Origin of the sequence: Tepidiphilus margaritifer DSM 15129 (genome assembly GCF_000425565.1) — a bacterium.
Classification (GTDB): domain Bacteria; phylum Pseudomonadota; class Gammaproteobacteria; order Burkholderiales; family Rhodocyclaceae; genus Tepidiphilus; species Tepidiphilus margaritifer.
The window spans coordinates 57,203-113,447 of record NZ_AUDR01000017.1 but is presented as its reverse complement, the minus strand read 5'-3'; the positions used below and the strand labels follow the sequence as shown (position 1 = coordinate 113,447).

Annotated in this window: 56 protein-coding genes and 1 riboswitch (2 of these 57 cut by a window edge); of the genes, 24 read left to right on the top strand and 32 right to left on the bottom strand. The window is 65.6% G+C overall.

Going from position 1 to position 56,245, the window contains the following annotated elements; all coding sequences use genetic code 11:
- Positions 1–833, bottom strand: the 5' portion of a protein-coding gene (purM, locus tag H607_RS0107085) for a phosphoribosylformylglycinamidine cyclo-ligase (protein ID WP_028874858.1). 232 nt of this gene lie to the left of the window's left edge; 833 of the gene's 1,065 nt are visible here — the first part of the coding sequence; its start codon is at positions 831–833; its stop codon lies off the left edge, out of view.
- Positions 834–957: 124 nt separating this feature from the next.
- On the opposite strand from purM, the gene H607_RS0107080 reads away from it, so the two are divergent.
- From H607_RS0107080 to panC, 9 genes are all read left to right on the top strand, one after another.
- The gene (locus H607_RS0107080; protein ID WP_028874857.1) at positions 958–2,040 is read left to right on the top strand and encodes an AI-2E family transporter; all 1,083 of its coding nucleotides are present in this window, start codon (positions 958–960) and stop codon (positions 2,038–2,040) included.
- A complete protein-coding gene (locus H607_RS12110) occupies positions 2,037–2,771 on the top strand; it encodes an HdaA/DnaA family protein (RefSeq protein ID WP_051240742.1) in 735 nt (244 codons plus the stop codon). The genes H607_RS0107080 and H607_RS12110 overlap by 4 nt, the downstream gene beginning before the upstream one ends.
- 2 nt (positions 2,772–2,773) lie before the next feature.
- Positions 2,774–3,469 (top strand): histidinol-phosphatase, encoded by a 696-nt coding sequence (locus H607_RS0107070; protein WP_028874856.1) that lies wholly within the window; start codon positions 2,774–2,776, stop codon positions 3,467–3,469.
- A complete protein-coding gene (gene pcnB, locus H607_RS0107065; protein ID WP_028874855.1) occupies positions 3,466–4,842 on the top strand; it encodes a polynucleotide adenylyltransferase PcnB in 1,377 nt (458 codons plus the stop codon). Before H607_RS0107070 ends, pcnB begins: the two co-directional genes overlap by 4 nt.
- A complete protein-coding gene (gene folK, locus H607_RS0107060; protein ID WP_028874854.1) occupies positions 4,839–5,339 on the top strand; it encodes a 2-amino-4-hydroxy-6-hydroxymethyldihydropteridine diphosphokinase in 501 nt (166 codons plus the stop codon). The genes pcnB and folK overlap by 4 nt, the downstream gene beginning before the upstream one ends.
- Positions 5,336–5,698 (top strand): DMT family protein, encoded by a 363-nt coding sequence (locus H607_RS0107055; protein ID WP_028874853.1) that lies wholly within the window; start codon positions 5,336–5,338, stop codon positions 5,696–5,698. The genes folK and H607_RS0107055 overlap by 4 nt, the downstream gene beginning before the upstream one ends.
- Positions 5,699–5,700: 2 nt before the next feature.
- Positions 5,701–6,339, top strand: a complete 639-nt coding sequence (locus tag H607_RS0107050) for a deoxynucleoside kinase (protein WP_028874852.1) — start codon at positions 5,701–5,703, stop codon at positions 6,337–6,339.
- Positions 6,340–6,408: 69 nt separating this feature from the next.
- Positions 6,409–7,227 carry a 3-methyl-2-oxobutanoate hydroxymethyltransferase gene (gene panB / locus H607_RS0107045; protein WP_037989927.1) on the top strand — a complete coding sequence of 273 codons (819 nt, stop codon included), beginning with the start codon at positions 6,409–6,411 and terminating at the stop codon, positions 7,225–7,227.
- 9 nt (positions 7,228–7,236) lie between these two features.
- Positions 7,237–8,073 carry a pantoate--beta-alanine ligase gene (gene panC / locus H607_RS0107040; RefSeq protein ID WP_037989925.1) on the top strand — a complete coding sequence of 279 codons (837 nt, stop codon included), beginning with the start codon at positions 7,237–7,239 and terminating at the stop codon, positions 8,071–8,073.
- A 10-nt stretch (positions 8,074–8,083) separates the two neighbouring features.
- Here the strand turns inward: panC and H607_RS0107035 are convergent, their stop codons facing one another.
- The 5 genes from H607_RS0107035 to H607_RS12090 form a co-directional block, all read right to left on the bottom strand.
- Positions 8,084–9,913: a TonB-dependent receptor domain-containing protein gene (locus H607_RS0107035; protein ID WP_028874849.1), complete on the bottom strand. Its 1,830-nt coding sequence runs from the start codon at positions 9,911–9,913 to the stop codon at positions 8,084–8,086.
- Positions 9,914–9,980: 67 nt separating this feature from the next.
- Positions 9,981–10,195: riboswitch (cobalamin riboswitch) on the bottom strand.
- 6 nt (positions 10,196–10,201) lie between these two features.
- Entirely contained in the window at positions 10,202–12,970 is a 2,769-nt protein-coding gene (gene pepN, locus H607_RS12105) for an aminopeptidase N (RefSeq protein ID WP_037989923.1), read from the bottom strand.
- 10 nt (positions 12,971–12,980) lie between these two features.
- Positions 12,981–13,424, bottom strand: a complete 444-nt coding sequence (locus tag H607_RS12100) for an RDD family protein (protein WP_051240740.1) — start codon at positions 13,422–13,424, stop codon at positions 12,981–12,983.
- 17 nt (positions 13,425–13,441) lie between these two features.
- The gene (locus H607_RS12900; protein ID WP_051240739.1) at positions 13,442–13,948 is read right to left on the bottom strand and encodes a metal-dependent hydrolase; all 507 of its coding nucleotides are present in this window, start codon (positions 13,946–13,948) and stop codon (positions 13,442–13,444) included.
- 48 nt (positions 13,949–13,996) lie between these two features.
- Positions 13,997–14,788, bottom strand: a complete 792-nt coding sequence (locus H607_RS12090; RefSeq protein WP_037989920.1) for a class II glutamine amidotransferase — start codon at positions 14,786–14,788, stop codon at positions 13,997–13,999.
- 132 nt (positions 14,789–14,920) lie between these two features.
- On the opposite strand from H607_RS12090, the gene rplU reads away from it, so the two are divergent.
- From rplU to proB, 4 genes are all read left to right on the top strand, one after another.
- Positions 14,921–15,232, top strand: coding sequence for a 50S ribosomal protein L21 (rplU, locus tag H607_RS0107010; protein WP_028874848.1), 312 nt, complete (start codon positions 14,921–14,923; stop codon positions 15,230–15,232).
- Between the two features lie 24 nt (positions 15,233–15,256).
- Entirely contained in the window at positions 15,257–15,520 is a 264-nt protein-coding gene (gene rpmA, locus H607_RS0107005; protein ID WP_028874847.1) for a 50S ribosomal protein L27, read from the top strand.
- A 77-nt stretch (positions 15,521–15,597) separates the two neighbouring features.
- Entirely contained in the window at positions 15,598–16,683 is a 1,086-nt protein-coding gene (gene cgtA / locus H607_RS0107000) for an Obg family GTPase CgtA (RefSeq protein WP_028874846.1), read from the top strand.
- Entirely contained in the window at positions 16,670–17,803 is a 1,134-nt protein-coding gene (gene proB / locus H607_RS0106995; RefSeq protein ID WP_051240738.1) for a glutamate 5-kinase, read from the top strand. The genes cgtA and proB overlap by 14 nt, the downstream gene beginning before the upstream one ends.
- Here proB and H607_RS0106990 read toward each other — a convergent pair.
- Complete coding sequence (locus tag H607_RS0106990) at positions 17,793–18,698, bottom strand: AEC family transporter (protein ID WP_028874844.1); 906 nt, start codon at positions 18,696–18,698, stop codon at positions 17,793–17,795. The two genes, proB and H607_RS0106990, sit on opposite strands and share 11 nt — an antisense overlap.
- 122 nt (positions 18,699–18,820) lie before the next feature.
- Between H607_RS0106990 and grpE the strand changes: the two genes are divergently transcribed.
- From grpE to H607_RS12080, 5 genes are all read left to right on the top strand, one after another.
- Positions 18,821–19,432 (top strand): nucleotide exchange factor GrpE, encoded by a 612-nt coding sequence (gene grpE / locus H607_RS12085; RefSeq protein WP_051240737.1) that lies wholly within the window; start codon positions 18,821–18,823, stop codon positions 19,430–19,432.
- 59 nt (positions 19,433–19,491) lie between these two features.
- Positions 19,492–21,420, top strand: a complete 1,929-nt coding sequence (dnaK, locus tag H607_RS0106980) for a molecular chaperone DnaK (protein WP_028874843.1) — start codon at positions 19,492–19,494, stop codon at positions 21,418–21,420.
- 90 nt (positions 21,421–21,510) lie between these two features.
- Positions 21,511–22,638, top strand: a complete 1,128-nt coding sequence (dnaJ, locus tag H607_RS0106975; RefSeq protein WP_028874842.1) for a molecular chaperone DnaJ — start codon at positions 21,511–21,513, stop codon at positions 22,636–22,638.
- A 173-nt stretch (positions 22,639–22,811) separates the two neighbouring features.
- Positions 22,812–23,411 carry a peptidylprolyl isomerase gene (locus tag H607_RS0106965; protein ID WP_088178699.1) on the top strand — a complete coding sequence of 200 codons (600 nt, stop codon included), beginning with the start codon at positions 22,812–22,814 and terminating at the stop codon, positions 23,409–23,411.
- A complete protein-coding gene (locus H607_RS12080) occupies positions 23,408–24,187 on the top strand; it encodes a UDP-2,3-diacylglucosamine diphosphatase (RefSeq protein WP_051240736.1) in 780 nt (259 codons plus the stop codon). Before H607_RS0106965 ends, H607_RS12080 begins: the two co-directional genes overlap by 4 nt.
- 3 nt (positions 24,188–24,190) lie before the next feature.
- On the opposite strand, the gene H607_RS0106955 is transcribed toward H607_RS12080, so the two are convergent.
- From H607_RS0106955 to fdxA, 21 genes are all read right to left on the bottom strand, one after another.
- Entirely contained in the window at positions 24,191–25,372 is a 1,182-nt protein-coding gene (locus H607_RS0106955) for an O-succinylhomoserine sulfhydrylase (RefSeq protein WP_028874839.1), read from the bottom strand.
- A gap of 10 nt (positions 25,373–25,382) precedes the next feature.
- On the bottom strand, positions 25,383–26,918 hold the full coding sequence (gene purF, locus H607_RS0106950) for an amidophosphoribosyltransferase (protein WP_028874838.1): 1,536 nt from the start codon (positions 26,916–26,918) through the stop codon (positions 25,383–25,385).
- A complete protein-coding gene (locus tag H607_RS0106945; protein ID WP_028874837.1) occupies positions 26,919–27,425 on the bottom strand; it encodes a CvpA family protein in 507 nt (168 codons plus the stop codon).
- On the bottom strand, positions 27,422–28,171 hold the full coding sequence (locus H607_RS0106940) for an SPOR domain-containing protein (protein WP_028874836.1): 750 nt from the start codon (positions 28,169–28,171) through the stop codon (positions 27,422–27,424). The genes H607_RS0106945 and H607_RS0106940 overlap by 4 nt, the downstream gene beginning before the upstream one ends.
- Positions 28,168–29,454, bottom strand: a complete 1,287-nt coding sequence (gene folC, locus H607_RS0106935) for a bifunctional tetrahydrofolate synthase/dihydrofolate synthase (protein WP_028874835.1) — start codon at positions 29,452–29,454, stop codon at positions 28,168–28,170. Before folC ends, H607_RS0106940 begins: the two co-directional genes overlap by 4 nt.
- A complete protein-coding gene (gene accD, locus H607_RS0106930; protein ID WP_028874834.1) occupies positions 29,451–30,320 on the bottom strand; it encodes an acetyl-CoA carboxylase, carboxyltransferase subunit beta in 870 nt (289 codons plus the stop codon). Before accD ends, folC begins: the two co-directional genes overlap by 4 nt.
- Entirely contained in the window at positions 30,317–31,129 is an 813-nt protein-coding gene (trpA, locus tag H607_RS0106925) for a tryptophan synthase subunit alpha (protein WP_028874833.1), read from the bottom strand. The genes accD and trpA overlap by 4 nt, the downstream gene beginning before the upstream one ends.
- A gap of 14 nt (positions 31,130–31,143) precedes the next feature.
- Positions 31,144–32,340 (bottom strand): tryptophan synthase subunit beta, encoded by a 1,197-nt coding sequence (gene trpB / locus H607_RS0106920; RefSeq protein ID WP_028874832.1) that lies wholly within the window; start codon positions 32,338–32,340, stop codon positions 31,144–31,146.
- Positions 32,340–32,978: a phosphoribosylanthranilate isomerase gene (locus tag H607_RS0106915; protein ID WP_028874831.1), complete on the bottom strand. Its 639-nt coding sequence runs from the start codon at positions 32,976–32,978 to the stop codon at positions 32,340–32,342. The genes trpB and H607_RS0106915 overlap by 1 nt, the downstream gene beginning before the upstream one ends.
- Entirely contained in the window at positions 32,965–33,774 is an 810-nt protein-coding gene (truA, locus tag H607_RS12075; protein ID WP_051240735.1) for a tRNA pseudouridine(38-40) synthase TruA, read from the bottom strand. The genes H607_RS0106915 and truA overlap by 14 nt, the downstream gene beginning before the upstream one ends.
- 25 nt (positions 33,775–33,799) lie before the next feature.
- Complete coding sequence (locus H607_RS0106905) at positions 33,800–36,292, bottom strand: motility hub landmark protein FimV (RefSeq protein ID WP_083961974.1); 2,493 nt, start codon at positions 36,290–36,292, stop codon at positions 33,800–33,802.
- Positions 36,293–36,339: 47 nt separating this feature from the next.
- Positions 36,340–37,473, bottom strand: a complete 1,134-nt coding sequence (gene asd, locus H607_RS0106900; protein ID WP_028874829.1) for an aspartate-semialdehyde dehydrogenase — start codon at positions 37,471–37,473, stop codon at positions 36,340–36,342.
- Positions 37,474–37,505: 32 nt separating this feature from the next.
- Complete coding sequence (leuB, locus tag H607_RS0106895; RefSeq protein ID WP_028874828.1) at positions 37,506–38,567, bottom strand: 3-isopropylmalate dehydrogenase; 1,062 nt, start codon at positions 38,565–38,567, stop codon at positions 37,506–37,508.
- Positions 38,564–39,217 (bottom strand): 3-isopropylmalate dehydratase small subunit, encoded by a 654-nt coding sequence (gene leuD / locus H607_RS0106890; protein WP_028874827.1) that lies wholly within the window; start codon positions 39,215–39,217, stop codon positions 38,564–38,566. Before leuD ends, leuB begins: the two co-directional genes overlap by 4 nt.
- 20 nt (positions 39,218–39,237) lie before the next feature.
- Positions 39,238–40,659 (bottom strand): 3-isopropylmalate dehydratase large subunit, encoded by a 1,422-nt coding sequence (gene leuC, locus H607_RS0106885; RefSeq protein ID WP_028874826.1) that lies wholly within the window; start codon positions 40,657–40,659, stop codon positions 39,238–39,240.
- A 108-nt stretch (positions 40,660–40,767) separates the two neighbouring features.
- Complete coding sequence (aroC, locus tag H607_RS0106880) at positions 40,768–41,898, bottom strand: chorismate synthase (RefSeq protein ID WP_028874825.1); 1,131 nt, start codon at positions 41,896–41,898, stop codon at positions 40,768–40,770.
- Positions 41,899–41,960: 62 nt separating this feature from the next.
- Positions 41,961–42,275 carry an acetolactate synthase small subunit gene (gene ilvN / locus H607_RS0106875; RefSeq protein ID WP_028874824.1) on the bottom strand — a complete coding sequence of 105 codons (315 nt, stop codon included), beginning with the start codon at positions 42,273–42,275 and terminating at the stop codon, positions 41,961–41,963.
- Between the two features lie 12 nt (positions 42,276–42,287).
- A complete protein-coding gene (gene ilvB, locus H607_RS0106870) occupies positions 42,288–43,955 on the bottom strand; it encodes an acetolactate synthase large subunit (protein WP_037989915.1) in 1,668 nt (555 codons plus the stop codon).
- 246 nt (positions 43,956–44,201) lie between these two features.
- The gene (locus tag H607_RS0106865) at positions 44,202–45,878 is read right to left on the bottom strand and encodes an AMP-binding protein (protein ID WP_028874822.1); all 1,677 of its coding nucleotides are present in this window, start codon (positions 45,876–45,878) and stop codon (positions 44,202–44,204) included.
- Between the two features lie 111 nt (positions 45,879–45,989).
- A complete protein-coding gene (locus H607_RS0106860) occupies positions 45,990–46,442 on the bottom strand; it encodes a CBS domain-containing protein (RefSeq protein WP_028874821.1) in 453 nt (150 codons plus the stop codon).
- A gap of 18 nt (positions 46,443–46,460) precedes the next feature.
- Positions 46,461–46,784, bottom strand: a complete 324-nt coding sequence (gene fdxA, locus H607_RS0106855; RefSeq protein ID WP_028874820.1) for a ferredoxin FdxA — start codon at positions 46,782–46,784, stop codon at positions 46,461–46,463.
- Positions 46,785–46,996: 212 nt separating this feature from the next.
- On the opposite strand from fdxA, the gene trxA reads away from it, so the two are divergent.
- Entirely contained in the window at positions 46,997–47,323 is a 327-nt protein-coding gene (trxA, locus tag H607_RS0106850; protein ID WP_028874819.1) for a thioredoxin TrxA, read from the top strand.
- 143 nt (positions 47,324–47,466) lie between these two features.
- Positions 47,467–48,726, top strand: a complete 1,260-nt coding sequence (rho, locus tag H607_RS0106845; RefSeq protein WP_028874818.1) for a transcription termination factor Rho — start codon at positions 47,467–47,469, stop codon at positions 48,724–48,726.
- 138 nt (positions 48,727–48,864) lie between these two features.
- Here rho and H607_RS0106840 read toward each other — a convergent pair whose 3' ends face one another.
- Positions 48,865–49,713 carry a 3-hydroxybutyryl-CoA dehydrogenase gene (locus tag H607_RS0106840; RefSeq protein ID WP_028874817.1) on the bottom strand — a complete coding sequence of 283 codons (849 nt, stop codon included), beginning with the start codon at positions 49,711–49,713 and terminating at the stop codon, positions 48,865–48,867.
- A gap of 146 nt (positions 49,714–49,859) precedes the next feature.
- On the opposite strand from H607_RS0106840, the gene H607_RS0106835 reads away from it, so the two are divergent.
- From H607_RS0106835 to secF, 4 genes are all read left to right on the top strand, one after another.
- The gene (locus H607_RS0106835) at positions 49,860–50,372 is read left to right on the top strand and encodes a response regulator (RefSeq protein WP_028874816.1); all 513 of its coding nucleotides are present in this window, start codon (positions 49,860–49,862) and stop codon (positions 50,370–50,372) included.
- 89 nt (positions 50,373–50,461) lie between these two features.
- Positions 50,462–50,788 (top strand): preprotein translocase subunit YajC, encoded by a 327-nt coding sequence (gene yajC, locus H607_RS0106830; RefSeq protein ID WP_028874815.1) that lies wholly within the window; start codon positions 50,462–50,464, stop codon positions 50,786–50,788.
- A gap of 13 nt (positions 50,789–50,801) precedes the next feature.
- A complete protein-coding gene (gene secD / locus H607_RS0106825; protein ID WP_028874814.1) occupies positions 50,802–52,640 on the top strand; it encodes a protein translocase subunit SecD in 1,839 nt (612 codons plus the stop codon).
- 160 nt (positions 52,641–52,800) lie between these two features.
- On the top strand, positions 52,801–53,736 hold the full coding sequence (gene secF / locus H607_RS0106820) for a protein translocase subunit SecF (RefSeq protein ID WP_028874813.1): 936 nt from the start codon (positions 52,801–52,803) through the stop codon (positions 53,734–53,736).
- Between the two features lie 70 nt (positions 53,737–53,806).
- Here the strand turns inward: secF and H607_RS0106815 are convergent, their stop codons facing one another.
- The 3 genes from H607_RS0106815 to argJ all read right to left on the bottom strand — a co-directional run.
- A complete protein-coding gene (locus H607_RS0106815) occupies positions 53,807–54,634 on the bottom strand; it encodes a ferredoxin--NADP reductase (protein ID WP_083961972.1) in 828 nt (275 codons plus the stop codon).
- 91 nt (positions 54,635–54,725) lie between these two features.
- Complete coding sequence (gene purB / locus H607_RS0106810; RefSeq protein WP_028874811.1) at positions 54,726–56,096, bottom strand: adenylosuccinate lyase; 1,371 nt, start codon at positions 56,094–56,096, stop codon at positions 54,726–54,728.
- A gap of 15 nt (positions 56,097–56,111) precedes the next feature.
- Positions 56,112–56,245 carry the 3' end of a bifunctional glutamate N-acetyltransferase/amino-acid acetyltransferase ArgJ gene (gene argJ, locus H607_RS0106805; protein WP_028874810.1) on the bottom strand. The gene runs 1,111 nt beyond the window's last position, so the window shows 134 of its 1,245 coding nt (coding positions 1,112–1,245); its start codon lies beyond the right edge, outside the window; the stop codon is at positions 56,112–56,114.

Sequence of the window (56,245 nt, the reverse complement as noted above, 5' to 3'; positions counted from 1 at the left end):
CAACTGCCCAGATCGATGTGGGCGGCGAGCGGTTCTGGCAGGATACGCGGTACGTTCTCCCTGAGCCCACCGCCCGTGATGTGCGCAAGCCCCTTGAGCGCACCGGGCAGCTCGCGCAGCAACTCGAGCACACTGCGCACGTAGATGCGGGTAGGCGCCATCAGCGCCTCGCGCAGCGGCGTGCCATCGAGCACGAGTTCGGCATCGCGCGCCGCATCCACGCCGTAGCCTGCCTTGGCGAGCACGCGGCGGATGAGAGAATAGCCGTTCGAGTGCGCACCGCTGGAAGCCAAGCCCAAAACCACGTCGCCGACGGCAATGCGCGAACCATCGAGGATGGCCTCGCGCTCGACCGCCCCGACGGCGAATCCGGCCAGGTCGTACTCCCCTTCGGGGTACATGTCGGGCATCTCGGCCGTCTCGCCGCCGATCAGCGCGCAGCCGGCGAGTTCACAACCACGCGCAATGCCGGCCACCACCCGCGCCGCCACCTCGACATCGAGCTTGCCACAGGCGAAATAATCGAGGAAGAAGAGCGGCTCTGCTCCTTGGACGAGGATGTCGTTCACGCTCATCGCCACCAGATCCTGCCCCACTCCGTCGTGCATCCCCCAGGCAAAGGCGAGTTTGAGCTTGGTACCCACCCCATCGGTGCCGGAAACGAGGACGGGATCGCGATAGCGCCCGCCGAGCGCGAAGAGCGCTCCGAAGCCGCCGATTCCGGCGAGCACTTCCGGGCGCATGGTGCGCGCCGCCAAGGGTTTGATGCGTTCGACCAGGGCATCGCCCGCGTCGATATCCACTCCGGCATCCCGATACGTCAGTCCCGTCACAGCGACTCCTCTTGCTCAGCTTCCGGTTCCCCGGCGATAATTGACACCTATATATCACAAACAAGGCGGTCGTTCCGACCGAACCCTCGCATATGGCGCACGACGCAAAATTGTACGATACCGCATGAACGGCGCACCCTCCTCCCGCGCAGAATTTTGGCTGTGGGGCGGATGTGCGGCAATCCTCGCGCTCCTGCTCTACTCTCTGCTGCCCGTGCTCACGCCGTTCATCGTCGGCGCGGTGCTCGCTTACATTTGCGGCCCCGTCACCGACCGGCTCGCGGCGCTGAGTCTGCCGCGCAGCGTGGCGGCCTGGCTCACCATCCTCGCCGTCGGGCTCGTACTCGTGGCCGTCGTCTTGCTCGTGCTCCCCATTTTCTGGCGCCAGATCGCGGTTTTCATCCAGCAGCTACCCGACCTGCTGGGGCGGCTCGACGCCCTCTTGCAGGACCTGGGGCGACGAATCGGCGTCGACGTCGATCGCATCGATCCGGAATTCGTGCGCGACTGGCTCAAGGAACACTGGGCGAGCGCCCAGAACTGGCTGCTGGTGCTGCTGGGCAAGCTCAAGAGCGGCGGCGCCGTGCTCGTGGGCACGCTCATCGACCTCGCCCTCATCCCCCTGGTGATGTTCTATCTGCTGGTGGAGGCACCGCGCCTGCGCCGCTCGCTGCTGCGTCTGCTACCACGGCACTGTCAGCAACCCGTTGCGAAAAAGATGCGCGGCATCGATCGGGTACTCGCCGAATTCCTGCGCGGGCAGCTGTCGGTGATGGTTGCGCTTGCGCTCTACTACAGCATCGCACTCACGCTCGCCGGTCTCAATTTCGCCCTGCCCATCGGCGTCATCACCGGGCTCGTCGCCTTCATCCCCTATGTGGGTTTCGGCACGGGAGTGACGCTCGCCACCCTTGCCACCCTGCTACAAGGCCCCGAGACCAGTCTCGTCGTTCCCGTGGTCCTCGTCTTTTCCTTCGGGCAACTGCTCGAATCGTACGTGCTCACACCCTACCTGGTGGGCGAACGCATCGGATTGCACCCCTTGGCAGTAATTTTCGTATTGATGGCTTTCGCTCATTGGTTCGGCTTCGTCGGCATGCTCATCGCACTGCCCACCGGCGCGGTGCTGCTCGTGGTGTTGCGCGATCTGCTCGCGGCATGGAAACGCAGCGGCCTCTACCGCGGTCGCCCGGGAGGAAACACGTGAGCACCCAGCTCGTGTTCGACTTCTTCGACGACGCGGTGCCGACTTTCGAGCATACCGTGATCGGACGCAACGCGGAACTGGTGGCAACGCTGCAGACGCTGGTGCAGACGCGAAACGGCAATCCCCTGCCCGTCCCGCATCTCTACCTCTGGGGCGAGCCGGGAAGCGGCCGCACGCATCTTTTGATCGCCACCGCCGAGTTTGCCCAGCGCCACGCGCGCCCCGTGCATTATCTCGCAGCGGAGCATTTCGCCGGCGAGACGCTGCCGGAGACACCCGACGCGATCTTGCTCATCGACGACGTACAGCGCGCCGATCCCAGTCTGCAACATGCGCTCTTCAACGCCTACAATCGCGCGCGCGAACTCAGGCAGCGGCTCGTGGTGAGCGGCGACGCCCCGCCGCTGCGACTGGCGCTGCGCGAGGATCTGCGCACCCGCATCGGCCAGAGTCTCGTGTTTCACGTCGAGCCGCTCGACGACGTCCAGCGGCTCGGCTTTCTGCAACAGTGGGCCAGGGCGCGAGGCATGCGGCTCGAACACGACGTGGCGACTTACGTGCTGCATCGTATCGATCGCAACCCACGGCGGCTGGCCGCCTTCGTTGCGGCGCTCGACCGGCGCTCGCTCGAGCGGCAACGTCCCGTGACCGTCGCTCTCGCGCGCGAGGTGCTTACCGAACTGGAAGCGGAACCACCACAGGATGCATCCAGTCTATCGACCAAGGAATGACAGTGAATCTCACGCTTTTCGATCTGGACAATACCTTGCTTGCCGGCGACTCGGATTTCGAGTGGGCACAATTCCTGATCCGCAAAGGGCTGGTCGACGCCGAGCTCCATGAAGCAAAGAATGCCGAATTTTACGCCCAGTATCAGGCCGGCACGCTCGACATCAACGCGTTTCTCGATTTCCAGCTCGCCCCGCTCGCGCGCCACGAACGCCGCGAGCTGGAGGCGTTGCACGCCGAATTCATGCGCGACGTGATCAAACCCATGATGACGCCGGCGGCCAAAGCCTTGGTGCGCGAGCATCTGGCCGCGGGCGACGTAGTGGCGATCGTCACCGCCACCAATGCTTTCGTCACCGGCCCGATCGCGCGCGCTTTCGGGATCTGCCACCTCATCGCCACCATCCCCGAGCAGCGCGACGGGCAGTTTACCGGCCGCTGCCGCGGAACGCCGGCCTTCCAGGCGGGCAAGATCGCGCGCGTCGAATCCTGGCTCGAATCACTGGGGTTATGGTGGTCGAGCTTCGCGCGCACCACCTTTTACAGCGACTCGCACAACGACCTCCCCTTGCTCGAACGCGTCGCCGACCCCGTCGCCGTCGATCCGGACGAGCGGCTGCGCGCGCACGCGCTTCGCCACGGCTGGCGCATCCTGTCGCTACGCCAAGCCGAGCCTTCCTCGGTCACGAGACATCCATGATCCGCAAACTCATCAAAAAAGTCATCGCCAAAGTCACCAAACCGAGCGCCTCGTCGCCGGCCGTTTTACCGGCCGCGCGCTACGGCATCACCCCTGAGCACATCTCCCCCGGCGCCCGCCTCGTGTGCGAGACGCTGCAACGCCACGGCCATCAGGCTTACGTCGTGGGCGGCGCGGTGCGCGATCTGCTCTTGTCGCGTACGCCCAAAGACTTCGACGTCGCCACCGACGCCCACCCCGAGCAGGTGCGTGCCCTTTTTCGCCGTGCCCACATCATCGGGCGCCGCTTCAAGATCGTGCACGTCTACCACGGCAAGGAAACGGTGGAAGTCACCACCTTCCGCGGCCTGGTCGACCCCGACCGCGCCCCCGTGGATGCACACGGCAGACTCCTTGACGACAACGTGTTTGGCACGCACGCCGAGGACGCCCAGCGGCGCGACTTCACCATCAATGCCCTCTACTACGATCCAATGGCGGGCGTGCTGCACGACTTTCACCATGGCGTGGGCGACATCGAGGCGCGTACCCTGCGCGTGATCGGCGATCCCGAGCAACGCTATCGCGAAGATCCGGTGCGCATGCTGCGCGCCGTGCGGCTCGCCGCCAAGCTCGATCTCCTGATCGACCCGGCCGCCCGCGCTCCCATCCGGCGCCTCGCCCCGCTCCTGGAGAACGTCCCGCCGGCGCGGCTCTTCGACGAGATCGTAAAGATTCTCACCTCGGGTTATGCGCTCGCCTGCCTCGAGCGGCTGCGCGAGGAGGGCTTGCACGGCGAGCTGCTGCCGGTACTCGACCTGGTCTTCGCGCATCCGAGCGGCGAGCGCTTCGTGCGCCTCGCCCTGGAAGACAGCGACCGACGCATCCGCGAGGGCAAGAGCGCCTCGCCTGCCTTCAGCTTCGCCGCCCTGCTGTGGCCGCGCGTACTCGAAGAATGGCGCCGGCGCCAGGCTCAGGGCGAACCGGTCTTCCCTGCCCTGGAAGCCGCGATGGACACCGTGCTGGAAACGCAGGCCGAGTCGCTGGCGATCACGCGCAAACTCGCCGGCGACATCCGTGAGCTGTGGATGATGCAGCCGCGCTTCGAGCGGCGCGCCGGCAAGGCCCCTTATCGCCTCGTCGAGCAGCCGCGCTACCGCGCCGGCTGGGATTTCCTCTCGCTGCGCGCCAAGGCAGGGGAAGTGCCGGAAGAGCTCCCACGCTGGTGGCAGCGCTTCGCCTACGGCAGCGAAGCCGAGCGCACGGCGCTGCTACAGGAAGCACGCACCACCGGCGAAACACCGGCCAAACGCAAGCGCCGCCGCCGGCCGCGCAAGGCGAAATCGGCCGTGCGCGAGATGACTGGGATCACCCCCACGCCGGATGCGCCATGAATCCCGTGCTTGCCTACGTCGCGCTCGGAGCCAATCTCGGCGACGCCGAAACCACGGTACGCGCGGCGATCTCGGCCTTGGGACGATTGCCCGACACGCGCCTCGTCGCCGCCTCCTCGCTCTATCGCACCGCGCCGCTCGACGTTCCCGAGCCGCAGCCGGATTACATCAACGCCGTGGCGCGCGTGGCGACGACGCTGCCGCCGGAATCCTTGCTCGACGAGCTCCTCGCGCTGGAAGCGCGCTTCGGCCGCGTCCGCCCCTACCGCTGGGCGCCGCGCGCGCTCGATCTCGACCTGCTGCTCTATGGCGGCGTCGTGCTCGACACGCCCCACCTCACCCTGCCCCATCCTCGGTTACACCAACGCGCCTTCGTGCTCGACCCCTTGCTCGAACTCGATCCCACTCTGGAAGCGCCGGGATTGGGACCGCTGTCGCTCTGGCGCGAGCGTTTGCGCGATCAAGACATCGAACGCCTCCAGCCCCATCCCGCATGAACGCGCTCTCTCACCTCCCTCTCTGGCTGCAAACGGCGCTGCTGCTTTCCGCTTCCAACCTCTTCATGACTTTTGCCTGGTACGGCCATCTCAAGCATCTGGCCGACCGGCCGTGGTGGTTCGCCGCCCTGGTTTCCTGGGGCATTGCCTTTTTCGAGTATATGCTGCAGGTGCCGGCCAACCGCATCGGTGCCCAGGCGCTCGCCCTGCCGCAGTTGAAGCTGATGCAGGAAGTCATCACGCTCGCCGTGTTCGTGCCGTTTGCCGTCTTCTACATGAAGCAACCGCTCAAGCTCGACTATCTCTGGGCCGCGTGCTGTCTGCTCGGCGCCGTCTATTTCACCTTCCGGACGACCTGACCATGCTCGACAAGGCCCGCTACCTCGTCATCGAAGGACCGATCGGCTGCGGCAAGACGCGGCTCGCGCAAAAGCTCGCCGAAACGCTCGCCCTGCAACTGGTGCAGGAAGCGCCCGAGCGCAATCCCTTCATCGGTCGGTTCTATCAATACCGCGAACGATGGGCCTTGCCGCTTCAGCTCGACTTTCTCTTCCAGCGAATCGGGGCGCTCTCGTCCGTGGCCCAGATGCTCGCCGCCGGACAGCGCGTGGTGAGTGACTTCATGCTGCAGAAAGACCCTCTCTTCGCCGAGCTCAACCTCGAGGCGGACGAATACGCCCTCTATCGACGCATCCATGAGCGGATCGTACCCGCGAATCTGCCAAAGCCCGATCTCGTCATCTACCTGCAGGCGCGCCCCGAAACGCTGGCCGAACGCGTCGAGCGTCGCGCCTGGGCGGCCGAGCGCGGCATCACGCTCGATTACCTCACCGACGTCTGCGCCGCCTATGCCCGTTTCTTCTACGATTACAGCGCCTCCCCCTTGTTCATCCTGGATGCGGAAGTGCTCGACCCCATCCACGAATCGGGCGACTTCGCCCTGGTGCTCGAACGCCTGCGCGGAATGCGCAGCCACCGCGAGTATTTCGGCTACGCCTGAGCGGCGCGGGTTGTGCGCCGCGATGAAATGCGCCACAATCGCCCGCATTCCCGTTGTACGGAGGAGGCGATGAGCGCCCAACCCCTCGATGACCGACCCATCACCCTCACGCGGCTCGCCGAGATGCGTGCCGCCGGCGAGAAGATAACCATGCTCACGTGCTACGACGCGAGTTTCGCCACGCTACTGGAGCGTGCCGGCGTCGAGGTTCTGCTCGTGGGCGATTCGCTGGGCAACGTTGTGCAAGGGCAGAAGAGCACCCTGCCGGTGACGATGGCCCACATGGTCTATCACACCGAATGCGTGGCCCGCGGCGCCCGGCGCGCCTTCGTCGTCACCGATCTGCCGTTTGCTTCTTACCAGGAAAGCCCGCAGCAGGCGCTGCGCAACGCCGCCGCCCTCATGGCCGCCGGGGCGCAGATGGTCAAGCTCGAAGGCGGGCAAGTGATGGCCGAGACGGTGCGTTTCCTCGTCGAGCGCGGCATTCCGGTGTGCGGTCACATCGGCCTCACGCCGCAGGCCGTGCACCAGCTCGGCGGCTATCGCGTGCAGGGGCGCAGCGAGGAAGACGCGCGCCGCCTCCTCGAAGACGCCCTGGCGCTGGAAGAAGCCGGAGCGGCGCTCCTCGTCATCGAGATGGCCCCGCGCACCCTGGGTGCCGAGATCAGCGCCAAACTGTCGCGCACGGCCACCATCGGCATCGGCGCTGGGCCCGAGTGTCACGGCCAGGTCCTGGTGCTGCACGACATGCTGGGCATCTACCCCGGACGCAAGGCCCGTTTCGTCAAAAACTTCCTCACCGGCCGCGATTCGGTCGAGGAGGCGGTGCGTGCCTACGTGCGTGAAGTGAAGGAAGGGACGTTTCCCGCCCCGGAACACTGCTACTGAGGGTTCGTCATGACCACGATTTCGCCGCTCACGACCGTGGCCGAAGTCCGCGCCCTGCGTCCCTCCCTGGGACGCGTGGCGCTGGTGCCGACCATGGGCTGCCTGCACGAAGGACACCTCGCGCTGGTACGCCAGGCGAAGACACTCGCCGACACGGTGGTGGTGAGCATTTTCGTCAACCGCCTGCAATTCGGTCCGAACGAGGATTTCGACCGTTATCCGCGCACCCTGCCGCGCGACCTGGAGCTGCTCGCCGCCGAGGGCGTGCGCCACGTCTTCGCCCCCAGCGAGGCGGAAATGTACCCCGAACCGCAGACCTACACCGTGACGCCCCCACCCGAGCACACCGACATCCTCGAAGGCACCGTGCGCCCCGGGCATTTCCGCGGCGTGGCCACCGTGGTCACCAAGCTCTTCGGCATCGTGCAGCCCGAAGTCGCCCTCTTCGGCAAGAAGGACTATCAACAGCTCATGGTGCTGCGCAACCTGGTGCGCCAACTCGCCCTGCCGTTGACGATCGTCGCCGGCGAGACGGTGCGCGCCCCCGACGGCCTCGCGCTCTCCTCGCGCAACACCTATCTCTCGCCAGCCGAGCGTGCCGAGGCGCCGCGGCTCTATCGCGCCCTCACGCGCATCGCCCAGGCCGTGCGCGCCGGGGCCACCGACCATTCCCGCCTGGAAACGGAGGCGATGGCCGAGCTCGCCGCCCACGGCTGGCAGCCGGACTACGTCACGGTCCGCCGCCGCGCCGACCTGCAGCCGCCCGCACCGGGCGAACGGGAACTCGTCGTGCTGGGCGCCGCGCGCCTGGGCAGCACGCGGCTCATCGACAACCTCGAGATCTGAATCGCGCGCTTCAGCGCGGCGTGTAGCGCAGCCCCACGAAGGCGCTCAAGCCGGGCGTATTGTAGCCACGCACGCTTTCGTAATTCTTGTCGAAGAGGTTATCGATGCGCGCTTCCAGCTTCAGGTCCGGTGCGAAACGATAGCTCGCCACGAGGTTGAAAAGGCTGTAGGCGCCGAGCTCGTCGCTCTTGGCTTTGTCGTTGTAGCGTCGTCCCACGCCGACCCACTCGAGGCCGGCATTCCACGCCCCCCACTGGCGCCACAGCGAGGCAGTGGCACTATGGCGGGCGCGGCGCGCGAGCGGTTTGTCGGTGGTCTCGTCGATCGCCTGCAACCAGTCGTAGCTCGTGCGCCACTGCCAGTCGCCCGCCGTACCCTCCCAGGCGAGCGTCACCCCCTCGAAATGCGCCCTGCCGACGTTGATGTAGCGCCCGCCCCACGTATCCGTGGGAATCCAGTCGATCAGGTTCCTTACCCGGTTGTGGTAATAGGTGAGCGAGGCCGACTGCTGGTTTCGTTCCCACACGAGCGCGACTTCGCGGTTGCGTCCTTTTTCCGGCTGCAGATGCGGATTGCCGGAATAGGGATCGAAGAGCTGGTAGAGCGAAGGCGCCTTGAAGGACGTCCCGAGGCTCGCGTAGGCGCGCCACTCGCGCGCGATCTGATAGCCGTAGGCGAGCGCATAGGTATCCTGCCCCCCGAAGGTCGAATGCTGGTCGTGCCGCGCGCTCAGCTGCCAGCGGTGCGGCCCGAGGTTGGCGCTCCAGGCAGCCACAGCTGAGTTGATGGCGATCGATTCCTCGTTCGAGGAGTCACCCGAGAGCGGCGCTTTCTGCTCGAAGCGCTCGAGCGCGAGCATCGCCCGCCCCAGAGGAAGCGCCACGTCGTTCTGCCAGTTGTATTCGTCGTTCTCGGTACGCAGTCGGCTGGGCCAGGATGAGACGTACTTGTGCCAATCGAGGGCATGCCCGATGCGCAAGGTACTCGTCCAGGCGTCGGTCAGCGCGTTACGCGTGTAGACCTGCCACTGCTGGGTGCGGAAATCCTCGTAGTCGTTGTATTGGCTCGTCGGTGGGATTTCGTCGTAATGGGCTCGCCCCTGGTTCTCCCGCAGCACGAAACCCATCTCGTGGCCGGCAAGCGGCGTGAGCACGAGCGAGGCAGTGCCACCGCGGTTGCGGTAGGCGTCGTCGTCCGCGTCACGCCCGGAAGCATTTTTCATGGCGGAGAATCCGCCGCTATAGCTTTGCTGGAAATCCGCCCGCAAGCGGACGAGTTCGTTGCCCGCGGACAGACCGACGCTGCCCTGTGCCGTGTCGTACGAACCGTAACCGGCAAACGCCTCGGCCGACAGTCCGGGCGCGCCGCGCCGGGTGAAGATCTGAATCACGCCGCCGATGGCGTCCGCCCCATACATCGTCGCGGCGGGCCCGCGCAGGATCTCGATACGGTCGACGTCAGCCAACGAGAGAAAACGCAGGGGCGAGCCGGCCAGGTCGAGCGAATTGATGGGGATGCCATCGACCAGCACTTTGGTTTGATCCGGACGCGTGCCGCGCACGAAGAGACTGGCCGACGTGCCCGGACCTCCGTTGCGCGTCATCTGGATGCCGGGTTGACGCGCGAGCAGATCGACGATGGTCTCACCGCCCGCGCGCTCGATCTCCTCGCGCTCGATCACCGTGACGTCGGCAAGGATCTCGGAGACCCGCGTCTGCTGACGCGTGGCCGTCACGACGACCGGCTCCAGCGCCTCCTGGGCCCCGACTCCGAAAGAAAAAGACGACAACAGCAGGCTAGGCGGCAACGCGGCCACCAAAGATTTGACGAAGCGATTCACATGATTCCCCTCGGCCGGCCACCCCGCCGGCCCGAATGGAAAGCCCACCGCAGGCGGATTCACGCGCCTGCGCCCTGCGTTCCTGGCCGGTCTCCGGGCTCGCGAGATTTGACGCGCCGCCTTCCCGGGCATCAAGCCTAGTGGCATTTCGGCGCGCCCGCACTCGCCTACCGTTGCGGGGGCAGCAGCGGCTTTGCCGGACAAACACATCCGGCGCACCGCTTTCCCGTTTCACCGCGCCGGGAGAACCCCGGCCGCGGCACCAGAAACGTGAGGGGGGATTCTACCTCAAGGCGCCCCAACCTCTCCCTGAGCCATGCGATCGAGGATCTCGCGCACTTCGGTCGAACGAACCTGGCGGCGGGTCGCCTCCAGCACGGGTGCAAAGGCAGTGCGATACGGTTCGGCCCAACGCCGCCAACGCTCCAGCGCCCGGGCAAGGCGCGATCCCACGATGGGGTTGGTCGCATCGAGCCGCAACACCGCCTCCTGCCAAAAGACCCATGCCGGCTCGCCGGCCGCGCAGGCTTCGGCGAGATTGTTGGCGAAGAAGTTGAGTACCAGAGCATAGACCTTGTTCGGGTTGGTCCAGCGAAACGCCCGATGCTCGGTCAAACGCTGCACGCGCGCGAGCACTGCCCCCGGAGCACCATGCCAGGACCAGCGCATCGCCTGGCGGGCGAACCACTTGTCGAGCACCAGATCGTCTTCGGCATAGCGCGACTCGAAGGCGGCGAGCAGCGCCTCGCCCAGCGCCTCGTCGGGGTGCGCGAGCGCGGCATCGAGCGCCGCCAGCCGCTCGGTGAGATTGTCGGCGGCGGCAAACGTGCGCGAGCAGCGTTCGTCCTCACCTAGCAGCGCCTCCATGCGCCAGGCAAATGCGGCGAGCGCACGCCGGCCTGCTTCCAGCGGATCGTAGCGGTAGGGGCGAGCGGCTCCGGAATCCCACCAGCGCGGCCACAGATCGCGTCCAGCCCGGGCAAGGTCGATCGAGGCCCACACCAGCGCAGTACGCAGGCGCACCGGATCGGCCGGCGTCATCGCCTCCAGCAGCCAGCGCTCACCGGGCAATGCCGCGGCCTTGACGCGGAACATCGCATCGAGCGATTCATCGGCGAGCAGCTGTTTCCAAGCGGTGACGAAGGTCTCGTCCAGCGTTTCGGTTTCGCCTCGGGCCAGCCGCAGCACCTGGCGCTGCGCCCAGCTCTGCGCCGCATCCCATCGGTTGAAGGCGTCCGAATCGTACGCCATGCGATGGCGCAGTGCCTCGTCCGGCTCCTCGAACACCAGGCGCACCGGCGCCGAGAACCCCCGCAGCAGCGAAGGCACCGGCTTCGGCCCCGGCGGCAGACCGATGAATTCGAGCGTGAGCGCCTCGTCGGTCAGGGTGAAGAGGCGGGTCGTCGCCCCCACGGCGGAATCGCGTGGCGCGATCGGCCGCATCCCTGCGCGCGAAGGGGCTTCGGGTGCGGGTACGGCATCGCGCTCGTCGGCGAGCACGAGCGGCAAATCTCGCCCATCGATGCCGAGCAGCCCTAGGCGGACGGGCAGGATCACCGGCCCTTTCTCCGGCTGTCCTGGCGTGGGTGGGGTGAATTGCCGCAGACGCAGCGTGTAGCGCCCTGCGTCGCTGTCCCAGTCCTCCTCGACCACCAGCCGCGGGGTCCCTGCCTGTTCGTACCAGCGCAAAAACGGCGCCAGGTCGACGCCGTTCGCCTCGGCCATCGCTGCGACGAAGTCCTCGCAGGTCACCGCTTGGCCATCGTAGCGCTCGAAGTAACGATCCATCCCGGCGCGAAAGCCTTTTTCCCCCAACAACGTGTGCAGCAGCCGGATCACTTCGGCGCCCTTTTCATACACGGTGGCGGTGTAGAAATTGTCGATCGCCCGGTAAGCCTGCGGACGAATGGGATGCGCCATCGGCCCCTCGTCTTCGGGAAACTGCGCCGTGCGCAACGTCTGCACATCCTCGATGCGTTTCACCGCCCGGGCCGAATCCGCTCGCTCGGGCCCCACGGCCTGGGCCAGCTGGTCGGCACTGAACTCCTGCTCGCGGAACACCGTGAGCCCTTCTTTCAAGGTAAGCTGGAACCAGTCGCGGCAGGTGATGCGGTTTCCCGTCCAGTTGTGGAAATACTCGTGCCCTACCACGGCTTGCACGGCGGCATAGTCCGCATCGGTGGCCGTCTCGGGGCTCGCCAGCACGTATTTCGTGTTGAAGATGTTGAGCCCCTTGTTCTCCATCGCCCCCATGTTGAAATCCGACACCGCCACGATCATGTAGCGGTCCAGATCCAACACGCGGCCGAAGCGTCGCTCGTCCCAGCGCAGCGCCGCCTCGAGCGACTCCAGCGCCCAACCCGCTCGCGGCAGATGCTCGGGTTTGACCCACACCTGCAGCAAGGCGCGACGCCCATCGGCCAGCCCCACTTCCCGCTCGAGCGCCTGCAGGTCGGCCGCCACCAGCGCGAAGAGATAGCTCGGCTTGGGGAAGGGATCGACCCATACCGCCCGATGCCGTCCGCCGGGCAAGCGCGCCGTCTCCCGCAGATTGCCGTTGCTGAGCAGCACCGGATAGCGCGCCTCGTCCGCCTCCAGCGTCACGTGAAAGCGCGCCATCACGTCGGGGCGATCGGGAAACGGCGTGATGCGACGAAACCCCTGCGCCTCGCACTGCGTGAAGAGGCCCGTGCCCGAGCGGTACAGCCCCGAGAGCGCCGTGTTGCGCGCCGGATGAATGCGCACCACCGTTTCCACCCACGCCTCGGGCCCGCGCGCGCCATGGAGGCGCAGGCCCGACTCGTCATACACGAACCCGCGCCCCCCCGGCCCGGACTGCGGCGAAAGCGGCTCGCCGTCGAGCGTCACCGAAACGAGCTCGAGCTCCTCGGCATCGAGCACGATCGGCTCCTCTTCGCTCACCCCCTCCCCGCGCACGCAGTGCAGCCGCGCCCGCACCTCGGTCGCCTCCTCGTCGAGCGCGAAAGAAAGCCACGCCTCGCGCACCGACCACTGCGGCGGCCGATAGTCCTCGCGTCGGATCAGATGTTCCGTCATGGTTCGTTCCTCATCGTTTCGGCGGCAGCAGCACGACTCGCGTGCCGGCCAACCGGTCATGCAAGAATTGTCCCTCGGCATCGACCAAGGCCCACAGCACCCCAAGCCCCGTCAGCCACGAAGGCCAGCAGAGCACATAGCGCCACGAGCACTGCCCCAGGCGCGGCGGTATCCCCTCAGGGGTCACCACGCGCAAGCGCCAGGTCTGCATCGCCAGCGTCGCCCCCAGGCGCCACCAGCAGCCGACGAAATAGGCGCCCAACAGCAGGAAAAGGTGGAGAAAAAGCCAACCGCCGGCGGCGATCTTTCCCCAGAGCGTCCCGACCAGGATCCACGGCAGCATGAATCCGACCCCCACGATCCCCCCCAGCAGCAGGAGCTCGTAGAGGGCGGAAGCCAGCCGCCGTGGCAGCGGCGCGAGCACCGCCACGGTCTTGCGTTCCTCGTTTTCCATATGTCGCTCCGAATGCGTCAATGCAAGTGCCACCAAGCATAGAAGGCCGCACTGCTCGCCACCACGTTCAAGGCCGCCTCGGCGAACCCGCCGTTGGCGAAGAGACGAAAGCCCAGCCGCCGGCGCCACGGCCAGAATAGAGGGATACCACCATCGGTGAGAAAATCACCGAAGAGATGCGAGGCATAGCCCGCTGCGAACCCCAGGCCGATCGGCATCGACACGAAACAAAAAAGCCCTCCGCCCACCAACGCCAGAAACGCCAGCGAATGCGTCAACCCCCGATGCCCCGCAATGCAGCGCACCAGCCATGAAACGAGCGGCATCGCCCGCCCCATACGAGAATGGGGATGATCCACGTCGGGAAAGAGCCCCCCGATCACCGCCGCCGCCATCCACTGGGCGAACTCGCTCACGCCGCCCACGGGCAAAATCCCCACGACCGGCAGCGGCACCACCTGCACCGCCGCCCACGAGGCACTCCCGGCCAGCACGGCCCAGAGCAAATGAGATTTATAAGTCATTGCAGGATGATCATCGTTACTGCCTGGGATCGATGAGCACGGACTTTATCATTTTCCCAGAGTACAAGCCTGCACTTCCTCCACCGCCCCCTCGTAAAAGCTCACCAGCGTTCCCGGCGGAATCGGGGTCCAGGTTTCGTTGTCGGTGAGCGGCGTGGTAGCGATCACCGCCACGCGATCCCGAGGCGTGGTCACCTCGCTGAAGTCCATCGTCAGGTCCTCGTCGCACAGATGCGCCGCAGCAAAGGGCGCCTGCCGCACGAGATGGCACAGGCGGGTCGAGGCGTGCGCGTAGAGCCGCTCGCCGTTGGAGAGCAGGAAATTGAATTCCCCGTGGCCGGCGATCTGCCGTACCGTCTCGCCCAGCGTGGCGAAAAGCGCTGCCGGTGCCGGTGGTCCATCGGGGAAACGCCGCGCCAAGGTATCGAGCAGGTGGCAGAACGCCCGTTCCGAATCGGTATCCCCCACCGGCAGGAAACGTCCGTTCAAACGAGGCGCATAGTCGAGAAGATTGCCATTGTGCGCGAACACCCAATAGCGTCCCCACAGCTCGCGCACGAAAGGGTGCGTGTTCTCCAACCGCACCACCCCTTGCGTGGCCTTGCGGATGTGGGCGATCACGTTGAGCGAACGGATGGGATAATGACGTACGAGCTCGGCAATCGGCGAATCGGCGCTCGGCTGTGGATCGAGGAAGACGCGCACGCCGCGGCCTTCGAAAAAGGCGATCCCCCAGCCGTCGCGATGGTGGTCGGTGCGTCCGCCCCGCGCGCGAAACCCGGTGAAGGAAAAGCAGATATCAGTGGGAACGTTGCAGTTCATGCCGAGCAGCTGGCACATGGACAGACCTCGCAAGCACGAATCAGGGGTTCGACGTGCGATAGTCTAACGCAGACGAAACCTTGCTTGACCATGTTCCTACCCGTCGTTATAATTTCATGTTCTCTCATACCCTTTTTTCGGAGCAGCGCCATGTACGCGGTCATAAAAACCGGCGGCAAGCAGTATCGCGTCACCGTCGGCGAAAAGATCAAAGTAGAACAGATACCTGCTGAAGTGGGCGCCGAAATTTCCCTGGACCAGGTCCTGATGGCCGGTGAAGGTGATTCGGTGAAAATCGGCACACCCGTGCTCGAAGGTGCACGCGTGAAGGCCACGGTCGTCGCCCACGGCCGGCACCCCAAAGTGCGCATCTTCAAGATGCGTCGCCGCAAGCACTACCAAAAGCACCAAGGCCACCGGCAGAATTACACCGAATTGCACATTCAGGCGATCGAAGCCTGATCCCATTGCGCGAGGACAACGACCATGGCACACAAAAAAGCGGGCGGCAGTTCCCGTAACGGCCGCGACTCCGAATCGAAACGGCTCGGCGTGAAGCGCTACGGCGGCCAATTCGTGATCGCCGGCAACATCATCGTGCGGCAACGCGGCACCCAGTTCCACGCCGGCGACAACGTCGGCGTCGGGCGCGACTACACGCTCTTCGCCCTGAAAGACGGTATCGTCGAATTCACCGTCAAAGGTCCGAAGCAGCGCCGCTACGTCACCATCCGGCCGCTCGAAGCCTGATTCACTGCGCCGCTGCTGCGGCCTGAGGAAAGCCTCGTCCGGCGCGCCGGGTGAGGCTTTCCCTCTTTGGAAGACCCATGAAATTCATCGACGAAGTCCGCATCGAAGTCATTGCCGGCAAAGGAGGCGACGGCTGCGCCTCGTTTCGCCGGGAGAAATTCATTCCCAAGGGCGGGCCCGACGGCGGTGACGGCGGACGCGGCGGCAGCATCTGGTTCGAGGCCGACGAGAATCTCAACACCCTCATCGACTACCGCTACACTCGGCTCTTTCGCGCCAAGCGGGGCGAAAACGGCCGCGGCAGCGACTGCTACGGTGCCTCCGGCGAGGACATGACGCTGCGCGTGCCGGTCGGCACCCTGATTTTCGACGACGAGACCGGCGAGCTCCTCGCCGACCTCGCCCGGCCGGGCGAGCGGGCGCTCATCGCCAAAGGCGGCCGCGGCGGGCTGGGAAACCTCCATTTCAAGTCGAGCACCAATCGCGCCCCGCGCCAGCGCACGCTCGGCGAGCCGGGCGAACATCGTCTGCTGCGCCTCGAACTGCGCGTGCTCGCCGACGTGGGGCTGCTGGGGCTACCCAACGCGGGCAAATCCACCTTCATCCGCGCCGTCTCCGCCGCGAAGCCCAAGGTGGCCGACTATCCTTTCACCACGCTCCACCCCAACCTCGGCGTGGTGCGCACCGACGTCAACCGTAGTTTCGTCATCGCCGACATCCCCGGCCTGATCGAAGGGGCGAGCGAAGGCGCCGGACTCGGTCACCGTTTCCTGCGCCACCTGCAGCGCACGCGCCTGCTGCTGCATCTCATCGACCTAGCCCCCCTCGACCCGGAGGCCGACCCGGTACACGATGCGCACGCGCTCGTCGAAGAGCTGCGTCGCTATGACGAAGCGCTCGCGGCCAAACCCCGCTGGCTCGTGCTCAACAAGATCGACCTGATTCCGGAAGACGAACGCGAGGCCCGCATCGCCGCGTTTCTCGACGCCTACGGCCCTGCGCCGCGCCACTTCGCCATCAGTGCGGCCACCGGCGAAGGCTGCCAGGCGCTCGTCTATGCGGTCCAAGAAGCGCTCGACGCGATGAAAACCGAAGCGCCCGCGACGCAGGATCCGGAAGACGCTCTAGACGACCTCGACGAGGCCGAGCATGACGCATCCTGACCGCCGCGCGGCGATCGCCGCCGCCAAGCTGCTCGTCGTCAAGGTCGGCAGCGCCCTCGTCACCGCCGACGGCCGCGGCCTGGATCACGAGGCGATTCGCGGCTGGGCAGCCCAGATCGCCCGTCTCTTCGACGAAGGACGGCGCGTGTGCCTCGTCTCCTCGGGGGCGATCGCCGCCGGCATGCAGCGCCTGGGCTGGACGCAACGCCCCAAAGAGACGGCCCTGCTGCAGGCGGCCGCCGCCGTGGGCCAGGCCGCCCTCATCGACGCCTATGAACACGCCTTCCGTCCTCACGGGCGGCATACGGCCCAGATCCTGCTCACCCACGCCGATCTCGCCGATCGCACGCGCTACCTCAACGCCCGCGGCACCCTCAAAACCCTGCTCGATCTGGGTGTGGTCCCCATCATCAACGAGAACGACACCATCGTCACCGACGAGATCAAGTTCGGCGACAACGACACGCTCGGCGCGCTGGTGACCAACCTCATCGATGCCGACGCCCTCTTCATCCTCACCGACCAGCAAGGGCTCTACACCGCCGACCCGCGCCTCCATCCCGAGGCCGAGCTCGTGGCCGAGGGCAACGCCGAAGACCCGCGTTACGCCGCCATGGCCGGCGGGGCCGGCTCGAGCATCGCCAAGGGCGGCATGATCACCAAGATCCGCGCCGCCGCCCGCGCCGCCAAGAGCGGAGCGCACACCGTCATCGCCTCCGGGCGCGAGCCCGAGGTGATCGTGCGCCTCGCACATGGCGAACCGCTGGGAACGCTCCTCTACGCCGAGCGCAACCGGCTCGCGGCGCGCAAGCAGTGGCTCGCCGACCACCTCAAACTCGCCGGCAGACTGTACGTCGACGCGGGGGCCGCCCGGGCGCTGCGCCAGGGCAAGAGCCTGCTGCCGGTCGGCGTCACCCGCGTGGAAGGCGAATTCGTGCGCGGCGCCGCCGTCGCCTGTCTCGACCCCGAAGGGCGGGAGATCGGCCGCGGTCTCATCAACTACAGCGCCGCCGAGGCGCGGGCCATCCTCGGCCTGCCCTCGAACCAGATCGCCGAGCGCCTCGGCCACGTGGACGAACCCGAGCTCATCCACCGCGACAACTTCGTCCTCACGGGCTGATTCCTCTCAACCACCCCAAGATCGCGCCCAACGTGAGCGCCGAGGCCACGGTGGTAAGCGAAATGAGCCGGGCCACGGCCGGGGCGTCCCCGCCCAGGCGGCTCGCCAGGATGTAGGCAGAGCTCGCCGAAGGCAATGCCGCGAAGAGGATCAGCATCTGGCGCGCCAAACCTTCTATCTCCCACCATTGCGCCAGCCCCCAGGCGATCGCGGGCAAGGCCAGCAGCTTGATCGCCACGATCATCCACCCCGCCGGCTGCCACACGGAACGGTCTACGCGCAAGGCCGCCCCCACGCCCAGCAGCCCCAGTGCGACGGCGGCCGCAGCAAGACGCGCGAGCAAGGCATCGAGCGGGCGCGGCAAAGTCCAGCCAGCCGCATGGCAGAGGGCCCCCGCCAGCGTCGCCAGTACCAGGGGATTGCGCCCGATGCCGAGCAAAATCGCCCGCCAGCCACCGCGCGTCATCGACCCCACCGCCAGCACGTTCGCCAACGGCACCATCGAACCGCACAGCGCCCCCATGAGGGCCGTCCCCGCCGCCCCAGCCAGTTGCCCGGCGAGCGCCATGCCGATATAAGTGTTGAAGCGATAGGCGCACTGGATCTGCGACGCGGCCCGCACCGGTTCCGGATCGATCGCGCGGCGGATCATCCATCCCAGAAAAAAACCGGCGAGCACCGTCACCGCCGCCGCCCCCAGCAAAGCCCATGCCCCCGCGCCCAAATTCGGGGCCGTGGCGAGCGAACGAAAAAGCATCGCCGGGAAGAGCACGTAATACACCAGCCGCTCCACCCCGTTCCAGAATTCCGGCTGCACCATCACCCGGCGTGCGAGCAAAGCCCCTAGCATGATCAGGGCGAAATCCGGCACGACCAGTGCGAATCCCTCTCCCATTCGCCATCCTCTCTTGGCCCATCTACCCATTGTACGGTGTACGGCACGGGAGAATCTCCTTGAAATCCCCCACCCCCAACCCCATAATGAACCAGTAACCCATATCCGCGGAGCAAACAGGCATGACCGAAGAAACCCGACGCACCGAACCGATCGATCAGCCTCAAACCCCGCAGGCGCCCAGTGCGAACGAAAGTACGGCCAATGCCAGCGAAGAGAAAGCCGACGTGATGCCCAGCCTGGAAGAGATGCTGCGCATCGCCGAGCAGAAGGCTGCCGAACACCACGACGCCTGGCTGCGGGCCAAGGCCGAAGCGGAAAACGTCCGCCGCCGCGCCCAGGAAGAAGTCGCCAAGGCGAGCAAGTTCGCCAGCGAACGCTTCGCCGCCTCCATGCTGCCGGTGAAAGACAGCCTCGAAGCCGCACTCGGCACGCCCAACCAGACCTTGGAAACCCTGCGCCAAGGGGTGGAGCTCACCCTGCGCCAGCTCGAAAACGCCTTCGAGAGCGCCAACGTGCGCCAGATCGACCCGCAGGGTGAAAAATTCGACCCCCACCTGCATCAGGCGGTGGGCATGATCGAGAGCGACGCCGAGCCCAACACCGTCGTGCAGGTGCTGCAGAAAGGCTACCTGTTGCACGAACGGGTCCTGCGGCCGGCACTCGTCATGGTCGCCAAGCCCAAGTCCGAACCGGCAAGCACCGAGGGCGGCGACGGCAACGCCTCCTCTTGAAAAACCGGCGCCCCGCCGCCATCTGAACTTCAATCGAATCCAAACGAGAGGAATACATCATGGGAAAAATCATCGGCATCGACCTCGGTACCACCAATAGCTGCGTGGCCGTGATGGAAAACGGCAAGCCGAAGGTGATCGAAAACTCCGAGGGTGCGCGCACCACCCCCTCGGTGGTCGCCTATCTCGAAGACGGCGAAATCCTGGTGGGGGCCCCGGCCAAACGCCAGGCCATCACCAACGCCGCCAACACCATCTACGCCGTCAAGCGCCTCATCGGCCGCAAGTTCGACGACCCGGAAGTGCAGAAGGACATCAAACTGATGCCCTATAAGATTGTGCGCGCCGACAATGGCGACGCCTGGGTCGAAGTGCGCGGCAAGAAGATCTCACCGCAGCAGGTCTCGGCCGAGATCCTGCGCAAGATGAAGAAGACCGCCGAAGACTACCTCGGCGAGGAAGTAACCGAAGCGGTCATCACGGTGCCCGCCTACTTCAACGACGCCCAGCGCCAGGCCACCAAGGACGCCGGCCGCATCGCCGGGCTCGACGTCAAGCGCATCATCAACGAACCCACCGCCGCGGCGCTCGCCTACGGCATGGATAAGAAGCCGGGCGACTCCAAGATCGCCGTCTATGACCTCGGCGGCGGCACCTTCGACATCTCCATCATCGAGATCGCCGAAGTCGACGGCGAGCACCAGTTCGAAGTGCTCTCCACCAACGGCGACACCTTCCTCGGCGGCGAAGACTTCGACAACCGCCTCATCGACTACATCGTCGACGAGTTCAAGAAGGAACAGGGCGTCGATCTCAAGAAAGACCCGCTGGCCATGCAGCGGCTCAAGGAAGCCGCCGAAAAGGCCAAGATCGAGCTCTCCTCGAGCCAGCAGACCGAGGTGAACCTCCCCTACATCACAGCCGATGCGAGCGGCCCCAAACACCTCGCCATGAAGATCACCCGGGCGAAGTTCGAAGCGCTCGTCGACGACCTCATCGAGAAAACGCTCGAACCCTGCCGCATCGCCCTCAAGGACGCCGGGCTCAAGGTCTCGGACATCGACGACGTCATCCTCGTCGGCGGCCAGACTCGCATGCCCAAGGTGCAGCAAAAGGTCAAGGAATTCTTCGGCAAGGAGCCGCGGCGCGACGTCAACCCCGACGAAGCCGTCGCCATCGGCGCCGCCATCCAGGCGGGCGTTCTGCAAGGCGAAGTCAAAGACGTGCTGCTGCTGGACGTCACACCGCTGTCGCTGGGCATCGAGACGCTCGGCGGGGTGATGACCAAGCTCATCCCGAAGAACACCACCATCCCGACCAAGGCGACGCAGATCTTCTCCACGGCCGAGGACAATCAAACGGCCGTCACCATCCGCGTCTTCCAAGGCGAGCGGGAACTCGCGCGCGACAACAAGCTGCTGGGTGAATTCAACCTCGAGGGGATTCCGCCCGCGCCGCGCGGCGTGCCGCAGATCGAGGTCACCTTCGACATCGACGCCAACGGCATCCTGCACGTGTCGGCCCGCGACAAGGCCACCGGCAAGGAGAACAAGATCACCATCAAGGCGAACTCCGGTCTCACCGAAGAGCAGATCCAGCAGATGATCCGCGACGCCGAAGCGCACGCCGAGGAAGACCGCCGCATGCGCGAGCTGATCGAGGCGCGCAACCAGTGCGACGCACTCATCCACTCGGTGCGCAAGAGCCTGGAAGAGCTCGGCGACAAGGTGAAGGCCGACGACAAGGAAAAAATCGAAGCGGCCCTCAAGGAAGCCGAAGAGGCAATGAAATCCGACGACAAGGGTAAAATCGAGGCCGCGATGCGCAAGCTCGGGCAGGCGAGCGCCGAGATGTCCCAGCATCTCTATGGTGCCGGGGAAGCAGGTGCCGCGCCCGGTGGTGCGGGAACGTCCGCGGGACAACGCGCCGGCGACAGCGACGTGGTCGACGCCGAGTTCACCGAGGTCAAGGACGACAAGAAACACTGATCGGCCCTGCCCCGCACCCTGAAAGCCGAGCCCGCGCCGGACACTCCCGGCCCGGGCTCGGCTGCGTCATGACCCCACACTGGCGAGACGATGACACAAAAAGATTATTACGCGATCCTCGAGGTGAGCCGCGAAGCGACGGCGGCCGAGATCAAAAAAGCCTATCGGCGCCTGGCGATGAAATATCACCCGGACCGCAATCCGGGCGACAAGGACGCCGAAGAAAAATTCAAGGAAATCCAGCGCGCCTACGACGTCTTGAGCGACGAGCAAAAGCGCGCCGCCTACGATCGCTACGGGCATGCCGGCGTAGATGGAGCCGCCGCCGGCGCCGGAGCGGCCGGGTTCGATGATTTCGCCGAAGCTTTCTCCGACATTTTCGGCGATCTCTTCGGCGGCAGCCGGCGTGGCCGCTCCCAGGTCTATCGCGGCGCCGATCTGCGCTACCAGCTCGAGATCTCGCTCGAAGAGGCCGCGCACGGCACCACCAAGACCATCCGTATCCCCACCACGGAGACCTGCGACACCTGCCACGGCACCGGCGCGCGCCCCGGGACGCAGCCGCGCGTGTGTCCCACCTGCGGCGGCATCGGCCAGGTGCGCATGCAGCAGGGTTTTTTCTCCATTCAACAGACCTGCCCCGAATGCCACGGTAGCGGCAGTATCGTCGCCGACCCCTGCCCGGACTGCGGCGGCGCGGGGCGGGTGCGGCGCACGCGTACGCTGGAAGTGAAGATTCCCGCCGGCATCGACACCGGCATGCGTCTGCGCCAGAGCGGCTACGGCGAGGCGGGCATCAACGGCGGTCCGCCGGGCGATCTCTACGTCGAGATCCGCATCAAGCCCCACCCCATTTTCCAGCGCGAGGGCGACGACCTGCACTGCGAGATGCCCATCTCCATCACCACGGCCGCGCTGGGCGGCGAGATCGACGTGCCCACGCTCGATGGCATCGCCAAGTTGCGCATCCCCCCGGGCACGCAGACGGGCAAGGTCTTCCGCCTGCGCGGCAAGGGCATCCGCAACGTGCGCAACCAGGGCGTGGGCGACCTGCTCTGCCACGTGGTGGTAGAGACCCCGGTCAATCTCACCGAGCGGCAAAAAGAACTCTTGCGCGAATTCGAGGAAATCGCCCGCGAAAATGCCGATCGCAACAATCCGCGCAGCAAGTCCTGGTTCGACCGCATGCGCGAATTCTTCACCGGTGAAGCGCAATGAGCGCGGAGCACACGAAAAACTCCTGCGCCCGGCTACGGAACGCGGCGTGCGCGGTGTAAAAAGCGAGATCCACCACATCGACGGCACGTGCATTCGGAAAACGGGAAGCGCCGTCATCGCCGTCGTCATTCAGCCGCGCGCCAGGCCGTACGCATCGTCTTAGGAATCCGTCCATGCCGCAGACCTCCTCCATAAACCGAGTGCGCCGTGCCCTGCTCACGGCGCTTCTCGCCTGCACCTTCCCCACCCTTTCCTTCGCCCAAGGAGCCCAAGCCGTGCAAGTCAAACTCGCCACCAACCGCGGTGACATCGTGCTCGAACTCGATCCCGTCAAAGCCCCCAAGACGGTGGAGAATTTTCTTGCCTACGTCGAGAGCGGCCACTACGACGGCACCATTTTTCATCGCGTCATCGACGGATTCATGATCCAGGGCGGCGGGCTCACCGCCGACATGAAGCAGAAACCGACACGCGCGCCGATTCCCAACGAAGCCGACAACGGCCTCAAGAACCGGCGCGGCACCGTCGCCATGGCGCGCACCCAGGATCCCCACTCGGCCACGGCGCAATTCTTCATCAACGTCGCCGACAACGACTTCCTCGATTATCGTGCCCCCACCACCCAGGGTTGGGGCTACTGCGTCTTCGGCAAGGTCGTGCAGGGCATGGACGTGGTCGACGCCATCAAGTCGGTGAAGACCGGCACGGTCGGTCCTTGGCGAGACGTACCGCTCGAACCGGTGGTGATCGAGCACGCCGAGGTGCTGCGATGACGGCGCTGCCAACATTCGAGGCGCCGCGCCTGCACCTGCCGCGCGCCACGCTCGTCTCCGACCTGCACCTCGACATCGATCGTGACACACCGCGCCTGCACGCCTTCTGCGAATGGCTCACCCAGCGCCCGGCAGAAGAGCCCGTCTTCCTCCTGGGCGACATCTTCGAATTCTGGATCGGCGACGACTGGACGCACCCGGTAGTGGAATCCCTCGTCGCCGCCTTCGCCGAGGCCCGCGCACGCGGCGTCTCGTTCCATTTCCTTGCCGGCAACCGCGATTTCCTCGTGGGCGAGACCTTTGCCACACGCGCCGGCTGGGTGATGTTGCCCGATCCGGTGGCCGTGGACATCGCCGGGCGAGCCTTCGTGCTCACCCACGGCGACCTCCTATGTACCGGCGATCACGCCTATCAAGCCTGGCGTGCCCAGGCGCGGCAGCCGGCCGCCCAGGCCGCCTTCCTCGCCCAGCCCTTGCCGGCGCGTATCGCCTTCGCCCAGCGCTCACGCGAGCAGAGCCGCGCCTACCAGGGGGGGCTGGAGGCGCCGATCGACGTCAATGAGGACGAAGTCCGCCGCTGGCTCGAAACCTACCCTTCAGCGGTGTTGCTCCATGGTCACACCCACCGCTGCGCCGTGCATCGTTACTCGATCGCGGGCGAGACGCGCGAGCGCTGGGTGCTGCCAGAATGGCACGACACCGCCCGCTGGCTGGAAATCGGCCCCGAAGGCACCACCTGGCACGGCGTGACACCGGCCAGGATCGAGCACCGCTGAATCCTACCCACCGATCGCGTCCAGCCCGCGGGCGAGGTCGGCTTGCAGGTCTTCGATCTCTTCCAGACCGACCGAGACGCGCAGCAGGTCTTCGCCCACGCCCATCGCCTGCCGCACTTCCGGGGCCAGCCGCCCGTGCGTGGTGCTCGCCGGGTGCGTAATGGTGGATTTGACGTCACCGAGGTTGCCGGTGATGGAGAATATCCGGGTGGAGTCGATCACGCGCCAGGCCTCGCTGCGCCCGCCGCGTACGCGAAAACTCACCACGCCGCCTCCCAGTTTCTGCTGGCGCCGCGCGAGCGCGTGCTGCGGGTGCGATTCGAGCCAGGGATAGCGCACCTGCACCACGTTCGGATGCCCCTCGAGCCAGCGCGCGAGCGCAAGCGCCGCCTCGCTCTGCACCCGCACCCGCAGCGGCAGCGTCTCCAGGCTCTTCACCAGCACCCAGGCGTTGAAGGGCGAAAGGCTGGGCCCTGCCGTGCGCAGGAAGCGGTAGACCGTATCGATGAGCGAGCGGCTACCGAGCACCGCCCCACCGAGCACCCGGCCCTGACCATCGAGGTATTTGGTGGCCGAATGGATGACCAGATCCGCCCCCAGGGCGAGCGGCTGCTGTCCGATGGGCGTGCAAAAGGTGTTATCGACCGCGAGCAGAGCGCCGACCCGGTGCGCCCGTTCGGCAAGCGAGGCCAAATCGACGAGCTCCATGAGGGGGTTGCTGGGCGTCTCGCAGAAGACGAGCCGAGTGCGCGGAGTGAGCGCCGCCTCCAGCGCCGCGGCATCGCCCAGATCGACGAAGCGCGTGGTGATGCCGAAGCGCGGCAGGATTGCCGAGAAAAGCTGGTGCGTGGCGCCGAAGAGCCCCTGCCCAGCCACGATCTCCTCTCCCTGGGAGACGAAAGCCATGGCCGTGCACAGGATCGCCGCCATGCCCGAGGCGGCGGCGATGCAGGATTCCGCCCCCTCGAGGCTTGCGAGCCGCTCCTGGAACATGCTCACCGTCGGGTTGGTGAAGCGGCTGTAGGTATAGCCTTCTTCCTGCTCGAGAAAGCGCGCCGCCGCTTGCGCCGCGTCGGCGAAAACGAAACTCGAAGTGAGATAGAGCCCTTCGGCATGCTCGCCGAATTGGCTGCGCAGCACGCCATCGCGCACCGCGCGCGTGCCCAAGCCCTTGCCGTCGTTCATGAGCGTCCTTTCATGCATCCTGATCGAGGGGGAGGTTGAGATCGAGCTGCGCCGCGCCGGCGCCTTCTTCACCCTCCCGGGAAGCGGCCGGATCCTCGCCGCGCCGTTCGATCCGTTCGAGATATTCGGGTGTGACGTCGCCCGTGATGTAGCAGCCATCGAAGCAGGAAGACTCGAAGCGCCGGATCGCCGGATTGACGCTCTGGATGGCGCGTTTGAGATCTTCGAGTTCCTGATAGAGCAAGCCGTCGGCGCCGATCTGGCGGCGCACCTCTTCCTCGTCGCAGTAGGCGGCGATGAGCTCGCGGCGGCTCGGCATGTCGATGCCGTAGACGTTGGCGTAGCGCACGGGCGGAGCCGCCGAGGCGAGAAAGACTTCCACGGCCCCGGCATCGCGCGCCATCTGGATGATCTCGCGACTGGTGGTGCCCCGCACGATGGAGTCGTCGACCAGCAACACGCGCTTGCCGCGGAATTCCTGATGCACGGCGTTGAGTTTCTTGCGCACGGAATTCTTGCGCACCGCCTGACCCGGCATGATGAAGGTACGGCCGATGTAGCGGTTCTTGACGAAGCCTTCGCGGTAGGGCAAGCCCAGGCGGGTAGCCATTTCCAGCGCCGCCGGCCGGCTGGAATCGGGAATCGGGATCACCACGTCGATGCGCGCGTGCGGATAACGGGTACGAAAACGTTCGGCGAGGTATTCCCCCATCTTCACGCGCGCCTCATAGACCGACACCCCGTCGATCACCGAATCGGGGCGGGCCAAATAGACGAATTCGAAGAGACAAGGGGCGAGCAGCGGGTCGTCGGCACACTGGCGCGCGCGCATCGTCCCGTCGATGCCGAAGAGGATCGCCTCTCCCGGCGCAACGTCGCGCACCAGCCGAAACCCCAGCGTGTCGAGCGCGACCGACTCGGAAGCCACGAGCCACTCCGTCCCTGCGGGCGTCTCGTTGCGGCCGAAGACGAGCGGACGGATGCCGTAGGGGTCGCGGAAGGCGAGCAGACCGTAACCGGCGATCATCACCACCACGGCATACGCGCCGCGGCAGCGTCGATGCACGCCCCGCACCGCCGCGAACACCGCCTCGTCGTCCGGTCTCGCTCCTTTGGCGGCAGCCGCGAGCTCGTGGGCGAAGACGTTGAGCAGAATCTCGGAGTCGGAATTGGTGTTGATGTGACGCAGGTCGGTTTCGAAAATCTCGCGTTTGAGCGCCTCGCCGTTGGTGAGGTTACCGTTGTGCGCGAGCAGCAGGCCGAAGGGCGAATTGACGTAGAAGGGCTGTGCTTCGGCCGGATTGCAGGCATCCCCTGCCGTGGGATAACGCACGTGCCCGATGCCCCAGTTGCCCACGAGACTGCGCATGTTGCGCGTGCGAAAAACGTCGCGCACCAGGCCCGGCCCTTTGTGCATGTAGAAGCGGTCGTCGCAGCCGGTGGCAATGCCTGCCGCGTCCTGACCACGGTGCTGCAGCACCATCAAACCGTCGTAGATGAGCTGATTGACCGGCTGATGGGCGACCACCCCGATGATTCCGCACATTCAAACGATCTCCCTGGGCAAATGCAATTTCTCGATCAAGAGGTGAGGCAGCCAAGGTTCCAAGCGCTGCAAGGCCGCGACGATCCACGGCGTCGTGCGCGCCTGCTGCCACCATGAGGATTCCTGGGCACCGACCGCCAAAAGCGCCGCCGCGCACAGCAACACCACCGCTGCTCCGCGCAGCACACCGAAGGCGGCACCGAGCAGACGGTCCACGCCCCCCAGTCCGATGGCGTGCAAGATCTCGCGCATGGCGTACCGTACCAGCGCCATCAGCATGAAGATGGCAAGAAAAATCGTCGCAAAACCGAAGATGCGCTGCAGCAAGGGATCGGCGAACCAACCCGCATAGAATGCCCGGCCGATCGGCCAGCCGAACGCCCACCCCAGAGCGATCGCCAGCGCCCAGGCCACCACCGAGAGCAGCTCGGCGACGATGCCCCGCCAAGCGCCCACGAGGAGCGAGATGCCGATCACCGTGAATACCGCATAATCGAACTCATTCATGGCGAAGCGACATGCACGACGCGCGGACTCAGGTGCTGTTGCTCGGCGATCGCCTTGGCCGACTGCGCCTTGGCTTCACTCACGAAAGGACCGATGCGCACCCGATACCACCCATCGTTCCCCCCTTCGACGAAGGCATCGAGCCCGGCGCCGCGCAACTGCCCGGCCACCTGCTTTGCCTTGGCCTCGTCGCGGAAGGCACCCGCCTGCACCACCCAATAGCCAGGCAGCTTTTGCCCCGGTTTCAACGCACCCTCCAGCGCGGCGAGCGCGCGGGCCTTTTCCTGCAAGGCATCGGGTTTGACGGTCGGTGCCGGTTTGGGTTCGATCGCCGGCTTGGGAGGCTCCGGCGGCACGACGGGTTTGGCTGTCGCCACGTTTGTTTCCGGTCGCGGCGGGATGGGGGTTGCCGGCTTGGGCGGCGGCTCTGGTTTGGGCGGAAGCTCTTGCCTGACCGGCGGCGGAGGAACCGGTACGGGCGCCTCGGCGAGCTCGGTTTCCGGTGACGGGGTGACTTCGGAATCAGCCGTCTGGGTCGCGTCGGGGCTGGCCGCAGGTGGCGGCAAAGTATCGGGCGCTTGATCGCGCGAAGGGATTCGCACCTCGACCGGGGCTTTCTCCCCTCGCGGTTTCTTCTCCATCACCAGAGGGAGTGTGACGAGCGCGACCAGCAACAGGACGAGCGCGCCGACGAAACGCCGCCGTACCCTGCGCAACCGCTCGAGAGTTTCTTCCTGGGTCGTCACCGTGCTTCCGTGTCCTGGACGTGCAGCGCACGCAGCGCATCGGCCACCGTGAGGAAAGAGCCGAACACGACGATTCTATCATCGTCCTTGGCCTGCGCCTGGGCTGCGGCAAGGGCTTCGGCCACCGAAGAGAAGGTTCCCTGAGTCGCCACGCCGACGGACTCCAACCGCGCGGAGAGCGCCTCGGCCGTGAGCGCACGCGGTCCTTGCAGGCCGGCGGCGAACCACCAATCGACCCGGGGGGCGAGCACCCGCGCCACGGACTCCACGTCCTTGTCGGCGAGCATGCCGACCACGGCCAAAGTGCGGCGGTACCCCGGCATCGCGGCGAGGTTCTCGGCGAGCACCGCCGCGGCCTGCGGATTGTGCGCGACGTCGAGGATCACGCTCGGGCGACCGGGCAGTACCTGGAAGCGCCCCGGGAGTTCCACCGTCATCAGGCCCTCGCGCACCGCCTGCATCGCCAGCGGCAGGCGATCGCGCAGGCAGGTGAGCGCCATCAGGGCCGCGGAGGCGTTCATCAGCTGATTGACTCCGCGTAGTGCCGGATAGGGCAGACCGCCGCGGTTGCCCGCCGCGCTCGACCACCAGCGCCACTGCTGACGGTCGCCATCGTAGCCGAAGTCCACCCCGAGGCGGTAGAGCTCGGCTCCGAGCGCGGTGGCCGTCTCCAGCACCGAGCGCGGCGGCACCGGATCGGCGACGATGGCCGGCCGACCAGGGCGGAAGATGCCGGCTTTTTCGCGCCCGATCGCCTCCCGGTCCGGCCCGAGCCAGGCTTGATGGTCGAGCGCCACGCCGGTGAGGATCGCGGCATCCGTATCGAAGACGTTGGTCGCGTCCAGCCGCCCTCCCATGCCGACTTCCAGGATGATGGCATCGAGCGGCTCGCGGCAGAAGGCCACCCAGGCCGCCAGCGTGCCGTGCTCGAAATAGGTGAGCGGCACGTCACCACGCGCCGCCTCTACCGCTTCGAAGGCGGCAAGCAGGGCTTCGTCGCCGATCGGCTGACCGTCGAGGCGCACGCGTTCGTTGTAGCGCAAGAGGTGGGGTGAGGTGTAGCAGCCCACCCGATAGCCGCCGGCGCGCAGCATGGCTTCGAGCAGCGCACAGGTCGAGCCTTTGCCGTTGGTACCGGTCACCGTGATGACGACCGCATCGGAGGTAAAAGGCAACTGCTCGCGCACCGCCCGCACCCGCTCGAGCCCCAGGGTGATCACGTGGCTCGCCGCGCGCGCTTCGAGCTGCTCCAGCCAGCGATCCAGAGCGGAAGTCTGCGTCATGCCACCTCGTGCGGGCGCAGCCCCAGCAGAGAAAAGGTGCGCGCGAGCCACGGCCGCAGCCGACGCCGGTCGATGATGGCATCCAGCGCGCCTTTTTCCAGCAAAAACTCGGCGCGTTGAAACCCTTCCGGCAACGTTTGGCGTACCGTCTGCTCGATGACGCGCGGCCCGGCAAACCCGATGAGCGCTCCCGGTTCGGCCACGACCACGTCCCCCATGAAGGCAAAACTGGCCGACACGCCCCCCATCGTCGGGTCGGTGAGCACCGAGACGAAGGGCAGCCGCGCCTGGGCGAGCTGCGTGAGCACGGCATTGGTCTTGGCCATCTGCATGAGCGACAGAACCCCTTCCTGCATGCGCGCGCCGCCGCTCGCCGCGATGCACACGAAACCGCAGCGATGTTCGATGGCGTGGCGTACCCCGCGGACGAAACGCTCACCCACGACCGAACCCATGGAACCGCCCATGAATTCGAACTCGAAACAGGCCGCCACCACCGGCAGGGCCTCGAGATGCCCGGCGAGCACGATGAGCGCCTCGCTCTCGCCCGTGGCCTTGGTCGCTTCCTTGAGTCGGTCGGTGTAGCGTTTGCTGTCCTTGAATTTCAACGCATCCACCGGCCGCACTTCAGCGCCGATCTCCACTCGCCCTTCGGGGTCGAGCAGCGCATCGAGCCGGGCACGGGCGCGGATGCGATGGTGATGACCGCATTTGGGACAGACGCGCAACTCGCGCTCGAGGTCGGCAGCATAGAGCACCTCGTCGCAGGCTTCGCACTTGGTCCACAGCCCCTCGGGGACGTTGTGGCGCGCACCGCTCACTTCACGCCGGATACGCGGCGGCAGGATCTTGTCGAGCCAGCTCATCGAGTCACCTTTTCATCGAGCGCCCGACGGATCGGACGCAGAAATGCTTCCACCCGGCGGCACGCCTCGTCGGCATCCGATGCGCCTTCCAGGATTTCGAGCAGCCGGCTGCCGATGACCACCGCGTCGGCCACGGCGCCGATCTCCGCAGCCGTTTGGGCATCCCGGATGCCGAAGCCCACGGCGATGGGCAGGCCCGTGCGTTCGCGCAAACCGGGAATGCGCGCGAGCACCGAGGCGACGTCGAGTGAGCCCGCCCCCGTCACGCCGGTGAGCGAGACGTAATAGACGTAGCCGCCGCCGAGCCGCGCCACCTCGTCGGCCCGCTCTGGTCTGGAAGTGGGCGCGAGCAGAAAGATCGGGTGCAGCCCCGCTTCGCGCAGCCGCGCGGCGAACGGTTCGGCCTCCTGTGGCGGATAATCGACGGTGAGCACGCCGTCGACGCCGGCTTCACGCGCCGCCTGCACGAAACGCGCCTCGCCCATCGCCTCGATCGGATTGGCGTAGCCCATCAGCACCACGGGCGTATCGGCATCGGTGCGGCGAAAGTCGCGCACCAACTCGAGCACCCGAGCAAGCGTCATGCCTTGCGCCAAAGCCCGTTCGCTCGCACGCTGGATGGTCGGCCCATCGGCCATGGGGTCGGAGAAAGGGATCCCCAGTTCGATCAGGTCGGCGCCGGCGCGCACCAACGCCGGCAAGAGCGCCTGCGTTGTTTCGACCGAGGGAAAACCCGCCGTCACGAAAGGGATGAGCGCCTTGCGCCCCTGCTCGCGCAGGCGAGCGAAGGTGCGATCGATACGGTTCATGGGACGCTCCTCGTTCACCAACGAATGCCCGAGCGTTCGGCCACGGTGTGCATGTCCTTGTCGCCGCGCCCCGAGAGATTGACGAGCAACACCGTCTCACGCGGCAGGCTCGGCGCAAGCTTGGCCGCGTAGGCGAGCGCGTGCGAGGATTCGAGCGCGGGAATGATGCCCTCGTAACGGCACAGCGAGTGGAAGGCCGCCAGCGCCTCGTCGTCGGTCACGGCCACGTACTCGGCGCGCCCCAGATCCTTGAGGAGCGCATGCTCCGGCCCCACGCCGGGATAGTCCAGACCGGCGGAGATGGAATGCGTCTCGCGGATCTGGCCGTGCTCGTCCTGCAGCAGGTAGGTGCGGTTGCCGTGCAGCACGCCGGGGCGACCGGCCACGAGCGTGGCCGCGTGCCGCCCCGTCTCGATCCCCTCGCCGGCCGCCTCCACCCCGATCAGACGCACCGATTCGTGCTCCAGATAGGGGTAGAAGATCCCGATGGCGTTGGAACCCCCGCCGACGCAGGCGATCACGTAATCGGGCTGACGGCCGATGAGCTCGGGCATCTGCCACAGGCATTCCTTGCCGATGACGGACTGGAAGTCGCGCACCATCTCCGGATAGGGGTGCGGCCCGGCCACGGTGCCGAGGATGTAGAAGGTGTCGTGCACGTTGGTGACCCAGTCGCGCATGGCCTCGTTGAGGGCATCCTTGAGCGTGCGCGAACCGGAGGAGACCGGCACCACTTCGGCCCCCAGCAGCTTCATGCGATAGACGTTGGCCGCCTGCCGGCGCACGTCCTCCTCGCCCATATAGACGACGCAGCGCATGCCGTAGCGCGCCGCCACCGTGGCGGTGGCCACGCCGTGTTGCCCCGCGCCGGTCTCGGCGATCACGCGCGGTTTGCCCATGCGCCGGGCGAGCAGCGCTTGGCCGATGCAGTTGTTGATCTTATGCGCGCCGGTGTGGTTCAAATCCTCGCGCTTGAGGTAGATCTGCGCCCCACCCAACGTCTCCGACCAGCGTTTGGCGTGGTAGATGGGGCTGGGCCGGCCGACGTAATGTTTGAGCTCATCCTCGAACTCGGCACGAAAAGACGCGTCGCGCTTGGCCTCCTCATAGGCCTGAGCGAGCGCCTCGAGCGCCGGCACGAGTGTCTCGGCCACGTAGACGCCTCCGTAGGGACCGAAATGGCCCCGGGCATCCGGGTAGTGATAATCCATCAGCGCATTCCTTGGGTCACGGCGGCAAAGAACGCCGCCATCCTCTGCGGGCATTTGATCCCTTTGGCTGCCTCGACCCCGCTCGAGACGTCGACGGCCCACGGTCGCACCCGAGCGATCGCCTCGGCCACCGTCTCGGGCGTAAGGCCCCCGGCGAGCACCACGGGGCGCGGCAGCCCCGGCGGGATCAGGTTCCAATCGAAGGCACGGCCGCTGCCGCCCCAAACGGCGGAGTCGGCATCGAGCAGCAGCCCCTTCGCGTCGGGATAGCATCGCGCCAATTCTAGCAGATCGAGCCCCGGGCGCACCCGCAGCGCCTTGAGATAAGGCCGGGCGAAACGCCGGCACAGCTCGGGCGACTCATCGCCGTGGAACTGCAGCAGGTCGAGCGGCACACGCTCGAGCACCTCTTGCACATCGTCCGGGGCCGGATTGACGAAGAGCCCCACCGTGGTGACGAAAGGGGGCACTTCCGCGAGCAGGGCCTCGGCCTGCGCGATCGTCACCGCCCGGGGGCTGGGCGGATAGAAGACGAAACCGAGCGCATCGGCGCCCAAGCGGCACGCCTCGCGCACGTCTTCGGGCCGCGTCAGGCCGCAGATCTTCACGCGTACACGCCAAGTATCAGTATGAGACATCCACTTCCTCGTATAGACCGAATTCGGGCCGGCGCACGATGCGCTCGGGCACGCCTAGTCCCGGCGGGTACTCGACCCCACAGAAATAGAGCCCGGCGGCAGCGAACGTGGGGGCGGCAAGCGCCCGCTCGCGCCGCTCGAGCACTTCGCCGACCCATTCGGGCGGGAAACGCCCCTTGCCCACGTAGACGAGGGCGCCGACGAGATTGCGCACCATGTGGTGCAGAAAGGCATCGGCGTGCGCATCGAAATGCAGGAAGGGGCCGCGGCGCGTGATCTCGAGACGATGGAGCGTCTTCACGGGGGAGCGCGCCTGGCATTGGGCGGCGCGAAAGGCCGAGAAGTCGTGCGTGCCAAGAAGAAGCGCCGCAGCCTCGCGCATCGGCTCGAGCGCAAGCGGCCGCATCTCCCAACCGACCCGGCCGGTGAGCACGGCCGGGCGCACCGGCGCGTTGTAGAGTACGTAGCGGTAGTGGCGGGAAGTGGCGCGATAGCGTGCGTGAAACGCCTGGGATACGGGCCAGGCCGCCCGCACGGCGACGTCCTCGGGCAAGCGGGCATTCACCCCCCGCACCCAGGCCGAGGCAGGACGTTCGGCCACCGTGTCGAAATGCACCACCTGGGCGAGCGCATGCACTCCGGTATCGGTGCGGCCGGCGCAATGCAGGCGCACCGGGTGGGCGGCGAGCGCACTCACCGCCGACTCCAACACCGCCTGCACCGTGCGCTCCGCCGACTGCGTCTGCCAACCATGAAAATCCTGCCCGGCGTATTCTATGAGCAATGCCCAACGCATCGCGCTCACCGCCGGCAGGAGATTTTCAAGCTTTGCTCCCTTGGATCTTGTCCATGAGCTGCTGGGCCGCTGCACGTTGCGCCTCGTTGCCGTCACGCAGCACTTCTTCGAGCAGCTCGCGCGCGCCCTCGGTGTCCCCCATCTCGAAATAGGCCTGGGCAAGCTGGAGACGCGTGTCGTGATCGGTCGCGCCGGCTTCGCTGGCGAAACGCTCGAGATCGATGTCCATGACCTCGGTCGGAGGGCCGACTTCGGCTGCCCTTTGCGCCTCGGCACTCGCCGCGGTCACCTCAGAGGATTCCTGCATGCGCGCCTGCGTCGTCTGGTCCATGGACGGAGCCTCTATCTCCGGGGAAATCTCGGCGAGGTCGAAATCGATCTCTTCGAGCATGGACTTCAATTCCTGTGACTCCGCCACTGCGGCCGGAGAAGGCGCAGGACGCTCTTCTTGGGGTGTGACAGCGCCCTCATCCAGGGAAAGCTCGGGAAATTCCAGCGATTCGGCGGCGGATGCACTTGCCGGTGCAGGCGCTTGCGCCGGGGCAGAGGCTGCAGGAGAAACCTGCGGCGGGCGAGTCGTCTCCTCTTCCACGGGGGGAAGTTCGAGATCGAACTCCAAAGCCTCTTCTGCCGGAGCAGGAGTCGCGGCCGTTGGCGCAGGTTTCGGTTCGGCCGTCATCTGCTCCGTCAATTTGTCCAGGTCGAAATCGAGATCGACGAAGTCTGCTTGCGGAGCAGTCGCAGCTGGCTCGGCCGATACCGCGGCGGCCGGCGCCGGGGCCGACGCGTTCCTTGGCTCGGACGTCGCTTCTTCTGCTTTCTCGACCAAGGACTCGGGGGGTTCCAAGGTATCGGTTACCACCACCGTAGCGAAACGCTCGTCCTGCGGCCAGGCTCGCTGCCCGATCGCCAGCGCCATGGTCCAGTCGGGCCCCTGCTCTCCAGTCAAATCGGACAAGGTCTTCAAATATTGATCGAACTTTGCCCGATCACCGCGTTTGGCATAGACCTCCAACAGCTTGAGATAGATGGCTGCACGGCGGGGATTCTGTTTGAGTGCGTCGAGCAGAATCTCCTCGGCCTGAGGATCACGGCCATAGGCGAGATAGACCTCGGCCTCGGCCACCGGATCGACCCCTTCGTCGGCATGCAAGGCATTGAACGCGACTTGGGTGAAATCCGTACCGAGAATACTGGAGGTATCGATGTTTTGCCCTGAGGTGACGGCCCGGCCAGACTCGGTGACCGGCCCGGAGTGTTCCATCGTGGTCACGGCGGGCGTCTCCGGCGTCACCGTTGTCGGAGCTGCTGACGGGGAAATGGAAAGGGCGGCTTTTTCCTCGCGACGACGGCGATAAGCAGACCAGCCAAACATCGCAAGCAGTGCGGCCGCAGCCCCGCCCACAGCGGGAAGGAGTGCGTCGCCCCAAGACGCCTCGCTCTGTTTGACGCTGGTTTCGGCTTGCGCCTGCAGGCGAGCGAGGGTGGCATTTTGCGCTTCGAGAAGTTTTTGTAGGCGGGCGATTTCCGTCTCGAGCTTGACGATGCGCTCGTTGGCTTCACCCAAGGCGGCCTCCGAGGCGGACAGACTTTCCTGCAAGGCCGCGGTCTCGGGCGAAGGAATGGCGGGGCTTTTCGTTTCCGTGCCAGCCCCAGCTTCGGGCGCTGCACCGACCTTGAGACGATCTTCGGCGGGTGCGGGCGACGGGGATTCGAGCGCCTCTCGGGCGACCACTTTGCCCTTGTCCGCCGAGGCTTCGGGCGCAGGCCCCGTTTCGCGGGCGGGTGCTGCCGCAACTGCGGCATGCCGTGACTTGCTAGGCACACGCAGCATCGAACGCGCCTCGGCCAGAGGGATACGGCGGATTTCCTCGCTCGAGGGAACTTTGAGCGTCGCACCGACCTTGAGCCGATTGATGTCACCGTCGATGAAGGCGTTGGAATTGGCGCGCCACAGCGCTACGAGGGTTTGTTCGGTCGTAGCACCCGATGGCGCCACCTGGCGCGCAATGGCATAGAGCGTATCTCCGGATTGCACGGTCCATTGGCCCGGCGTCTGCCGCACCGCTGTCGTGGGGGAAGGAATCACGTTCTTGCCGATGGCCGGCACCGGCCGTGCAGGCGCCGCCACTTCCGGCGGATCGAGCAGGATGGCGAACTCTCGCACCAAACGCCCCCCAGCCCAGTTCATGTCGAGCAGCACGTCGACGAACGGCTCGCGGATCGGCGTGCGGCTCGTGAGCACGATCTTGGCTCGATTGCCGTCTCGCACCAGTTTCGCCTCGATCGCCTGAGTCGTGGCGTTGTACGGCACCCCGACTTCGCGGAAATACTCGGGAGGGGCTATACGTGCCGACAGGGATCGCAGTTCTTCCGGGGTCGCCTTCACGGTGATCTCGGCCGTGAGCGGCTCCCCCAAACGGGAGCGCACGATGAGCTCACCGAATCCCGCACTCCAGGCATTCCCCCACAAAGCGCCCAGCAACAGGGCCAATGGCACCTGCCTCGTTCGTTTCATGTTCTGCGCTCCCTAGTCGAGCTCGAATCCTGCACCTGTACCTGTTCTCAAGCTTGCAGCAGGATTCGCAACATTCGGCGCAACGGCTCGGCCGCCCCCCACAGGAGTTGGTCGCCTACCGTAAACGCCCCCAGATACTCCGGCCCCATGGCGAGCTTGTGCAACCGCCCGATGGGTACCGTCAACGTCCCCGACACGGCCGCCGGCGTGAGCTCGCGCTCGCTCGCCTCGCGCTCGTTCGGTACCACTTTCACCCACTCGTTGGCCCCGGCGATGATCGCTTCGATCTCCTCGAGCGGCACGTCGCGCCTGAGCTTGACCGTCAGCCCCTGCGAATGGCAGCGCATGGCGCCGATGCGCACGCACAAGCCGTCGATGGGGATCGAACCCGGCGTACGGAAAGGGGGTTTGCCGAGGATTTTGTTGCACTCGGCCCCGCCCTTCCATTCCTCTTTCGACTGGCCATGCTCGACCGGCACGTCGATCCAGGGGATGAGACTGCCAGCGAGCGGCACGCCGCGAAAATTCTTGGTGGGGAAATCCGGCGAGCGCATCGCCGCCGTCACCTTACGATCGATCTCCAAAATGGCGGAGGCCGGATCGGCAAGCTCAGCGGCCACTGCCTGATGGAGTCGCCCCATCTGTTCGAGCAGCTCGCGCATGTTCTGCGCTCCGGCACCGGAGGCTGCCTGGTAGGTCATCGAGGAAACCCATTCGACGAGCTCCTCGCGGAACAGCCCCCCAAGGGCCATCAGCATGAGCGAGACGGTGCAATTGCCGCCGATCCAGTCGCGCCCACCCTTGGCGAGCGCCGCATCGATCATCGGGCGATTGACCGGATCGAGGACGATCACCGTGTGCGGTTCCATGCGAAGGGCACTCGCCGCATCGATCCAGTGCCCTTTCCAGCCGGCTGCGCGCAGCTTGGGATAGACCGCCTTGGTATAGTCGCCGCCCTGGCAGGTGAGGATGATGTCCATCCGGGCGAGCGCTTCCAGGTCGTAGGCGTCCTGAAGCGGCTCGGCCGGGGTCACGCCGCCGAAGCCCGGCGCAGGTTTGCCTGCGGCCGAAGTGGAGAAATACACCGGTTCGAAGAGGGTGAAATCTTTCTCCTCTTCCATGCGCTGCATCAGCACGGAGCCGACCATGCCGCGCCAGCCCACCAATCCCACTCGTTGCATTGCCATTTCCTGTTCCTCGTCTCGTTTTTCTGTCAGCGCAGTGCCGCCACCACCGCCTCGCCCATCTCGGCGGTGCCGACGAGCCGCGTACCGGGCTCGAAAATGTCGCGCGTACGCAGCCCTTGCGCGAGCACCGTGCGCACGGCGCTTTCGATGCGCGCGGCCGCGTCTTCCCAGCCGAAGCTGTGGCGCAGCATCATCGCCGCCGACAAAATGGTGGCGAGCGGGTTGGCCACGCCTTGCCCGGCGATGTCCGGCGCCGAACCGTGACAGGGCTCGTAGAGCCCCTTGCCCTGCTCGTCGAGCGAGGCCGAGGGCAGCATGCCGATGGAACCGGTGAGCATGGCCGCCTCGTCGGAGAGGATGTCGCCGAACATATTGCCGGTGACGATCACGTCGAACTGTTTGGGCGCGCGCACGAGTTGCATCGCGGCGTTGTCGACGAGCATGTGCGTGAGGGTCACGTCGGGATACTCCGGCGCAAGCTCGTTCATCACGTCGCGCCACAACTGGGTGGTCTCGAGCACGTTCATCTTGTCGACTGAGCACAGCTTCTTGCCGCGGCGGCGGGCCGTTTCGAAGGCCACGCGGCCGATGCGGCGGATCTCGCTTTCGCGGTAGATCATGGTGTTGAAACCGACCCGCTCGCCATCGCGCACCTCGATGCCGCGCGGCTCGCCGAAGTAGATGTCGCCGGTGAGCTCCCGCACGATGACGATGTCCAGTCCCGACACGACTTCGGGTTTCAGGGAAGAAGCCGAGGCCAACTCGGGGAAGAGCACGGCCGGGCGCAGGTTGGCAAACAACCCCAGATCCTTGCGGATGCCCAAAAGCCCCCGCTCGGGACGCTGGGCGCGCGGCAGTTCGTCCCACTTGGGACCACCCACGGCGCCGAGCAGTACCGCGTCGGCCCGGCGCGCCGCCTCCCGCGTCGCCTCGGGATAAGGCTCGCTGGTGGCGTCGATCGCCGCGCCGCCCAGGAGGGCGTATTCATACTCGAGCGGCAGGGAGAGGGCGTCGAGCACTTTCACCGCCTCGGCGACGATCTCCGGGCCGATGCCGTCGCCGGGAAGCACGCAGATTCGTTTCTTCATGCCGCGGACTCCTCGACGAAGTAATAGGGATGGCGTGCACGATAGGCCTCTTCGAAGCGGCGGATCTCGTCGGCGTGGCGCAGCGTGAGCGCGATGTCGTCCCAGCCGTTGAGCAGACACTCCTTGCGGAAGGGGTCGATCTCGAAGGAGATCACCCGCCCTTCGGGCGTGGTGATGGTCTGCGATGGCAGATCGATCACCAGGCGGTAGCCGGGCATGGCCTCGCACTCGCGAAAGAGCCGATCGACCTCTTCGGTCGGCAGCACGATGGGCAAGAGCCCATTCTTGAAGCAGTTGTTGTAGAAGATGTCGGCGAAGCTGGGGCCGATCAGGGCGCGGAAACCATAATCGAGCAAAGCCCAGGGCGCGTGCTCGCGCGAGCTGCCGCAGCCGAAGTTCTCACGCACGAGCAGGATCTGCGCACCCTCGTAGCGCGGCTGGTTGAGCACAAAATCGGGATTCTTCGGCCGCTTGCTGCAGTCCATTCCCGGCTCACCGTGGTCGAGGTAGCGCCACTCGTCGAAGAGGTAGGGGCCGAAGCCGCTGCGGTGGATGGACTTGAGGAATTGCTTGGGAATGATGGCGTCGGTGTCGACGTTGGCCCGATCGAGCGGAGCGACCAGGGCATCGAGGCGGATGAATTTTTCCATGTCTTTGTCTCTCTCGGGTCTCAGGCGGAGGCCGGCAGCAGTTCGCGCACGTCGACGAAGTGTCCGGCGATCGCGGCGGCGGCGGCCATGGCGGGGCTCACGAGGTGCGTGCGCCCACCCGCACCCTGGCGGCCTTCGAAGTTGCGGTTGGAGGTCGAAGCGCAGCGCTCGCCCGGCTCGAGGCGATCCGCGTTCATCGCCAGGCACATGGAGCAGCCCGGGTCGCGCCATTCGAAACCGGCCTCCAGAAAAATGCGGTGCAGCCCCTCTTCCTCGGCCTGTTTCTTCACCAGGCCCGAGCCGGGTACCACCAGCACGCGCTTGACGTTGGGCGCTTTCTTGCGCCCGCGCACGACGGCGGCGGCCGCGCGCAGATCCTCGATGCGGGAATTGGTGCACGAGCCGATGAAGACCTGATCCACCGGGATTTCGGTGATCGGCGTACCCGGTTCCAGCCCCATGTAGGCGAGCGCCCGCTCGGCGGCGTCCCGCTTGACCGGATCGGCGAAAGCGGCCGGATCGGGCACGCGCCCTTCGATGTCGGTGACCATCTCCGGCGAAGTACCCCAGGTGACCTGCGGCTTGAGGGTGGAGGCATCCAGCACCACCTCGCGGTCGAACCGGGCATCGGTGTCGGAGACCAGGGTGCGCCAGTAGTCGACCGCCCGTTCCCACAGCTCGCCCTTGGGCGCGAGCGGCTTGCCGCGAAAGTAGTCGATGGTCTTGTCGTCGACCGCGACCATGCCCACGCGCGCGCCGGCCTCGATCGCCATGTTGCATACCGTCATGCGCCCTTCCATGGAGAGCGAGCGGATCGCCTCGCCGGCGAATTCGATGGCGTGCCCCGTGCCGCCGGCGGTGCCGATTCTCCCGATGATCGCCAGGATCACGTCTTTGGCGTAGACGCCCGGCGGCAGGCCGCCGTCGACGCGCACGCGCATGTTCTTGGCTTTCTTCTGGATGAGGCACTGGGTGGCGAGCACGTGCTCGACTTCGGAGGTGCCGATGCCGTGGGCAAGACAGGCAAACGCCCCGTGCGTGGACGTGTGCGAATCACCGCACACCACGGTCATCCCCGGCAGCGTCGCCCCGCTTTCCGGGCCAATGACGTGCACGATGCCCTGGCGCGGGTCACGGAAGGGGAAATAGCGCAGCGCCCCGAAGGCGCGAATGTTCTGGTCGAGCGTGACCACCTGCTCGCGCGAGACAGGATCGCGGATCTCGCTCTCACCCGGGTCTGTGGGGACGTTGTGATCGGCCGTGGCGACGACGGAAGCCGTTCGCCAGGGTTTGCGCCCTGCCAGACGCAGCCCTTCGAACGCCTGGGGGCTCGTCACCTCGTGGATCAGGTGGCGATCGATGTAGATGAGGGCCGTGCCATCGGGCTCCTGGCGCACCAGATGCGCATCCCATAATTTGTCATACAATGTCTTGGCATTCATTGCAGGTTCTCTCCGGGTCGATCGCGCCACCCGCGGCGCGTAATTATTTCACAACCTCGTCATTGGCGCCAACACCATGGCGTAGCGCATCAGCAACAGGTCATCCCTTCAAAGTGGCGAAGGAATCGAACCCGCTGCGCCCGGTGCCGACGCCGGAATGGGGGGAAGCGGCGGCACCACGTCGCCGCACTGCGCCCGATGGCGCAACGCCTGGTCCATCAGCACCAGCGCGAGCATGGCCTCGGCAATCGGTGTGGCGCGAATCCCCACGCAGGGGTCGTGCCGTCCGTGGGTGGCCACCGTGGTCGGCACCCCACGCAGGTCGATCGAACGGCGCTCGAGCCGGATGCTGGAGGTGGGCTTCACCGCCAGATGCACGACGACGTCCTGCCCCGTGCTGATGCCGCCGAGAATACCGCCAGCGTGGTTCGACAGAAACCCCTGCGGCGTGAGCTCGTCGCCATGCTCGCTGCCGCGCTGGGTCACGACGGCGAACCCGTCGCCGATCTCCACGCCCTTGACGGCGTTGATGCTCATCATCGCCGCGGCGATCTCGGCATCGAGCCGCCCGAACACCGGTTCGCCCCAACCCGGGGGTACGCCGCGGGCCACCACCGTGAGCCTTGCGCCGACCGAGTCGCCCGCCTTGCGCAGCGCATCCATGAAGCGTTCGAGCTCCGGCACCAGCTCGAGATTCGGAGCGAAGAAAGGATTCTGCTCCACGTGCTCCCAGGAAACGAAGGGGATCTCGATCGGCCCCAGCTGGGCCATGAAGCCGCGGATCACCACGCCGTGGCGCTCGCGCAGCCACTTCTTGGCGATCGCCCCGGCCGCCACCCGCACCGCCGTCTCGCGCGCCGAAGAACGCCCGCCGCCGCGCGGATCGCGCCGGCCGTATTTCATGGTGTAGGCGTAGTCGGCGTGCCCCGGACGGAACGTCTCCACGAGGTTGCCGTAATCCTTGGAGCGCTGATCGACGTTGCGGATGAGCAAGGCGATCGGCGTGCCCGTCGTCATGCCCTCATAGACGCCCGAGAGGATCTCGACGGTGTCGGGCTCGCGCCGCTGGGTGACGTGGCGCGAAGTGCCGGGCTTGCGCCGGTCGAGCTCGCGCTGGATGTCGGCCTCGGTGAGCGCCAGGCCCGGCGGGCAGCCGTCGACCACGCAGCCGATCGCCGGCCCGTGCGATTCCCCGAAGGAAGTCACCGTGAACACTGTGCCGAAGGTATTGCCCGCCATCGCTTACCCTACCGTCCGTGCGCAAAAGAACGAGTTTAGCATGCGCTCCACACGGCTTCGACTCACTGGAAGAATCGCTCCAGCTGCACGAACACCTCGTGATCGGCTCCATGGCGGCGCACTTCGAGCACGTCGACCAGGCGCTCGAGCTGGCGGACGAGCTGTTCCAGCCGCTGGTCGGCGAAGACGGTGAGCCAGATGCGGCTGCGCCGTCCGTCGGGCAAAGGCATGCACAGGATTCCCTCGACGTTGAAGGCACGCCGCGCGAACAAGCCACAGACGTGGCTCATCACGCCGGGATGGTTGTTGACCTCCAGCTCCAGCACCACTTTCTCGAAACCGCTCGCAGGCAGCGGTTCGGCCACTTGTTCGATCATCTTCCTCTCCTGTCAGCCCTCGATCATCTCGGTGTTGGCGGCGCCCGGCGGCACCATGGGATAGACGAAACGCTCGCGCTCGATCGAGCAGTGGATCAGCGCCGGACCGGGGCGGCGCAGGATCGCCGCCAGATCGGCCTCGGGATGCTCGCTGCGATCCAGATCGAGCGCTTCCAGCCCGAAGCCCTCGGCGATCTTGACGAAGTCCGTCGGCCGGCGGTAGTTCGAGGCGATCACGCGCTTGCCATAGAAGAGATTCTGCTGCTGATAGACGAGCCCGAGCGACTGGTTGTTCATCAGCACGATCTTGACGTTGCCTCCTTCTTCGGCGAGCGTCGCCATCTCCTGGATGTTCATCTTCAGGCTGCCGTCGCCGGTGAAGCACACCACCGTGCGCTGCGGCTCGGCGAGCGCAGCGCCGATCGCCGCCGGCAGACCGAAGCCCATCGTGCCCAGCCCGCCGGAGGTGAGCCACTGCCGCGGCCGGCGCAGCGGATAGGCTTGCGCCACCCACATCTGGTGCTGGCCGACGTCGGTGACCACCACCGCCTCGTCGTCGAGCGCCTTGGCCACCGCCTGGACGAGCCCGTAGTGGCTGCGCGGATCCTCGCGCCCCTCCAGCACGAGAGGGAAGCGCGACTTCAGTCCCGCCACGTGGCTCAGCCAGCGCTTGCGCAGCTGGGCCCGCACCCGCGGCAACAGCGCCTGCAGCACCGCCTTGACGTCGCCATGGATCGCCACGTCGGGACGGCGAATCTTGCCCAGTTCCGCCCGGTCGATGTCGATGTGGATCACTTTCGCCTCGGGACAGAACTGCGAAGCCTTGCCGATCGCCCGGTCGTCGAAACGCGCGCCGACGCACACCAACAGATCCGCTTCCTGCAAGACAAAGTTCGTGTAGCGCGCGCCGTGCATGCCCAGCATCCCCAGCGACAGGGGATGATCGACCGGCATCGCCCCGAGCGCCATCAGCGTCATGGTGGTGGGCATCGCCGTCTGTTCGGCCAGCGTCACCGCGAGCGGAGCCGCATCGGCATGGATCACCCCGCCGCCCAGATAGAGCACGGGACGCTCGGCCTCGTCGATCAAACGCGCTGCCGCCGCGATCGCCGGTTCATCCAACGGCGGCAGCGGATCGGGCACCGCCGGCACCGGCAGACGTTCGAACGTGACGAGCTGGTTCTGCACGTCCTTGGGCACATCGACGAGCACCGGCCCCGGACGCCCGGACATGGCGATGCGAAACGCCTGCGGAATCACCTCCAGCAGCTCGGCGGCCGAGCGCACGAGGAAATTGTGCTTGGTGATGGGGATGGTCATGCCGTAGATGTCGACCTCCTGGAACGCGTCGGTGCCGATCATGGCGAGCGGCACCTGCCCCGTGATCGCCACCAGCGGAATGGAGTCGAGCCGCGCATCGGCGATCGCCGTCACCAGGTTCGTCGCCCCGGGTCCGCTCGAAGCAAAGCACACCGCGGGCTTGCCCGTCACCCGCGCCATGCCCTGGGCCATGAAACCAGCACCCTGCTCGTGGCGCGCGAGCACATGCCGGATCCGTTTCGACTGGCTCAAGGCGTCGTAGAGCGGCAGGATCGCCCCGCCGGGAATGCCCACGATCGTCTCTATCCCCTGCTGTTCCAACAAGCGCACGATCAATTCGGCGCCGGTCATCGTCATCATCGCCCTACTCCTCGTTGCCCGGAAAAACGAAAACCCCCTCGGGAGACTGGCTCCGGAGGGGGTCGGGTTCGAATCGGTAATACGGTTTGATCCGGCTTCAGTCCCTCCGGGGCGCACGCAGCCCTACGCCTACGCGTACGAGCAGCAGCACGGCCAGGGAAACGGGGAAACGGATCACCAAAGCACTCCGACTCGACTCACGGACAAAAGTAAAACATGAAATCCGGTCTCTGACAAGCGGTTTTTTCACCCCTGCCGCCAAGCTTCCTCGCGCAGCGCGCGGCGCAGGATCTTGCCCACCTGCGTCTTGGGCAGTTCCTCGCGGAATTCGACGTAATGCGGCACCTTGTAGGGGGTGAGCCGCTCGCGGCACCATTGCCGAATCGCTTCGGCATCGAGCGTGGGGTCACGACGCACCACGTAGGCTTTCACCGCCTCGCCGCTGCGCTCGTCGGGCACGCCCACCACCGCCACCTCCAGCACGCCCGGATGCAGCGCGATCACGTCCTCGACCTCGTTGGGATAAACGTTGAAGCCGGACACGAGGATCATGTCCTTCTTCCGATCGACGATGTAGAGGAAGCCGCGCTCGTCCATTCGCGCGACGTCGCCCGTGCGCAAGAATCCATCGGGGAAGAATACCTTGGCCGTCTCGTCCGGGCGGTTCCAGTACTCCCGCATCACCTGCGGTCCGCGCACGCACAATTCCCCCGCATCACCCGGCGGCACCTCGGCGCCGGCGTCGTCGCGCAGGCTCACCTCGGTGGACGGCAGCGGCAGGCCGATGGAATGGTTGAACGCCGGCAAATCCAGCGGGTTGATCGTCACGGCCGGCGAAGTCTCGGTCAAGCCGTAGGCTACGAGCAGCGGCCGGCCGGTGAGCTGCTGCCACTTCTGCGCCACCGCCTGCTGCACGGCCATGCCGCCGCCCAGGGTGAGCTTGAGCGGGGAAAAATCGAGTTTGGCGAAACCGGGGTGATGCACCAAGGCGTTGAACAGGGTATTGACGCCGGTGATGGCCGTAAACGGCCACTTGGCCAATTCCCGTACGAGACCGTCGAGGTCGCGCGGATTGGTGATGAGCAGATTGTGCCCGCCCAGACGGAAGAAGACGAGGCAGTTGGCGGTGAGCGCGAAGATGTGGTAAAGCGGCAAGGCGGTGACCACCCGCTCCTGCCCCTCGCGCAGCACCGAACCCACCCAGGCCGTAGCCTGCAGCACGTTGGCGATGAGGTTGCGGTGCAGCAGCACCGCACCTTTTGCCACCCCCGTGGTCCCTCCGGTATATTGCAGGAAGGCGACGTCTTCCAGCCCTGGTTCGACGCGTGTCATGGGGCGTGCCGCCCCCCGGCGCAGGGCTTCGCTCCAGCGCCGATGCCCCGGCAGGCGCCACGGAGGCACCATCTTCTTTACCCGACGAACGACGAAATCCACCACCCACGAGCGCGGCGCTGCCAGCATTTCCGCAAGAGAGGTCACCACCACCGCCTTCAGCGAGCGTACCTCGGGCACCTCGTCGAGCGTATGGGCGAAATTCTCCAGCACGACGATCGCCTCGGCTCCTGCGTCGCGCAGCTGATGCGACACCTCGCGCGGCGTGTAGAGCGGATTGACATTGACCACCACGCAGCCCGCCCGCAGGATGCCGAACATCGCCACCGGATACTGGAGCACGTTGGGCAGCATCAGGGCCACGCGCGAGCCCGGTTCGAGGCCGAGTTCGTGTTGTAGAAAGGAGGCGAAAGCAGCCGAGAGGCGATCTACTTCGCGATAGGTCAACGTCCTGCCCATGTGGGTGAACGCGGGCAGATCGGCGAAACGCGCCACGCTGCGCTCGAACAAGTCGACCAGCGAGGCATGTTCGGTCGGGTCGATTTCCGCCGGCACGCCCGGCGGATAGCTCCTGAGCCAGATTTTTTCCATGGATACTCCTCCACGTCGGACCATGCCGCGACCCTTGCATGCCGCGGCCCCTGGCCCCCCCTCCCGGCAAACCGCCGCCTCTTACGGGCGGCTCGGCCGGACGACCATGGATCAAGTATCTTCTTCGTCGACTCCCGGCCAATTGCGGATGTAGTTCTTCAGCATCCGATTCTCGAAATCCTTTTCCTCGAGCACCGCCTTGGCGACATCATAGAACGACACCACGCCGAGCAGCGTCCCGCCTTCCATCACGGGGAAATAGCGCTGGCGCTTCTCCACCATGCGGCGACGCAATTCGTCGAGCTCCATGTCTGGATCGGCGACGATGGGCTGGCGCAGCATGGCCTCCTCCACCGTCAGCATCCCCCACGAGGCACAGGCGTGATGAATCGCCACCAGCACTTCGCGAAAGGTGAGCAACCCCACCATCTTCCCCGCGTCGAACACCACGAGCGAGCCGATGTCCTGCTCCACCATCACCGCCACCGCATCGGAGAGAAAGCGGCGGGGCGTGATGGTGAAGAGCGCCGTTCCCTTGATCGCCAGGATTTCACGTACCTTCATGCTTTTGCCCCTGGCTGATCAGCGGATGAGCTGATCGCGCTTGTTCTTGACCTTGGCCCATTCGTCGGCATCGGGCAAGGGATCCTTGCGCTCCACGATCGGCGGCCACTTCTTGGCGAGTTCGGCATTCAGGGCGATGAAATCGCGCTGATCGGCCGGGACGTCGTCTTCGGCGTAAATCGCCTCCACGGGACATTCCGGCACGCACAAGGAACAATCGATGCACTCATCGGGATCGATCACCAGCATGTTCGGCCCTTCGCGGAAACAATCCACCGGGCAGACGTCCACACAGTCGGTATATTTGCAACGAATGCACGCTTCGGTCACGACGTAAGTCATGAAAAATCCCCTATTTGTGCGCGGGGGCAGGGCGAAGGGCTCACCCGCCTTTTGCATTTATACCACGCCATTCGCCGTTTTGCGCGCAGATTCCCCATTCCCGTCCCCCGCCCCCTTGACGCCGCGGCCGCGATGCCCTAATTTACGCTCTATCGCCCCGCAGCCGTTCGGCCGGGGCTTTCCTTCTCTTCCGACCACCCCCGAGACACACGATGAGTGAACACATCCATCACGTGAGCGATGCCACCTTCGAGCAGGAAGTCCTGCAGTCGAAGACGCCGGTGCTGCTCGATTTCTGGGCCGAATGGTGCGGCCCGTGCAAGATGATTGCGCCGATCCTCGACGAGATCGCCAAGGAGTATGACGGAAAGCTCAAAGTCTGCAAGCTCGATATCGATCAAAATCCCGAAACGCCCGCCAAATACGGCGTACGCGGTATCCCGACGCTGATGCTCTTCAAGAATGGCAACGTCGAGGCCACCCGCGTCGGCGCCTTGTCCAAATCCCAGCTCGTCGCCTTCATCGACAGCAACCTCTGACGCCGACCGCACCTCCGGCGTGTTTTCCGGCCGGCCGTTCGTGCCGGCCCATTTTCAGGTTTTCCTATCCGGCCACCCGCGGCCCTCTTCGCGGCGCGCCCTTCCGTTCTCATAGACCCCCGAATATTCATCGACCGAAAACCATGCACCTGTCCGAGCTCAAGTCGCTGCACGTCAGCCAGCTCCTGGCCTTGGCCAATGAACAAGGCATCGAAGGCGCCAACCGCCTGCGCAAACACGAACTCGTGTTCGCCCTGCTCAAGAATCGTGCCAAGAAAGGAGAGCCCATCTTTGGTGAAGGCGTCTTGGAGGTCCTGCCAGAAGGCTACGGTTTTCTGCGCTCGCCCGATACCTCCTACCTCGCCAGTCCCGACGACATCTACGTTTCTCCTTCCCAGATCCGGCGTTTCAACCTGCACACGGGCGATACCATCGAAGGCGAGATCCGCATCCCCAAAGAAGGGGAACGTTACTTCGCCCTGGTGAAACTCGACCGCATCAATGGCGAGCCCCCCGAGAAGTGCAAACACAAGATCCTGTTCGAGAACCTCACGCCGCTGCACCCGAACGAAGCCTTCAAGCTCGAGCGCGACATCCGCAGCGAGGAAAACCTCACCGGTCGGGTCATCGACATCATCGCCCCCATCGGCAAAGGCCAGCGCGGCCTCATCGTCGCGCCGCCCAAGACGGGGAAAACGGTGATGCTGCAGCACATCGCGCATGCCATCACCTCGAACCATCCCGACGTCGTGCTCATCGTGCTCCTGATCGACGAGCGCCCCGAAGAGGTCACCGAAATGCAGCGCTCCGTGCGCGGCGAAGTGGTCGCCTCCACCTTCGACGAACCGGCCTCGCGCCACGTGCAAGTCGCCGAGATCGTCATCGAGAAGGCCAAGCGCCTCACCGAGCACAAGCGCGACGTGGTGGTGCTGCTCGACTCGCTCACGCGTTTGGCGCGCGCCTACAACACCGTCGTCCCCTCTTCGGGCAAGGTGCTCACCGGCGGCGTGGACGCCAACGCCCTGCAAAAGCCCAAGCGCTTCTTCGGCGCGGCGCGCAACCTCGAAGAAGGCGGCAGTCTCACCATCATCGCCACGGCGCTCATCGACACCGGCAGCCGTATGGACGACGTGATTTACGAAGAATTCAAAGGTACGGGCAACATGGAGCTGCATCTGGACCGGCGCATGGCGGAGAAGCGCGTCTACCCGGCGATCAACGTCAACCGCTCCGGCACCCGGCGCGAAGAGCTCCTGATGAAACCGGACATCCTGCAAAAAGTGTGGATCCTGCGCAAGCTCCTCTACGGCATGGACGATCTGGAGGCCACCGAATTCCTCCTCGACAAGCTCAAGGCGACGAAGAACAACGCCGAGTTTTTCGACGCCATGCGCCGGGCCTGAAACCGGGGGTCGAGAGCACTGCCGTCTTCACTGGCTGGCCTGCCCTACGCTACGAGGCGTAAGCTACGAGGCGTAAAAAAACCGCGGCGCCCGGGCCGCGGTTTTTGCTCGAGCCATGACGCTCGGGGCGATTCAGGCTCACTTGTCGTAGCGGTAGAACCCTTCGCCCGTCTTGCGTCCGAGCTTGCCCGCCTCCACCATCTCGACGAGCAGCGGCGCCGGGCGGAATTTCGGATCCTTGAACCCCTCGTAGAGCACCTGCATCACCGCGAGCTCCACGTCCAGGCCGATCAGGTCGGCCAGCGCCAGCGGACCGATCGGATGGTTGCAGCCCAGCTTCATCGCCTCGTCGATTCCCTCGGCACTGGCCAAACCTTCCTGCAGCGCGAAGATCGCCTCGTTGATCATGGGGCACAGCAGGCGATTGACCACGAAGCCCGGGCTGTTTTTCACCGCCACCGGCGTCTTGCCCAGCGCCTTGGCGATCGCCTCGGCTTTCTGGTAGGTTTCGTCGGACGTCTGCAGACCGCGGATGAGCTCGACGAGCGCCATCACCGGAACGGGGTTGAAGAAGTGCATGCCGATCACGCGTGACGGATGCTTGGTGGCCGCGGCGATCTTGGTGATGGAAATGGAAGACGTGTTGGAGGCGAGGATGGCCTCCGGCTTGGCGAGCGCGTCGAGCTTGGCGAAGAGTTCGAGCTTGAGCGCCTCGTTCTCGCTCGCCGCCTCGATCACCAGGTCGGCCACGGCCACGCCGTCGAGTTGGGTCGCCGTTTCGATGCGCGCGAGCGTGGCCTCTTTGTCTGCCGTCGTGAGTTTTTCTTTCTTCACGAGCCGATCGAGGTTGGCGGAAATGGTGGACCGGGCCCGCTCGAGTTGCTGCGGGGAAATGTCGTAGAGTCGCACGGAAAACCCGCTCTGAGCCGCGACCTGGGCGATACCGCTGCCCATCGTTCCTGCGCCGACGATGAAGATGGTCTGCATGGATGACTCCTCTCTGGTTGATGGAAGACGTGCGCCGGCATCCGGCGCATTTGCTGCAGTGCAGTGTAGCATAGGGTCGGGCGAAGTGCTTGTCGCCTCGCCCCTCCTCCTTTATCATGGAAAAGGCATAACGACCGACACGACCCATGCCTCGAGCCCTCCTCATCGATGACGAACCCGATCTGCGCACGCTGCTCACGCTCGCGCTCCATCGCCACGGTTGGCAAGCCGACGCCGTAGGCGACTGCACCGGTGCTCGTCATGTGCTCGACGATACCGCCACGCCGTACCACCTCATCCTCACCGACCTACGACTCCCCGATGGCGATGGACTCGAACTCGTGCGCTACGCCCGCGAGCGTCGCCCCCTCACGCCGGTGGTCGTTCTCACCGCGTACGGGGACATCGACACGGCGGTACAAGCCGTCAAGCTCGGCGCACACGACTTCCTCACCAAACCCTTGCGCATCGATCGGCTCGCTCAAATCCTCGAGGGTTTCGCCCAATGCCCCCCCGAGCGCGACGCCCCCGTCGACCCGGCAGCCTTGCGCGCCGCACTCGAGCGCAATCGCTGGAACCAGAGCCGGACCGCACGGGAATTGGGCTGGACGCTCGCCAAGCTGCGCTACTGGATGCAACGCCTCGGCTTGACCCAATAGCGCCATTCGATGCCATGAAAATGACATTGAACGACTCGATTCCCCGCTGATGGTACAATTTCCTTTTTCCCTTTCGAGGAGTCTCCCTCATGTTCATCACTGACGCCTACGCCCAAGGCGCTCCTGCCGCGGATCCCACCGGCGGGCTGATGCAGCTGCTACCCATCATCCTGATGTTCGTCGTCCTGTGGTTCCTCATGGTGCGGCCGCAGATGAAACGGGCAAAAGAGCACAAGGCCATGATCCAGGCGCTGGCCAAAGGCGACGAGGTGGTCACTCAAGGCGGCATCGCCGGGCGCGTCACTTCGGTGGACGAAGACTTCGTGCGGGTCGAAATCGCCAAAGGCGTGGAAGTCACGGTACAGAAACCGACCATTGCCGCCGTGCTGCCCAAAGGCACGCTGAAAAACTTCTGACACCCCCTTTCCCATGAACCGCTACCCTCTGTGGAAGAATCTGCTGATCGCCTTCGTGCTGCTGCTCGGGGCGATCTACGCCGCACCGAATCTCTTCGGCGAGATCCCCGCCGTGCAGATCACGCCGGCGCGGCCCGGTGCGCCCTTCGATGCCCAAACCCTCGCCGCCCGATTGGAACCGAAGCTGACTGCGGCCGGGCTCACTCCTCAAGGCTTTCTCTTCGAAGCCGGGGCCCTGAGGGTGCGTTTCGCCGACACCGAAACCCAGATCCGGGCCAAAGACCTGATCGAATCCGAACTCAATCCCGATCCCGATAAACCCGAAGCGATCGTCGCGCTCAACCTCCTGCCGGGTACGCCGCAGTGGCTCTCCCGCCTTGGGGCCAAACCGATGTATCTCGGGCTCGACCTGCGCGGCGGCGTCCACTTCCTGCTCGAAGTGGACATGGACGGCGCGCTGACCAAGCGGCTCGACGCCATCGCCGCCGATTTGCGCTCGCTCATGCGGGCGGAGAAGATCCGCCACCAGGGAATCGTGCGCAACGGCCGGCTCATCGAAGCGCGCTTCGCCGACGAAGCCACGGCCGAAGCGGCGCGGCGCGTGATCGCCAAGAACGTGCCCGATCTGGCCCTCGACGTGACGGCCCAGGGCGAAACGGTGAAGCTCATTGCGCGGCTCACGCCCGCGGCGGAGAAGACCCTGCGTGAATTCGCCCTCAAGCAGAACATCACGACCCTGCACAATCGCATCAACGAGCTGGGCGTGGCCGAGCCCGTCATCCAGCAACAGGGGGCAGAGCGCATCGTCGTGCAGTTGCCCGGCGTGCAGGACGTGGCCAAGGCCAAGGACATCCTCGGGCGCACGGCCACGCTGGAAGTGCGTCTGGTCGACGACACGCCGGGGGCGCTCGAAGAGGCACTCGCCGGTCGCATTCCACCGGGCACCGAGCTCCTCTATGAGCGCAATGGTCGCCCCATCCTGGTGAAGAAGGACGTCGTGCTCACCGGCGAGCGGCTCACCGACGCCCAGCCCGGTTTCGACGGTCAAACGGGCGAGCCGGCCGTTCACCTGACGCTGGATTCGGCCGGCGCGCGCATCTTCCGCGAGGTCACGCGCGACAACGTCGGCAAGCGCATGGCGATCCTGCTCATCGAGCGGGGACAGGCGGAAGTGATCACCGCGCCGGTGATCCGCACCGAAATCACGGGCGGACGGGTGCAGATCTCGGGGGCGATGACGGTGGAAGAGGCGCGCGACATCGCCCTGCTATTGCGTGCCGGCAGCCTCGCCGCCCCGATGCGCATCGTCGAGGAGCGCACCGTCGGCCCCAGCCTCGGCAAAGAGAACATCGAACGCGGCGTTCATGCCACCCTCTGGGGCTTTGCGCTCATCGCCGTCTTCATGATCTTCTACTACCAGCTCATCGGACTCTACTCGGTGGTGGCCCTGGCGGCCAACCTGATGCTCTTGATCGCACTCCTGTCCATCCTGCAGGCCACGCTCACCCTGCCGGGGATCGCGGCGATGGCGCTCACCCTGGGCATGGCAATCGACGCGAACGTGCTCATCAACGAGCGTATACGCGAGGAGCTGCGCTTGGGCGTCTCGCCCCAGATGGCGATCGCCGCCGGCTACGAGCGGGCGTTTGCCACCATCCTCGATTCGAACGTGACCACCCTCATCGCCGGTGTGGCGCTGCTGGTCTTCGGTTCCGGCCCGGTGCGCGGGTTCGCCGTGGTGCACTGCCTCGGCATCCTCACCTCCATGTTCTCGGCCATCCTGGTATCGCGCATGCTAGTCAACTTCACTTACGGCGGCAAGAAGCGCGTCGCCCACGTCTCGATCGGCTAAGGGGAACGCTGAAGAAATGAGCGAGCGGGATGAAGCGCAAGGCGCACGGAGCGCAGCGACCGAGACATATCGAGGAGATAGGCGAGGGAGCGAGCACCGCGCAACGCAGCGATTCGCCCGCGCAGCCAATTATTCAGCGTTTCCCTAAACGGAGAGCATCATGGAACTCTTCCATCCACGCCAAGACATCCCCTTCATGCGGCACGCCCTGTGGTTCAACGCCGTGTCGCTCATCACCTTCGTGGCTGCCGTACTCTTTCTCGCCTTGCGCGGGCTGAACCTCTCCATCGAATTCACCGGCGGTACGCTGGTGGAAGTGCGTTCGAGCGAGGTCGTCGCGCTCGAAGCGGTACGCGACGTGCTCGCCCAGGCGGGATTGCGCGAAGCTCAAGTGCAGAACTTCGGCTCCGCGCGCGACCTCCTCATCCGCCTCCCTCATCTGGGAGACGGTGAGAGCGCCCAAGCGGGAGAACGGGTGAAGACGCTGCTCTCCCAGGTCCCCGGGACGAGTTTCGAAGTACGCCGCGTCGAGTTCGTCGGGCCCCAGGTAGGCAAAGAGCTCGCCACCAATGGCCTGATGGCGCTCGCTTTCGTGGTGTTTGGCATCGTCGCCTATCTGGCGATGCGTTTCGAGTGGCGCTTCGCCGTGTCGGCCATCATCGCCAACCTGCACGACGTGGTGATCATTCTCGGTGCCTTTGCGGCCTTCCAGTGGGAATTTTCGCTCTCGGTGCTCGCGGCGGTGCTCGCCGTGCTCGGCTATTCGGTCAACGAGACGGTGGTCATCTTCGACCGGGTCCGCGAAGTCTTCAAACAACGCCGTGCCAAGATGGACACACCCGCCGTGCTCGATCATGCCATCACGGTCACCATGTCGCGCACCATCATCACGCACGCGAGTACCTTGGCGATGGTGGTGACGATCCTGCTCTTCGGCGGCGAGACCTTGCACTATTTCGCACTCGCGCTCACCATCGGCATCGTCTTCGGCATCTATTCGTCGATCTTCGTCTCCGCCGCCCTGGTGATGTGGTTCGGCGTCACGCGTGAAGATCTGGTGAAACCGGTGAAGAAGAAGGAAGAAGCGGTGGTTTGATTCTTCCTTCTTCGCCAGCAAAAAGCCCCCGATCGGGGGCTTTTTTTATGCTCGCCGCGCTTTGCGGGGGTTACTGATCGACGAACGCCCGCTCGACCGCATAATGCCCTGGCACGCCCATACTGGGCGAGACCTGGAAGCCCAGATCGTCGAGAATCTTGCTCGTGTCGGCGAGCATGCGCATGCTGCCACACAAGAGCGCCCGGTCGGTCTCGGGATTGAGCTGGGGGATGCCGAGATCGGCGGCGAGCTTGCCGCTGGTGATGAGATCGGTAATGCGGCCCTGGTGGATGAAGGGCTCGCGCGTCACGGTGGGATAGTAGATGAGCTTTTCGCGCACCATCTCGCCCAGAAACTCGTGCTGCGGCAACTCCTTGGTGATGTAGTCGTAGTAGCCAAGCTCGCGCACCCAGCGCGTGCAGTGCACGAGGATCACTTTTTCGTAGCGATCGTAGACGTCCGGATCCTTGATGATGGACATGAATGGTGCGAGCCCTGTGCCGGTGGCGAGCAGAAAGAGCCGTTTCGCCCCGGGCAGGAGGTTGTCCTGCACGAGCGTGCCGGTGGGTTTGGTGGAGACGAGCACCTCGTCGCCCACCTTGAGGTGCTGCAGGCGGGAAGTGAGCGGGCCATTGGGCACTTTGATCGAATAGAACTCGAGATGCTCTTCCCAGTTGGCGCTAGCGATCGAATAGGCGCGCAGCAACGGCTTGCCATCGACCATCAGGCCGATCATCACGAACTGGCCATTGATGAAGCGAAAACCCGGATCACGGGTACAGCGGAAGCTGAAGAGGGTGTCGGTCCAGTGATGCACCCAGATCACTTTCTCGACGCGGAGGTTCTTGGGCAAGGCGGGGGAAGAAGTCTGCTCGGCAACGGCACCGGTCTCGGCCATGGCGGTCACATCCTCACTAAAGGACTAAAAAAACGCAATGATAGCACCGGCTTATTCACGATGCCATCTCGATGCACAAGGGGAAACGGATTCAAATGCGCCGGGCGAGCTCCTCGGCCTTGCCGGTGTATTTTTGCGGCACGAGCGCGAGCAGCCGCTCTTTGGCGGATTCGGGCAGGGGCAAGCCGGCGATGAATCCGCGCAGCGCCTCGGCGGTGATCGCCTTGCCGCGGGTCATCTCCTTGAGTTTCTCGTAAGGGTTGGGAATACCGTGGCGCCGCATCACGGTCTGCACCGCCTCGGCGAGCACCTCCCATGCCTCGGCGAGGTCGCGCTCGAGCGCCTTCGGATCGGCTTCGAGCTTGTCCAAGCCCCGGCGCAGCGAATCGAGCGCGAGCAGCGTATGCCCGAAGGCCACCCCCATGTTGCGCAGCACCGTGGAGTCGGTGAGATCGCGCTGCATGCGCGACACCGGCAATTTGTCGGAAAAATGGCGCAGCAAGGCGTTGGCGATTCCCAGGTTGCCTTCGGCGTTTTCGAAGTCGATGGGGTTGACCTTGTGCGGCATGGTCGACGAGCCGACTTCACCTTCTTTGAGTTTCTGGCGGAAGTATCCGTAGGAGATGTAGAGCCACAGATCGCGGGCGGCGTCGATGAGGATGGTGTTCGTCCGCGCCATGGCGTCGAAGAGTTCGGCCATCGTATCGTGCGGCTCGATCTGGATGGTATAGGGGTTGAATTCGAGCCCGAGCGATTCGATGAAGCGGCGGTTGAAGGCTTCCCAATCGATCTCGGGATAGGCGATCGCGTGGGCGTTGTAGTTGCCCACCGCGCCGTTGAACTTGGCCGTGAGGCGCACGGCGGCAATCGCGGCGCGGGCTCGCTGCAGGCGCGCGGCGATGTTGGCCATCTCTTTGCCCAGGGTCGTGGGACTCGCCGGCTGGCCGTGGGTACGCGAGAGCATGGGCAGGGCCGCGTGGGCGTGCGCGAGCGCGCGGAAGCGCTCGATCACGGCGTCGAGCGCAGGCAGCAGGACCTGATCGCGCCCTGCAGCGAGCATCAGGGCGTGCGCGGTGTTGTTGATGTCTTCCGACGTGCAGGCGAAATGCACGAACTCGCGCGCCTTTTCGGCCTCGGGCAACCCTTCTAGCCGCTCCTTGATCCAGTATTCGACGGCCTTGACGTCGTGGTTGGTGCGCGCCTCGATCGCCTTGATCGCCGCGGCGTCCGACGGCTTGAACTCCTCGACGAGCAATTCGAGCTCGCGCAGAGTTTGGGGAGAGAATTCGGGGACTTCGGCGATGCGGGGATCGGCGGCGAGCGCCTTGAGCCATTCGATCTCGACGTGTACGCGCTCGCGCATGAGACCGTATTCGGAGAAGATCGGACGCAGGGCGTCGAGCTTGGCGGCGTAGCGACCATCGAGCGGGCTCAGGGCCAGAAGGGTGGCAGGATCGGTCATCTCGGCATGTCTCCCTCAGCTGCGGTATTCGGCGTTGATGCGGACGTAGTCGAAGGATAGATCACAGGTCCAGACGGTAGCGGCGGATTCGCCCCGGCCGAGATGGACACGCACGGTGATCTCGGCGTGCTTCATGACGCGGGCGCCAT

Excerpts from the sequence above, each read along its gene's own strand:
- H607_RS0107080 (WP_028874857.1), top strand. The coding sequence starts at position 958 with ATGAACGGCGCACCCTCCTCCCGCGCAGAATTTTGGCTGTGGGGCGGA.
- pcnB (WP_028874855.1), top strand. The coding sequence starts at position 3,466 with ATGATCCGCAAACTCATCAAAAAAGTCATCGCCAAAGTCACCAAACCG.
- folK (WP_028874854.1), top strand. The coding sequence starts at position 4,839 with ATGAATCCCGTGCTTGCCTACGTCGCGCTCGGAGCCAATCTCGGCGAC.
- H607_RS0107055 (WP_028874853.1), top strand. The coding sequence starts at position 5,336 with ATGAACGCGCTCTCTCACCTCCCTCTCTGGCTGCAAACGGCGCTGCTG.
- H607_RS0107050 (WP_028874852.1), top strand. The coding sequence starts at position 5,701 with ATGCTCGACAAGGCCCGCTACCTCGTCATCGAAGGACCGATCGGCTGC.
- panB (WP_037989927.1), top strand. The coding sequence starts at position 6,409 with ATGAGCGCCCAACCCCTCGATGACCGACCCATCACCCTCACGCGGCTC.
- panC (WP_037989925.1), top strand. The coding sequence starts at position 7,237 with ATGACCACGATTTCGCCGCTCACGACCGTGGCCGAAGTCCGCGCCCTG.
- pepN (WP_037989923.1), bottom strand. The coding sequence starts at position 12,970 with ATGACGGAACATCTGATCCGACGCGAGGACTATCGGCCGCCGCAGTGG.
- H607_RS12100 (WP_051240740.1), bottom strand. The coding sequence starts at position 13,424 with ATGGAAAACGAGGAACGCAAGACCGTGGCGGTGCTCGCGCCGCTGCCA.
- H607_RS12900 (WP_051240739.1), bottom strand. The coding sequence starts at position 13,948 with ATGACTTATAAATCTCATTTGCTCTGGGCCGTGCTGGCCGGGAGTGCC.
- H607_RS12090 (WP_037989920.1), bottom strand. The coding sequence starts at position 14,788 with ATGTGCCAGCTGCTCGGCATGAACTGCAACGTTCCCACTGATATCTGC.
- rplU (WP_028874848.1), top strand. The coding sequence starts at position 14,921 with ATGTACGCGGTCATAAAAACCGGCGGCAAGCAGTATCGCGTCACCGTC.
- rpmA (WP_028874847.1), top strand. The coding sequence starts at position 15,257 with ATGGCACACAAAAAAGCGGGCGGCAGTTCCCGTAACGGCCGCGACTCC.
- cgtA (WP_028874846.1), top strand. The coding sequence starts at position 15,598 with ATGAAATTCATCGACGAAGTCCGCATCGAAGTCATTGCCGGCAAAGGA.
- proB (WP_051240738.1), top strand. The coding sequence starts at position 16,670 with ATGACGCATCCTGACCGCCGCGCGGCGATCGCCGCCGCCAAGCTGCTC.
- H607_RS0106990 (WP_028874844.1), bottom strand. The coding sequence starts at position 18,698 with ATGGGAGAGGGATTCGCACTGGTCGTGCCGGATTTCGCCCTGATCATG.
- grpE (WP_051240737.1), top strand. The coding sequence starts at position 18,821 with ATGACCGAAGAAACCCGACGCACCGAACCGATCGATCAGCCTCAAACC.
- dnaK (WP_028874843.1), top strand. The coding sequence starts at position 19,492 with ATGGGAAAAATCATCGGCATCGACCTCGGTACCACCAATAGCTGCGTG.
- dnaJ (WP_028874842.1), top strand. The coding sequence starts at position 21,511 with ATGACACAAAAAGATTATTACGCGATCCTCGAGGTGAGCCGCGAAGCG.
- H607_RS0106965 (WP_088178699.1), top strand. The coding sequence starts at position 22,812 with ATGCCGCAGACCTCCTCCATAAACCGAGTGCGCCGTGCCCTGCTCACG.
- H607_RS12080 (WP_051240736.1), top strand. The coding sequence starts at position 23,408 with ATGACGGCGCTGCCAACATTCGAGGCGCCGCGCCTGCACCTGCCGCGC.
- H607_RS0106955 (WP_028874839.1), bottom strand. The coding sequence starts at position 25,372 with ATGAACGACGGCAAGGGCTTGGGCACGCGCGCGGTGCGCGATGGCGTG.
- purF (WP_028874838.1), bottom strand. The coding sequence starts at position 26,918 with ATGTGCGGAATCATCGGGGTGGTCGCCCATCAGCCGGTCAATCAGCTC.
- H607_RS0106945 (WP_028874837.1), bottom strand. The coding sequence starts at position 27,425 with ATGAATGAGTTCGATTATGCGGTATTCACGGTGATCGGCATCTCGCTC.
- folC (WP_028874835.1), bottom strand. The coding sequence starts at position 29,454 with ATGACGCAGACTTCCGCTCTGGATCGCTGGCTGGAGCAGCTCGAAGCG.
- accD (WP_028874834.1), bottom strand. The coding sequence starts at position 30,320 with ATGAGCTGGCTCGACAAGATCCTGCCGCCGCGTATCCGGCGTGAAGTG.
- trpA (WP_028874833.1), bottom strand. The coding sequence starts at position 31,129 with ATGAACCGTATCGATCGCACCTTCGCTCGCCTGCGCGAGCAGGGGCGC.
- trpB (WP_028874832.1), bottom strand. The coding sequence starts at position 32,340 with ATGGATTATCACTACCCGGATGCCCGGGGCCATTTCGGTCCCTACGGA.
- H607_RS0106915 (WP_028874831.1), bottom strand. The coding sequence starts at position 32,978 with ATGTCTCATACTGATACTTGGCGTGTACGCGTGAAGATCTGCGGCCTG.
- truA (WP_051240735.1), bottom strand. The coding sequence starts at position 33,774 with ATGCGTTGGGCATTGCTCATAGAATACGCCGGGCAGGATTTTCATGGT.
- H607_RS0106905 (WP_083961974.1), bottom strand. The coding sequence starts at position 36,292 with ATGAAACGAACGAGGCAGGTGCCATTGGCCCTGTTGCTGGGCGCTTTG.
- asd (WP_028874829.1), bottom strand. The coding sequence starts at position 37,473 with ATGCAACGAGTGGGATTGGTGGGCTGGCGCGGCATGGTCGGCTCCGTG.
- leuB (WP_028874828.1), bottom strand. The coding sequence starts at position 38,567 with ATGAAGAAACGAATCTGCGTGCTTCCCGGCGACGGCATCGGCCCGGAG.
- leuD (WP_028874827.1), bottom strand. The coding sequence starts at position 39,217 with ATGGAAAAATTCATCCGCCTCGATGCCCTGGTCGCTCCGCTCGATCGG.
- leuC (WP_028874826.1), bottom strand. The coding sequence starts at position 40,659 with ATGAATGCCAAGACATTGTATGACAAATTATGGGATGCGCATCTGGTG.
- aroC (WP_028874825.1), bottom strand. The coding sequence starts at position 41,898 with ATGGCGGGCAATACCTTCGGCACAGTGTTCACGGTGACTTCCTTCGGG.
- ilvN (WP_028874824.1), bottom strand. The coding sequence starts at position 42,275 with ATGATCGAACAAGTGGCCGAACCGCTGCCTGCGAGCGGTTTCGAGAAA.
- ilvB (WP_037989915.1), bottom strand. The coding sequence starts at position 43,955 with ATGATGACGATGACCGGCGCCGAATTGATCGTGCGCTTGTTGGAACAG.
- H607_RS0106865 (WP_028874822.1), bottom strand. The coding sequence starts at position 45,878 with ATGGAAAAAATCTGGCTCAGGAGCTATCCGCCGGGCGTGCCGGCGGAA.
- H607_RS0106860 (WP_028874821.1), bottom strand. The coding sequence starts at position 46,442 with ATGAAGGTACGTGAAATCCTGGCGATCAAGGGAACGGCGCTCTTCACC.
- fdxA (WP_028874820.1), bottom strand. The coding sequence starts at position 46,784 with ATGACTTACGTCGTGACCGAAGCGTGCATTCGTTGCAAATATACCGAC.
- trxA (WP_028874819.1), top strand. The coding sequence starts at position 46,997 with ATGAGTGAACACATCCATCACGTGAGCGATGCCACCTTCGAGCAGGAA.
- rho (WP_028874818.1), top strand. The coding sequence starts at position 47,467 with ATGCACCTGTCCGAGCTCAAGTCGCTGCACGTCAGCCAGCTCCTGGCC.
- H607_RS0106840 (WP_028874817.1), bottom strand. The coding sequence starts at position 49,713 with ATGCAGACCATCTTCATCGTCGGCGCAGGAACGATGGGCAGCGGTATC.
- H607_RS0106835 (WP_028874816.1), top strand. The coding sequence starts at position 49,860 with ATGCCTCGAGCCCTCCTCATCGATGACGAACCCGATCTGCGCACGCTG.
- yajC (WP_028874815.1), top strand. The coding sequence starts at position 50,462 with ATGTTCATCACTGACGCCTACGCCCAAGGCGCTCCTGCCGCGGATCCC.
- secD (WP_028874814.1), top strand. The coding sequence starts at position 50,802 with ATGAACCGCTACCCTCTGTGGAAGAATCTGCTGATCGCCTTCGTGCTG.
- secF (WP_028874813.1), top strand. The coding sequence starts at position 52,801 with ATGGAACTCTTCCATCCACGCCAAGACATCCCCTTCATGCGGCACGCC.
- H607_RS0106815 (WP_083961972.1), bottom strand. The coding sequence starts at position 54,634 with ATGGCCGAGACCGGTGCCGTTGCCGAGCAGACTTCTTCCCCCGCCTTG.
- purB (WP_028874811.1), bottom strand. The coding sequence starts at position 56,096 with ATGACCGATCCTGCCACCCTTCTGGCCCTGAGCCCGCTCGATGGTCGC.